Origin of the sequence: Pseudomonas sp. ES4 (assembly GCF_050586665.1) — a bacterium.
GTDB classification, from domain to species: Bacteria; Pseudomonadota; Gammaproteobacteria; order Pseudomonadales; family Pseudomonadaceae; genus Aquipseudomonas; species Aquipseudomonas frederiksbergensis.
The window spans coordinates 220099-277769 of sequence record NZ_JBOBDO010000006.1 but is presented as its reverse complement, the minus strand read 5'-3'; the positions used below and the strand labels follow the sequence as shown (position 1 = coordinate 277769).

Here is a 57671-nt window from a genome sequence, read left to right as displayed (position 1 = left end):
GCCTCTTCGCCCTTTTCCGCGCGGCGCGATTTGCTGGCCAGCAGGCCGAGCATGCGGTCCGAGTCACGAACCGAGGACACTTCCGGGTTGGTCACGATAATCGCTTCGTCTGCGAAGTACATGGCCAGGTGAGCGCCTTTTTCGATACCGGCCGGCGAGTCGCAGACCACGTATTCGAAGTCTTCTTTGAGCGCCATCAACACTTTTTCCACGCCTTCCACGGTCAGCGCGTCTTTATCGCGAGTCTGACTGGCGGCCAGTACGTAGAGGTTTTCCAGGCGTTTGTCTTTGATCAGGGCTTGTTGCAGGTTGGCTTCGCCGTTTACCACGTTGACGAAGTCATACACCACACGGCGCTCGCAACCCATGATCAGGTCGAGATTACGCAAACCGACGTCGAAGTCGACGATAACTGTTTTGTGACCGCGCAGTGCGAGGCCGGTACCGATAGCAGCACTGGTGGTGGTCTTACCCACACCACCCTTGCCGGATGTAACCACGAGAATCTTGGCCAAGGTGTTTCACCCCTAAGGAAAAAGGACATTTAGCCCCTGAAAAACATCTCTAGAAAAACTACTGCAGTCGGACAGCCTTGGCTGGAATTCGGCCCAGAGCGGCGCTTACCTCGGGTAAACACTGCTTATGGCCTTTTTCCTACTTCGTTTGAGCCGTTTTCGCTACGTTTTAGAGATGTTTGGAAAATGCGGCAGTATCCGTTAAAGCCGAATGATGTTCAACACATCGCCCGACAGGCTGACCTGTACGCCCGCGCCCCACAAAGGGTCGCGACGCAGATCCTCCGAAACCTTGTAGTGCCCTGCAATGGAGACCAGTTCAGCGCTCATTTGCTGACAGAAAATCCTGGCTTTCGTGTCGCCTTTGACACCGGCCAACACTCGACCACGCATCGGGCCGTATACATGGATGTTGCCATCGGCGAGAAGTTCCGCCCCCGGGCTGACTGAGGAAATCACCACCAGATCGCAGCCCTGGGCATAAATCTGCTGCCCACCGCGTACGGGGGAGGTGATGATCTTCGTTGGCTTGATTGTCGGCTCCGGCGGTTTTTCCGGTTTTTTCGGAACTTGGCCTTCGAGCGGGTCCAGCGGACGCTCACGGGCACCGGACGGTGGCAGCACCGGCAGGTCGACCGCAATGGCCGCGGCAATGTCTTCGATACGGCTGGCACGGATCGCCAGGGTGCGCAGGCCATGCTGGCGGCAGACGCGCATCAGGCTCGGCAGATCGACCGCGCCTTCGCCGGCCGGGAGTTTGTCCAGGGCCAGCACCAGTGGCGCGTTACTGAAAAAGTTTGGCGCCTGGGCGACCTTGGCGGCCAGTTGACGATCGAGGTTCTCGAGGTCGTTACGAGCCAGTTCCAGCACCGTAATGGCGAGCATGCTGCCCTTCAGCTGGAACACGGGATCTTGGTCTAGCGGTTCGGTTTGGCTCATGGTCGGCATACAACGACTTGTCACTAAAAGTGCCGAGACTTATAACGAGAACGCCCGCGAGCCGCAAGCCGGGTCGAACGATGTAGAATGCGCGGCCATTGTCTTTCCGGAACCTTTAATGGATCGCCCGCGTTTTCGAACAGCATTTCTATCTCCACGTTTCTGGCCGCTGTGGTGTGGCTTGGGGCTGTTGTGGCTGATTGTCCAGCTGCCGTATCCGGTATTGCTGTCGATCGGTCGCGCCCTGGGTGCATTGATGTATCGAGTAGCGGGCGACAGACGGCGCATAGCCAAGCGCAATCTCGAACTGTGTTTCCCTGAAAAAAACGCTGCCGAGCGCAAGCGCCTGCTCAAGGAAAACTTCGCCTCAACGGGCATCGCGTTTTTCGAAATGGCCATGAGCTGGTGGTGGTCACGCGAGCGTTTGGCGAAGCTGGCCCATGTCGAAGGGTTGGAACATCTGAAAAAAGCCCAGCGCGACGGCAAAGGCGTGATCCTGATGGCCGTTCACTTCACCACGCTGGAAATCGGCGCGGCCTTGCTCGGCCAGCAGCACACCATTGATGGCATGTACCGCGAACACAAGAATCCATTGTTCGACTACGTCCAGCGCCTGGGGCGCGAGCGGCACAACGTCGATTCGCTGGCGGTGGAGCGTGACGACGTGCGCGGCATGCTCAAATTGCTGCGCGCAGGCCGGGCAATCTGGTACGCACCGGACCAGGACTACGGCGCCAAGCAAAGTATCTTCGTGCCGCTGTTCGGGATTCAGGCTGCCACCGTCACCGCCACCAGCAAGTTCGCGCGGTTGGGCAAGGCGCTGGTGGTGCCGTTCACTCAGGAACGTCTGGCGGACGGCAGCGGTTATCGACTGGTGATTCATGCACCGCTCGAGGGCTTTCCCGGCGAAACCGAAGAGGCCGATTGCCTGCGGATCAACCAATGGATCGAAGGCGTCTTGCGCGAATGTCCGCAGCAATACCTCTGGGCGCATCGCCGCTTCAAGAGTCGTCCACCGGGCGAACCGAAGCTGTACGCAAAACGCGGTTGAACCACCGTCCTTATAAGCACCATGGAGTGTTGCGATGAGTCCTGCTGAACCGGTAACAGGGTTGATTCTTTCCGGCGGCGGGGCTCGGGCGGCTTATCAGGTCGGTGTGCTGGCGGCGATTGCCGAGCTGTTGCCGGTGGGGGCGAGCAATCCTTTTCCGGTGATCGTCGGCACTTCGGCCGGCGCAATCAACGCGGTCAGCCTCGCCAGTGGGGCGATGGATTTTCGTGGTGCGATTCAACGTTTGACAGCCTTCTGGCAGGGCTTTCGCAGTCATCTGGTGCTGCGCAGCGACTGGCCGGGCGTGATCCACCAGGCCAGCCGTTTTGTCAGCCACAGTTTGCTCGGGATTGGCGCTCAGGTGCCGGTGGCTTTGCTCAACAGTTCGCCGCTGCGTGGGCTGCTCGACGACAAACTGCAGATGAGCGGGATTGCCGAGGCCATTGCACAGAAGCAGTTGCAGGCGGTTGCGGTGACCGCGTTCGGCTACGAGTCCGGTCAGGCCGTGACCTTTTATCAGGGCGGCGGCACCATCGATGCCTGGTTGCGCCATCGGCGGATCGGCGTTCCCACGCAATTGACGGTCGATCACTTGCTGGCCAGTTCGGCCATTCCGCTGTTGTTTGCGCCTGTGAAAATCGGTGAAGAGTATTTCGGCGACGGCGCGGTACGCCAATCGGCACCGATCAGCCCGGCGCTGCACCTGGGTGCCAGCCGAGTGCTGGTGGTGGGCGTCAGCGGCAACCCCCGCGGCGTCGACCCGGAACAACCGCTGCAACGCGCCTACACCGGCCAGCAGCCGAGCCTGGCACAAATCGGTGGGCACATGCTCAACAGCACGTTCATTGACAGCCTGGAAAGTGACATCGAGTTGCTGCAGCGGCTCAATCAGTTCAGTCATCTGCTGCCCGATGGCACGCCTACGCGTGCGCTGGGTGTGGCGCCGATAGATGTGCTGGTGATTTCGCCGAGTCAGCCGATCGATGAGATTGCGGCGCGGCATCGGCAGGAGTTGCCGGCGGCGCTGCGTCTGTTTCTGCGCGGGCCGGGGGCGACCAAGACGAGCGGGGCGGGGGTGCTGAGTTATCTGCTGTTCGAGGCGGGGTATTGCAGCGAATTGATTGATTTGGGGCGGCGGGATGCGTTGGCCAAGCGCGGGGAGTTGTGTCGGTTTCTCGGGTTGGCGGAGCCTGTGGTTTCGACTTGAGATTTTTTGTGTTGCGGCCATTCGCGAGCAGGCTCGTTCCCACAGTTGAAATGCATTCCAATGTGGGAGCGAGCCTGCTCGCGATGGCGTCCTTACAGACGCCGCCGAATCAGAAGTGCACCTTGACCAGGAAACTGGTCACGCTCTGATCGGTCTTGAAACCCTGGCTGTCTTCGATGCCGTACTTGTTTTTCCAGTAGTCATACTCGACACCCACGTACAACTGCTTCTCGCCCAGGTTCAGCGCCTTGCCCAGGTCGTATTTGACCTGTGGATTGAAGTGCAGGTTGGCGTGGTATTCGCCTTTTTTGTTGACGTCGTTGTCGACCACCCAGTCCATGAAACCATCGACCAGGATGTTCGAATCGCCCACCGGGATGGTGTAGGACCAGACCGGTGTGACCTGCCAGATATTGTCCCCCGGGCGGTCGCCTTCGGTATGACGGTTGTAGAAGTTCAGCTGGAAGTAATCAAAGCCGGGGATGGCCAGGTCAAAAGCAGGACCGATCAGGTAGGACTCGGTATCGTCTTCACCAAACTCGTACGTCATGGCCAGCAACACGTCCTTGATCGGGCCGAACTCGAGTTTCTGATCGAAGATCTTGCCGAACGACAGGCGCGGGCTGATTTCACCGTAGTAAGTGTTCTCACCGGCGAAGGAGTCTTCCTTGCCGTTGTAGAAGATCTTGTCGACGAACACGAAGTTGTCGCCGTATTTCCAGCCATCGGCGTGTTCGAAGGTCACGGTCTGCTGAATGCGCGGGTTGACCTGGAAGTCCTTGCCATACAGGTAGGTCAAGCTGTTGTTCTGCCATTGCAGCAAGTCGCCGGCCATGGCCTGCCCCCCGGCCAGCAAAGATCCCGCCAGCATCAGGCTAGTGCACGTACGTTTCATTCGGTTGCTCCCAAAAAGTAGGTGTTCCACGTTATTTTTCTAAGGTCGGCGCTCTGGTGTGGCGCCTTTTTCTGTCGCTGTAAAAAATCATCCAATCGGTCAGCTTCAGTGCTGTTAGCAAGAGCTGAGCCAAGGCTTTTGAAAAGCCAAAAAACTCCCGCTCGGCGGCTCAAGAGCAGTCGATTGAGAGTGTTATTGGAGTGCCTTGGTACCGTCCAGGGCCGGGATAAGTTGGCTTTCTGGTCAGGAATTAAATCCGGGCTTTTTTTTAGACCAGATTCGGGCGGCCGCGGAGAATACTGACTCCTTGGCCAGGTCTCAAGTGCCCCGCAACAGCGCACCGACGACAGGTTTGGAGCACCGTTGCGGATCATTTAGAAGTGCACCTTCACCAGCAGGCTGGTGGTGTTTTCATTGGTGTCGAAGCGGGTGCTGTTTTCGATGCCGTATTTGTCTTTCCAGTAGCTGTATTCGGCGCCGACGTACACCTGTTTCTCTCGCCAGCCCAGGGCTTTCCCCAGGTCATATTTGATCTGTGGGTTCACGTGCAGGTTGGCGTGGTAGGTGCCCTGTGAGTTCTGGTCGTTATCGACGACCCAGTCGATGTAGCCGTCGATCAGCAGGTTCGAGTTGCCCAATGGCAGGGTGTAGGACCAGGCCGGCGTGATTTGCCAGACATCGTCGCCGGGACGCGAGCCTTCGGTCTGGCGATAGTAGAAGTTCAAGGTGAAAAAATTGAAGCCCGGCACCGCGAGGTCGAAACCGGGGCCGATCAGATAGGCCTCGGTGTCGTCTTCGCCATTCTCGTAGGTCATGGCCAGCAACACGTCCTTGATCGGGCCGAACTCGAAACGGCGGTCGAGGATTTTGCCGAAAGACAGGCGTGGACTGAACTCGCCGTAGTAGGCGTGAACGCCTTTGTTGCGGTCTTTCTCGCCGTTGTAGTAAGTGCTGTCGACGAACAGGAAGTTGTCGCCGTACTTCCAGCGGTCGGCGTGCTCAAAGGTTATCGTCTGCTGGATCGACGGGTTGACCGCGAAATCCTTGCCATACAGATAGCTCAGGCTGTTGGTCTGCCACAGCAGCAGATCGCCGGCCATGGCCTGACTGGCGGCCAATAGACCACCGCCTAACAGCATGTTTGTCTGTGTCCGAATCATCTGTTGCTCCCTCTTGTTTTTATTTTTCAAGGCGCAGGAGTTTCCACTGTGGGAGCGAGCCTGCTCGCGATGGCGTCGGTTCAGTCAACATCGATGTTGAATGTGATATCGCTATCGCGAGCAGGCTCGCTCCCACAGGGGGCTTGTGGCGTTGGTGGATCAGTGCGGGTGCGCGTGGCAGTCGTTGATGGCCGCGCGTTCGGCGCCGCCGAGGATGTTGAACAGCAGGTTCAGCGACAGCGCACTGAGCGTGGCCATGGCGATGCCGCTGTGGGTGATCGGGCTCATCCACAGCGGAAGGTGAGCGAAGAATTCCGGACGGACCACCGGAATCAATCCCATACCGATGCTCACCGCCACCAGCAACTGGTTGCGACGGTCGCCGATGTCGGCTTCCTGAAGAATCTTGATGCCAGTGGCGGCGACCATGCCGAACATCGCAATGGCCGCACCGCCCAGTACGGCGGGTGGAATCGAGGCCACCAGAAACGCCGCTTTCGGCAACAGACTCAACATCACCAGCAAACCGCCGGCGACGATGGTCACCGAGCGGCAACGCACGCCAGTCATCTGCACCAGGCCGATGTTCTGCGCGAAAGAGGAATGGGTGAAGGTGTTGAAGAAACCGGCGAAGAACGAAGCGCCGGCATCACACAACAAACCGCGGCGCAGCATCCGTGGGCAAACGTCCTGGCCGGTAATTTTGCCCAGCGCCAGGAACATCCCGGTGGACTCGACGAAGATGATCACCACCACTAGGCACATGGACAGGATCGGTGCGAGTTCGAACTTCGGCATGCCGAAATGCAGCGGGGTCACGAATTGCAGCCACGGCGCCTGGGCCATGCCGCTCAGGTCGACCATGCCAATCAGGCCGCAGAGCACGTAACCCAGGCACATGCCGATCAGCACGGAAATGTTGACCCAGAAACCGCGCATGAAGCGGTGGACCAGCAGAATGGTGGCCAGTACCAGCGCGGCGATGGCCAGGTAAATCGGCGAGCCGAATTGTGCGGCACCGGCACCACCGCCGGCCCAGTTCACGGCCACGGGAAACAGCGACAAACCGATCGAGGTGATGACCGTACCGGTCACCAGCGGCGGGAAGAAGCGTACGACTTTGGACATGAACGGCGCGATGATCATGCCGAAGAATCCGGCGGCGATGGTCGCGCCGAAGATCCCTTGCAGACCGATGCCAGGCATGCCGGCCATGGCGACCATGCTGCCCACTGCGGCGAAACTGGCGCCCATCATCACCGGCATGCGAATGCCCATGGGGCCGATGCCCAGGGACTGCACGATGGTCGCGATCCCGGCTACCAGCAGGTCGGCATTGATCAGGAAGGCGATTTCTTCACGACTCAGGCCAGCGGCCTGTCCGATGATCAGCGGCACCGCGATGGCTCCGCCGTACATCAACAGAACGTGTTGCAGGCCGACCAGGATCAGTTGCAAAAGGGGCAAACGCTGAATGGCGGGTGCGTCGGGGATGCGGGCTTTGGTTAGCTCGGACATGCAACACCTCGGATCTTTTTTATTCTTGTGATGTTTGTATCAGGGGACCTGTGGCGAGGGAGCAAGCTCCCTCGCCACAAAAGCCCGCTTGTTACAGGCTTTTGTGTTGCTTAGTTGGTGGGGGCCCCCTGCACAATCCAGGCACCGATCAGGTCACGTTCCTGCTGGGTCATCTGGGTGATGTTGCCCAGTGGCATGATCTGGCTGGTGACGGCTTGCGCCTGGATGCGCGCCGCGTTCTGGCGGATCTGCTCGGGGGTGTCGAGCATCACGCCGGCCGGTGCAGCACTGAACAGCGGACTGGTCGGTTTGGCAGAATGGCAAACCGTGCAACGTTCCTGAATCACGCTGTGCACCTTGTCGAAACCGGGGCCGGCGTTGGACGCCTGGGCCGGTGCAGCGGCAGGTGCAGCAGGTTTCGCCGCTTCAGGTTTCACGCCACCACCGAGGGCAGTTTCCGGCAACGGCTGGTACTCGATGGTGCCAGGCGCCTTGGCCACTTCAGGTGCGCTGGACATCTGCGCCGGGCCAGTCACGTAAGCCAGGCAAATCATGCCCACTGCCGCGGCGGGCAGGGTCCAGGCAAATTTGTGGCTGTCATGACGGGTGTTGAAGTAGTGACGCACCAACACCGCCAGCACCGCGATCCCGGCCAGGATCAGCCAGTTGTATTGGCTGCCGTAGGTGCTCGGGAAGTGGTTACTGATCATGATGAACAGCACCGGCAAGGTGAAGTAGTTGTTGTGACGCGAACGCAGCAAGCCTTTGGCCGGCAGCGCCGGATCCGGCGTGCGGTTTTCGGCAATCGCGGCAACCAGTGCGCGCTGGGCCGGCATGATGATGCGGAACACGTTGCCGACCATGATGGTGCCGATGATCGCGCCGACGTGCAGGTACGCACCACGACCGCTGAACACTTTGCTGAAGCCGTAAGCGGCGCCAATGATCAGCACGAACAGGATAAAGCCAAGCAGGGCAGGACGTTTGCCCAGGGCCGAGTCGCAGAGGAAGGAGTAGACGAACCAGCCGACGAACAACGAGGCAATGCCCAGAGCGACCCCTTCAGGGCCGGTCAGGCTGCTGCCCGGTGCCAGCAGGTACAGCGTCGGGTTGGAGTAGAACACCACGCACAGCAGCGCGACCCCCGACAGCCAAGTGAAATAGGCTTCCCATTTGAACCAGTGCAGGTTGTCCGGCATGGTCGGTGGAGCCAGTTTGTATTTTTCCAGGTGGTAGATACCGCCGCCATGGATCGCCCACAAATCGCCCGCCAGACCGTTTTTCGGGTTGACCCGATTGAGGTTGTTTTCCAGCCAGACGAAATAGAACGACGCACCGATCCAGGCCACGCCAGTAATCATGTGAACCCAGCGCACGCTCAGGTTCAGCCATTCCAACAGATGTGCTTCCACAGTCTTTACCTCTCGCCTGTCACTCTGTTGTCGAGTGATCAGACCTTCTCTTATTGGTGGGGGGCAAGGATCAAACGCTCATCCTCTTTGAAAAAATGCTCATCGCAGTTATTGCCTGTGCCACTGCGATCAACCACCAGGAAGTCATCCCGCTTTTCGATCGTCAGCACCGGATGGTGCCAAACGCCGCGATGGTAATTAATGCCCTGCCTGCCGTTGGTGACGAAGGCGCGGACCAAGCCTGATACAGGTTCATCGCCAAGTGGCGCGACCACGATCAGAAAGGGGTTGCCGAGCAGCGGAATGAAGGCCTGGCTGCCCAGCGGGTGACGCTCCAGCATGCTGACGGTCAGCGGCATGTCCTGCGCGTCGGCGCGGAAAATGCTGATGATCGCCTTGTCCTCTGGCGTGGCGGTTTCCACCGTCGCCAGTTTGTGAAAGCGCATGGTCGAACCGTTGTTGATCATGAAGTGATCGCTGCCGTCGGTTTCGATCACGTCACCGAAAGGGGCGAAGGCTTCTTTGGTCAGCGGTTCAATCGTCAATGTGCGCATGCTGGTCTTCTTTTCCGAATTCTGTGTTGTGTTGATCGTTCCCACGCTCTGCGTGGGAATGCAGCCCGTGACGCTCCGCGTCACATCCAAAGCGGACGCAGAGCGTCCATTGATGCATTCCCACGCGGAGCGTGGGAACGATCATTACGGCTTATTTAGCGACCTTGCCCAAAACCCGCAGGCGGCTCACACCACCATCCGGGAACACGTTCAGGCGGATGTGGGTGATCGGCCCCAGCGCCTTGATCTGTTCGGCGAAGGTGTGTTCGGCGTGCATTTCCAGTTTCTGCGCCGGCAGCAATTCGCGCCAGAACAGCGATTGGGTTTCGATCTGGCTGTCGGTGCCGCCCTTCACGAACGCGCCCTGGATCGAGCACGTGTCCGGGTAGTTGCCCTTGAAGTGCAGGGTGTCGACGATGACTTTCTCGATCTCGCCGGCATGGCCCAGTGCGACGATCACCCAGTCATTGCCCGGCGTGCGACGACGTGCAGTTTCCCAGCCGTCGCCCATGTTGATGCCGCGGCCCGGGTTGAGGATGTTGCTCATGCGCCCGAAGTGTTCGTCGGAGCAGGCGAGGGCGCGGCCACCGTTCAGGGCTGCTGCCAGGTCAACTTGCTCGTTGTCGCCCACAGCGGACCAGTCGCGGAACGGAATACCGTAAACACGCAGACGGGCCACGCCACCATCCGGGTAGATGTTGAAGCGCAGGTGGCTGAACGCCTTGTCATTGCTGATTTCGTGGTAGTGGTGGCTGTTGCCTTGCAGCTCGACGGCGGACAGCACTTCAGTCCACTGGGTGTTTTCGTCCGGCTCGCCCGAAGCGAGGAAGCAGGCTTCCAGCGAGGCCGACGGCGGGAAGTTGCCGGTGAAGAATGAAGTGTCGATGTCCACGCCCTTGATCGAACCCGGAACGCCCAGGCGGATCACCGCGCTGTCGTAGCCTTCGAAGCGCTTGCGGCGCGACTCCCAGCCGTCCATCCACTTGCCGTTGTCATCGAACACGCCCTCCTTCCACACAGCCGGGGTCGGCTGGAACAGGCGGTTGGCATCAGCGAACCAGTCATCGGTGACCGAGATGATTTTGGTGCCCAGACGGGCGTCGGCCAGGTTGACGAACTTCTCGAAAGGTACGGCGTAAGCTTTCATTCTTCTTGTCTGCCTTTAATTAGTTGGCTTGGGATGCTCGCAGGGCCCTGGGCGTTTTCCGCGTTTTTTAACACTCGGGCCAAGTTCGCTATAGGGTCAGTAATCGGAACAGGGCGATCTTGTTGATCTCCGCCAGCGCGCACTTGAACTCGGTGTCTTCCGGGTTGTGAATGCGCGTTTCGAACGCCGCGAGGATCTGATGCCGGTTGCTGCCTTTTACCGCCATGATGAAGGGAAACTTGAACTTGGCCTTGTAGGCGTCGTTCAGCTCGGTGAAGCGTTGAAACTCTTCGGCCGTGCATTGGTGAATACCGGCGCCAGCCTGTTCATTGGTGCTGGCTTCGGTTAGTTGGCCCTGGACGGCAGCTTTGCCGGCCAGGTCCGGGTGAGCGTTGATCAGGGCCAATTGGCTTTCGTGATCGGCGCTCAACAGGATGTCGCTCATGCGCTGGTGCAGGGTTTCGATCTGGTCGATCGAAGCGTCCTGGCCCAGGTCGAAGGCCTTCTCGGCCACCCATGGCGAATGTTCGTAGATGTCGGCGAAGGCCGCGACAAACGCGTCGCGGCTCAGGGTCGAGGGCTTCAGGGTTTGGAAGTGGCTCATTTCGCGGCCCCTTGATACGGGTGGGTTTCGTGCCAGTGGCGAGCGATGTCGACGCGACGGCTGAACCACACCTGTTCATGACTTTTAGCGTATTCGATAAAGCGTTTGAGCGAGGCCAGACGCGCCGGGCGGCCGATCAGCCGGCAGTGCAGGCCGATCGACAACATCTTCGGTGCTTCGGCACCTTCGGCGTACAGCACGTCGAACGCGTCTTTCAGGTATTCGAAGAAATCGTCGCCCTTGTTGAAACCCTGGACCTGGGTGAAGCGCATGTCGTTGGTGTCCAGCGTGTACGGGATCACCAGGTGCGGCTTGCCGGTCGGGTTGTTCGGTTCCCAGTAGGGCAGGTCGTCGTCGTAGGTGTCGCAGTCGTAGAGGAAACCGCCTTCCTCCATCACCAGTCGACGGGTGTTCGGACCTGTGCGGCCGGTGTACCAGCCCAGTGGGCGTTCGCCGGTGATTTCGGTGAGGATGCGGATCGCTTCGAGCATGTGCTCGCGTTCTTGCGCTTCGTCCATGTACTGGTAGTCGATCCAGCGATAGCCGTGGCTGCAGATTTCGTGGCCGGCATCGACCATCGCGCGGATCACGTCCGGGTGACGCTGGGCGGCCATGGCCACGGCGAAGATGGTCAGCGGAATGTCGAATTCCTTGAACAGTTTCAGAACCCGCCAGACGCCGGCACGGCTGCCATACTCGTAAAGGGATTCCATGCTCATGTTGCGCGCGCCTTGCAGCGGCTGCGCCGAGACCATTTCTGAAAGGAAGGCTTCGGATTCTTTATCGCCGTGCAGGATGTTGCGCTCGCCGCCTTCTTCGTAATTGAGCACGAAGGACAAGGCGATGCGGGCATTGCCCGGCCAGTGTGGGTGAGGAGGGTTACTGCCGTAACCGATCAGGTCGCGTGGGTAGTCAGCGCTCACTGCAGTCTTCCTTCTTATTCGTGGTAACAGTTTGTGTGCGCGGCCTGGCGATGAGTTGCAAGGCTGGCGTCACAGCGATGGGCTGATTGTATACAACTTTATATCCACTTTGTAAGCCTGTTTTTTTGCATTTTTCATTGATTGTCATCTACACATGTTATTGCAAGAAACCTGCCTGACTGGTCAGCTAATAGATGAAAGGTCCTTTGGCCCTATGGCTCAGCGACAGATTCAGCGGCAATTCCTGTATGACGGCGATGGCGGTAAATATGTTGTTTTTATTGTGTACAATTTTTTTGAAAAGTGTCTTAATCAGTCGCTCGCCGCAGCGTTTCGTGCTCCGAATCGGTGCGGTCTCCTTTTCAACTGACTTCGGGAGGCGCGAGGTCTGACTGCTCCACGCAGGCAGGCGCGCAGAATCAATGGGACGTTTGACTACTCACGTTTTAGACGCTGCACATGGTTGCCCGGGCAGCTCGATCAAGGTCGAGTTGTACCGCGTTGAAGGTTCGCAGCTGGAATTGGTCGCCACTGCGATAACCAACAGCGACGGTCGGGTCGATGCACCGCTACTGCAAGGCGATGACTACCGGTCCGGGGTCTATCAGGTTCAGTTTCATGCGGGCGATTACTACCGCGCCCGTGGCGTTCAACTGCCAGAACCGGCGTTCCTGGATGTGGTGGTGCTGCGTTTTGGCATCTCTGCGGAACAGGATCACTACCATGTGCCGTTGCTGATTTCGCCTTATAGCTATTCGACCTACAGAGGAAGCTAGACTCCCCCAAGAATCTGCGCATAAAGCTTCTTTGGTCTTTCGCCCGCTCACACTGCGGGCTTTTTTTTGCCTGGAGAAATGTGCTGTCCGTGCCGACGTAATCGCTAGCAGGCTAGCTCCCACAGGGATGTGTGAACGCCGCAAATCCAATGTGGGAGCTAGCCTGCTAGCGATGCTTTTGACGTTAGCGGCTCAACAAGGATGCCGCGCCCGCACCACTGAACAACCCGGCACTCACCCGGTTAAACCAACTCTGCCCCTTGCCGCTGCGCAAATACCGCGCCGCACCATGGGCACCCAGCCCATAAGCCAATTTGCACAGCAGATCCAGCACGGTCCAGGTCACAATCATCACCAGCAACTGCGGCAGGAATGGCTGCTCGGCACTGAGGAACTGCGGGAGGAAAGCGGCGAAGAACAGGATGTCTTTCGGGTTGCTGGCGCCCAACATGAACGCGCGCCCGAACAGTGCGCGAAAGCGTGGCACTGGGGCAGCCTGGGGCACTTCAGCGCCGTGGGAGGGCAGACGCGATTGCTGCCAGCTCTGCCAGGCCAGGTAGAACAGGTACAGCGCCCCGATGACCTTCAGCGCGCTGAACAACTGTTCCGATGCCAACAGCAAGGCGCCTAAACCCAGCGCCGACGCACTGAGCAAGCAGATCGACGCAATCACGCCCCCCAGAAACGCCGGGTAAGAACGGCGCAAACCGTAATTCAGACTGTTGCTGATCATCAGCAAAGACAGTGGCCCCGGGATCAGGATCACCACCAGCGCAGCGCCGCTGAACAGCAGCCAGGTTTCCAGACTCATCACTTTCCTCCATTTGCACAAAAGCCTCACCCGACGGGGTGAGGCTGTTTTGAAACACTGTTTTCGAAACGTAGACGGCTTACAAGAAAACGAACTTGGCGATGAAGATCGCGCAGAGCACCCACAGACTGACGGAAATCTCCTTGTGTTTACCGGTGAAAGCCTTCAGCACCACGTAAGTGATAAAGCCCAGCGCGATGCCGTCGGCGACCGAGAAGGTCAGGGGCATCATGATCGCGGTAACGATCGCCGGAATGCTGTCGGTCGCCTCGTCCCATTCGATATGCGCCATGCCGCCCATCATCAGCATCGCCACATAAATCAGCGCACCGGCGGTGGCGTAAGCGGGGATCATGCCAGCCAGCGGTGCGAAAAACATTGCGGCAATAAATAGCACACCTACGGTCACAGCGGTAAGACCAGTCCGACCACCCGCGGCGACACCCGCGGCACTTTCCACGTAGCTGGTGACTGGCGGAACACCGACCACCGCACCGAATACACTGGAAGCACTGTCGGCCTTGAGTGCGCGGGAAAGGTTTTCGATCTTGCCGTCAGCGTTTACCAAACCGGCGCGCTGGGCGACGCCCATCAGGGTGCCGGCGGTGTCGAACATGTGCACAAAGAGGAAGGCCAGCACCACGCTGATCATGCTGATATTGAATACACCGGCGACGTCCATGGCCATCCAGGTCGGTGCCAGGCTCGGCGGGGCGGACATGATGCCCTCGTAGTGCACCAGGCCCAGGCCCCAACCCGCCAGGGTGACGGTGATGATGCTGATGAGAATCGCGCCAAACACTTTGTGGTAGCTGAGTACGGCGATCATCAGGAAGCAGATGGCGGCCAGCAGCGGGCCAGGTTCGCGCAGGGAGCCGAGTTTGATCAGGGTAGCCGGGCTATCAACCACGATGCCCGCGGTTTTCAAGCCTATCAGCCCCAGGAACAAGCCCACGCCGGCACCCATGGCAAAGCGCAAACTCACCGGGATGCTATTGAGCAGCCATTCGCGGATCCGCGAAAAAGTCAGAAACATGAACAACACACCGGAAACAAACACCGCGCCAAGGGCGGTTTCCCAGTTGTAACCCATGGTGCCGACCACGGTGTAAGTGAAGAAGGCGTTGAGGCCCATGCCCGGCGCGAGCCCGACCGGCCAGTTGGCGTACAGGCCCATCAACAGGCAACCCAGCGCGGCGGCGATGCAGGTGGCGACGAACGCGGCACCGTGATCGATCCCGGCATCGGCCATGATGTTGGGGTTGACGAAGATGATGTAGGCCATGGTGATGAAGGTTGTCAGACCGGCAATCAGCTCGGTCTTCACCGTGGTGCCATGCAAGCTGAGTTTGAAGATGCGCTCCAGCCAGCCATTGCGTATTGGCGGCGAGAGTTCCAGCGTCGGGGCTTCGGATTTGCGGCTTTCCACAGCGAGTACTCCTCAAGAGTTTTATTGTTATTTCCAGGGCCGGACCCATGAGGGTGGCAGCGACCCTTTGAGGTACTTGCGAATTTGTTGACCGCTTGGTCAGGAACTCGCACGAAGTGGATTATGCTTTTGTATACAAATAAAGCAAATAATGTTTTTGATTTTGTAGACGAAAAGTTTGGCAATAGGGATATATCGCCGCAGAGGTGCGCTGGATGGACGAAGGATTCACGTGGCTGGCAGGCTGCTGAGTCAGGGCCGGCGGGAAAAGCGGCTCGAGGGGGAGGGTAGAAACGAATAAACCGGCGCAAGGGCCGGTTTATTTTTTGTCTGGAGTTTTGTGGTGACTGTGCCGGCCTCTTCGCGAGCAAGTCGGATCGCCGCACCGCCGCTCCCACAGTTGATCGCATTCTAATGTGGGAGTGGGCTGGGCTTGCTCGCGAAGGCGTCACTCAGAACAGCACAAAACCATCAGGCTGCGGCGAACCGCTTGTCCAGATAATCGATGATCACCTTGGATTCGTACATCCAGGTCGTCTGGCCATTCTCTTCGATGCGCAGACATGGAACCTTGATCTTGCCGCCCTGTTCCAGCAGGGTCTGGCGATCCTGTTCGTTGTTCTTCGCGTCGCGCAACGCCACCGGCACGTTCAAGCGGCGCAGGGTGCGGCGGGTTTTCACGCAGAACGGGCAGGCGTGGAACTGATACAGGGTCAGGTCCTTGGCAGCCGTGTTGACCTGAGCCTGAACCTCGGCAGGGCGCTGCTTTTTGCTTGGGCGGGTGATGAAGTCGATGAAGATGATCAGTTGGCCAAGGCCGACACGAAGCGCTTTAACGAACACGGTATAAGCCTCACAGGGGCAAACAGAAGGCGCGCAGCTTACCTGATTTTCGCAGGCGAAAAAAAACCGGCGATGAATGCCGGTTTTCTTCTGCTGCGAATTACTTGATCAGGCTGAGAAACTCGCTACGGGTGGCCGCGTTTTCGCGGAACTCACCCAGCATCACCGACGTGATCATCGTCGAATTCTGTTTCTCCACACCGCGCATCATCATGCACATGTGCTTGGCCTCGATCACCACTGCAACGCCCAGGGCGCCGGTGACTTGCTGGACCGCATCGGCGATCTGGCGGCTGAGATTTTCCTGGATCTGCAGGCGGCGTGCGTACATGTCGACGATCCGCGCGACTTTCGACAGGCCCAATACCTTGCCGCTCGGGATGTAGGCGACGTGAGCCTTGCCGATAAACGGCAGCAGGTGATGTTCGCACAACGAATAGAGCTCGATGTCCTTCACCAGCACCATTTCGCTGTTGTCGGAGCTGAACAAGGCACCGTTGGTGACCTCTTCCAGTGTCTGTGCATAACCGCGGCAGAGGTACTGCATGGCTTTGGCGGCACGTTTTGGCGTGTCGAGCAGGCCCTCGCGGGAGGCGTCCTCGCCCAATTGGCCGAGAATCGCGGTGTAGTTCTGTTCCAGTGTCACAGAGGCTGATTCCATAAGGGTTTCAGAGGGGTACTGTTTCTGTCTGTACCAATTGTGTACCAATCAAGCTCTTTTCAAGCGTCCCGAGTTCACACCAGTCGATGCTGGAGTTGATCCATCGGGCGGAGGTCGATAGCAACATCTGAACGCCATGACCGAGCTGAGTGGCAATAAACGCAGGGTTCATCCCCGACATGAGGCACATGGTAGCGTATGTGTGCCGGCAGTTGTATGCCGACGGGCGCGAAGCGACATTTCGGCCAGTGCGGCGCGGAAGTGTTTGTCGGTTCCACTGGCCAGGCGGATTTTATCCGCATCCCGCTACACCCTGTCGCCAAGGTGCAGCAGTGATGCTTTCCTGAAGCCTGTCATGACTCATCAGGCCGAAGCAGGTCGTTATCAGACGTGAGTGATCGACAGGTCGCTGATGATGCAGATAGAACCGTCTAGCGGGTCGGTGGTGTCGGAGTAATCGATCTGGTTGTACACGCCACCGTGGAAGGCGAGTGTTTTCGTGTCCCAGGTGTTGTCGAGGCGCATAATCGCGGAAGTGGATTTAACGCCGTTACAGCTAGCCGATACAGAGACGGCGCCGCTCGAGTTGGCGTGAATGTTGATTTTGAAAAGTGCACCGAGCGGCACGTTCTCCAAAACCGTCGAGTTGACCGGATCGTCCTGGAGGTAGCTTGACCGGAACCCCATGGTGATTTTTCCTTTGTTCCAGAACACCTTTACCGGAGGTCGTTCTGAACCCTTCACATGAATCTGGCCGATCACGACTTTCTGCAGCGAGTTGACTTTGGTCAGTCGCATTTCCTGGCGGTTCCAGTGGTCCGCTGCGCTGGAGAACAGCCAGTAACCTGGCTCTTTCCACTCGCAGCGGGTTCGTAGCGTGCTTTTGCTCGAGGCTCCAAGTGTCGGCGCCGTCATCTGCACCGAACCATCGTCAAGCATTGAGATGACGTCGGGGCATTCGAGCAGTGCGCGCCAGCCGATGAGCTCAAGCGCAATCGGGTTGGTGTCGGAGATAGGAAGCGGGGTAGCGATGGTGAAGTTGCTGATGTCTACAGTCATGGTTTTTGCCTCAGTCCATTGATGTCGTTTTTGCTCTGGTGAGCCTTGCGTTTGATGCAGGCCTGTATCCTTCTGCCCACTCAGTAAATGGGCAGAAGTGATGCCTGGCAGCTTCCGATCGATTTCCGTTGGCCTGGATATAAATATGGGTTTTCCCATATTTCGTGTCAATGGGTATTCCTATATTTTATTCGGCGCCTATATCCAAGATGCAAAAAAAGCCCGCGCTTGGCGGGCTACTCTTGGAGGGCGTCGAACGTCATGGCACGTTCCCGAGCCACTGCAACTTGGTTCACCGTGAATACATCGCCCACCAGAAGACATGACCCAGAATCGCAATCTGCTGCTCCTGGATCTCGGCGAAGGTGTAGTCCTCGTCCGGATGCTCGTCACGGTTGAAGCTGCGCAGGCGGATCCCGCTGGGCAGTCGGTAGACTTGTTTCACGCGCAACTGACCGTTGTGATTGATCGCGTACATCTCGCCATCGACGATATCGCCGAGCGAGTTCTTTGCGACGTTCAAGCCCACGGTAGCGCCGTCGCGCAGTACCGGGATCATGCTGTTTCCGCTCACCATTACGCACTTGGCATGATTGAACTGCACGTTGTTATGACGCAGGTCTTTCTTGAAGAAACGCAGCCTGGCGCTGTCGTTTTCCGCGATCACGAAACGGCCTGAACCGGCCGCCAGCTCAACTTCACGCAGGAAGGGGACATAAACCTCGTCGTCATCCAGGGGCGTGCTGTCGTCCCAAGGCTGAATGTCTGACATTGCAACGTTTGGAGCAGGGCGATTCAGCGGAACCGCATCGGACAGCCCTTTGAGCATGTCCCCGACACCTTCAGCCAGCCACATCGGTGAAACGCCACACGCTGAAGCGATCTGGGCAGCGAAGGCTGTTGCCTTCGATTTCCCGCGCTCAAGATCGGAGATTGAGGTTTGCGTCAGGCCTGCGCGCGCGGCAAGCTCGGTCTGATTGAGCTTGGCGTATTGGCGGGCTGCTTTGAGTCGTTCTTTGAATTCCATCTGCGGAGTATTACGGGGGCTCCTATATCATTGCAAATCGTTATCTCTACAACGTGCTATGGATGTTCCCGTCCTGGGTGATATGAGTACATTTACAAGGCGACCGCTTTACTCGTCTCGACCTTCCATCATGGTCCGTTTGAGCATCACATAAACTGCTCCGGCGCCGCCGTGTTTAGCTTGGCACGAGGTGAAACCGAGCACTTGTGAATGCTGGCGCAACCAGGTGTTGACGTGGCTTTTGATCATCGGTCGCTTGCCGTCCAGACGCACAGCCTTGCCGTGGGTGACGCGCACGCAGCGGATTTCGAATTTGGTCGCTTCGGCCAGAAACGCCCAGAGGGTTTCCCGGGCCTTTTCCACGCTCATGCCATGGAGGTCGAGGCTGCCTTCGAAAGGGATCTGGCCGATCTTGAGCTTGCGCATCTGGCTTTCCTGAACGCCGTCACGCGCCCACATCAGCTCGTCTTCCGGGCCAACATCGATAACGAACTGATCGGACAGCCCGTCAACGGTGGTGGCGTCGGTGCGCACAGTGGCGGCCTGACGCAACTTGGCGATTTGCGCGCGGTCAGCTTTGGGTTTGCCGGTTTCGGCGCGATCGTGTTTGATCGGCTTGACGCCTTGGATCGCGCTTTTGAACAGGGAAAAATCGTCGTCTTGCATGTCAGCCTCCGCGAAGGGCGGCCAGTTTACCCAACTCGAGACGAATGGGGCGCGAGAAAACGCACAGCACTCGGCTCAGTCGTGCTTTTTCATCAAATGCGGGGAGATGTTCAACGCTTGCGACTGCCGCGCGCGGCGACGGCAGCGGCGCCACAGCCACACGCCGAGGTACAGCACGAACAGGCCAATCGCCAGAATCACTGCCGACCCGACCCGGTTGGTGTTCAACTCGCCGAGGGCGGGGGCATGGCCGAGCAGGCTGGCGGCGCCTGCCATCGCCATCAATACGCCGCTCATCGACAGCACGGCAGCAAATGCCGCGCCGATTCGAAAACGCCAGTTGCGTTGGCCTTTGGGCCGCAAGCGGCGAGCGTCAAAACCATCGGATAACTTCATTCCGACCTTCCTCAATGGGTATCGGCCCTTCGACCGGGAGTTGACCGGGATGTTCCTGAGGCTAAGACAATTACAGCAAATGATAGGCTTTTGCGGATGAGCGGCGACATGCACCGCTCATCGAGCGTCGATCAGATCAGTTCGTGAGTCTGTGCGAGGGTGGCGAAGTTGTCCGCCATGATCGCCATTTCCGTCTGCTGAACGTGGGCTGCGCTCAGGACGCCGCCCTTGTAAGGCAGGTCGCGGGTCGCGCAGGCGTCTTCTACCAGCGTGCAACGAAAGCCCAGGTTCTTCGCGGCGCGCACCGTGGTGCTGACACTGGAGTGGCTCATGAAACCGCATACGATCAGGTCCAGCGAGCCGAGGTTCTGCAGGCGCTCCAGCAGTTCGGTGCCGTGGAACGCACTCGGCAGCAATTTACCGATGACGGTTTCGTCGCCCTGTGGTTCCAGGCCCGGGATGAATTCACCGCGCTCACCTTGTGGATCGAACAGCCCCCCGACGGTGCCGAGGTGATGGACATGCACGATCGGCCGGCCAGCTGCACGGGCAGCGGCCACCAGTTGCTTGATGTTCGCGACGGCAGCATCCATACCGCTCAAGGCCAATGGGCCGCTGAGGTATTCTTTCTGGGCATCGATGATGACAAGGGTCGCATGACTCAGAACGGCTGCCGCGTAACCGCGGCCGCTGAGTTGAAACATCGTTTTTGGAACGGACATTCTGGGGCTCCTTCGAGTGGGGCTTTTGCGACATTGTCCTCTGGCTGAGCGCTTCTGTGAATCGCTACCATCGTAGGCGCCGTCTTTGCTGGCTCGCAGCCTTGTCAATAGGCTCGTTTTGTTCAATAGCCAGCTGAAAAAACAGAATAGTCCTACATTCGCCTCGGTAGTTTTCCCGCGTCGTCGAGACGCGTTTTGGCTGTTAGAATCGCCAGTCGTTTTTTTTGGAGTTTGCCCCGTGATCACTTCCCGACTTCGTACCCTGCGTGACCATATCCGTTGGGCCGTCAGCCGCTTCCATGGGGAGGATCTGTTTTTCGGCCATGGGACCGACAACGCCTGGGACGAAGCGCGTCAGTTGGTGTTGGGTGCCTTGCACTTGCCGTGGGAAATCGCCGACAGCTACCTCGACTGCAATCTTGAAGAAGACGAGCTGGTCAAGCTGCAACGCTTGCTCAAGCGCCGTATCGAAGAACGTATCCCTACCGCCTACCTGTTGGGTGAAGCGTGGTTTTGCGGCATGTCGTTCATTGTCGATGAGCGCGTATTGATCCCGCGTTCGCCGATTGGCGAGCTGATCGAAAAACGTTTCGAGCCATGGCTGGGCGCCGAACCTGCGCGGATTCTCGACCTGTGTACCGGTTCCGGCTGCATCGGTATCGCCTGTGCCTACGAGTTCCAGAACGCCGAAGTGGTGCTGGCCGACCTGTCGTTCGAAGCACTGGAAGTGGCCAACCAGAACATCGAGCGTCATGGCGTCGATGAGCGGGTGTACACGGTTCAGGGTGATGGTTTCGATGGTTTGCCGGGTCAGCGTTTCGACCTGATCGTGTCGAACCCGCCTTACGTCGATGCGGAAGATTTCGCCGACATGCCGGACGAATACCAGCACGAACCGGAGCTCGGCCTGGCCTGCGGTGATGACGGTTTGAACCTGGTGCGTCGCATGCTCGCCGAAGCGGCGGATCACCTGACCGAGAAAGGCTTGTTGATTGTCGAAGTGGGCAACAGCCAGGTTCACGTCTCGGCGCTGTACCCGGAAGTCGATTTCGCCTGGCTTGATTTCGAGCGCGGTGGGCATGGCGTGTTCATGCTGACGGCGGAACAGTGCCGCAACCATCAGGCGCTGTTTGCTTCCCGCGTTTAACCCGTAATGATCGTTCCCACGCTCTGCGTGGGAATGCCTCAATGGACGCTCTGCGTCCGCTTTGGGACGCGGAGCGTCCCGGGCTGCATTCCCACGCGGAGCGTGGGAACGATCAGTCAAAAAGCTGCTACCGGTGCGTGGCAATCCAGATCAACAACCCCGCCTGAAACACCGCAAATGCCACCAGGCAGGTAATGGTAAAGCGCAGTCCGGCGTCTTCGCGCTTGTACTTGCTGACTTTTTCTTCGTGTTTCTTCAGTTTGACTTCCTGCTCGGCCAGATTTTGCTCGGCTTGCTGGAGCATCTGCGCCGCCTCGAGAATTTCCACGACCTGCAGTTTTTCCGTACTCCAGTCACTCAACAGGTCGCCGACCTGCACTTCTTTGACGCTGCCTTTCAAATGCTGGGCGTCGGCGTAGATCACGTCGAAACCATGCATTCGCAAGAAGTGATCGCGGCGCAGGCGAGTGTCTTCGTTCAGCGCATCCTTATTGTTCAGGTCGGTGCCGTCGACGGTGTAGCCGGGCCATCTCTTTTTCGCCCAGGTAATGCCCTGAGCGGCCATGAAGCGACCGATGCCACGGTTCATCGGTTCGATCTGCAAACCGCTGTCAGGCCCAAAATGCACACGCTTGGTGGCGTGATCGACCCACACGTCCAGATGATTCTGTTCCTTGCGCACACGCTGGCCGGGCAGCGCAATGCTCATGCGCATCAGGCTGTGTTCCTTGTTGTTGCGCTCGGCGTAACCGAATTCAACAAAGCGCAGCGGCCGTCCACCGGTGTTGCGGTCGGTTTTCAATGGCGCCAGACGGAGCATCTTGTGGTGCTCGGCGTGGACGTCCGCCCACGGCAGCTCGACCACTGGTGGAGCGTCTTTTTCAGCAGTGGTGTCGGGTGAAGTCTGGGTATCAGTCATAACGGCGAGATCCTGTCCAAGCTCTGCTTGTCGCCAGTCTTAGCGCTGGCGACAAAGGCTTATCGGCCGTTTTTTTCAGGACTGGAGGGCTAGGGGGCGTTCTCAACTAGTTTTCACGCCGCGCCGGGTCTGCTGTTGTGCAGGGCAAGGCGCGAGAAGCGTGGTTTGGTCATTCCAAACAAGCTTCGAGCAACGCAGCCCTGCACAACAGCAGGCCCGGCCCTTCGGGTTGTGCCTTAAAGCGGGCCAGGCTGCGTTGCAGGCCTTGGAAAGGGAACAACCATTACCAGCGGCCTGCGCCTTGCCTGGCCCGCTTTAAGGCGACAACGCGGCGTGAAAACTAGTTGAGAACGCCCCCTGACCCCGCTTAACTGGCGCGAAGTCCGTCAATAAAGCCGAGGATTCGCGTGCCGAGTTCCGCTGCCAGCGGCAATTGCGGATCCTTGTAAGAGGCCAATTGCCGTTTTACATCGTTGGGCACGATGCGCATCACGTGGTTCATGCCTTCGATCAGCGCCAGTTCGGCGTCCGGTTTGGCCGCCTTCAACAGCCTGGCGTCACCGACACCGACCTGGATGTCATTGCTGCCCTGGATGATCAGCGCCGGCATCTTCAACTTGGCGAATGCTGCCGCCGGGTCCTGGCGGAACAATGAAATTAGATACGGTTGCACGCTCGGGCGGAAAATCACCTGCAACTGCGGCGGCACGTTGTCGTCGGTGCGGCCGGCCTTGAGGCTGTCGAGCAGTTCATTGCTGCGCAGCATCAGCGGTGGCGGCAGGCGATTGCTCAATTGCTGGCGCAGTACCTGATCGATCGGCCGGGCGCTGCCGGACATGGAAATGACCGCGGCGGCATCCAGGCTCGGCGCCGCGAGGCTGGCGATCAAGGCGCCTTCGCTGTGGCCCAGCAGGATCAACTGGCCAAATCGCGGGTCGGATTTGAGCTTCCGGCCCCAGGCTTCGGCGTCAGCCACGTAGGCTTCAACCGACAGGTTTCGTTCATCCGGGGTTGCCGCAAGGCTCGCCGCCACGCCGCGTTTGTCATAACGCACGCTGGCGATGTTGTGTTTGGCCAGCACCCAAGCGAGACGCTTGAGGCTGTCGTTGCGTCCGCCGTCGGGGTTGTTTCCGTCACGATCTGTAGGACCGGAGCCAGAAATGATCAGGACAACCGGTACCGGCGTGTCGGACTTGGGCAGCAATAACGAGCCGAAAAGCTCGCCGGTGCCGGTGTCCAACGTGATCGGGCGTTGCAGGACAGTGGCCTGTACAAAGCCGGTAAAGAGGGTAAGGCTCAAGGCTATAACTCGCAGCATCATCACGCCATCATGAACAAGATGCCGGTTGGACTCGCAGGCACCCATAAGGTTCGAGGATGAACTACTTGGGTAGCCTGCGTATACTGGCGCGCATTACGTATTTGGTTCGAATTCACGGAGCGTCCTGCATGTCCGGCAATACCTACGGCAAGCTGTTCACTGTCACCACCGCGGGCGAAAGCCATGGTCCGGCGTTGGTCGCCATTGTCGACGGCTGCCCGCCGGGCCTGGAGATCTCCCTGGAGGATCTGCAGCGTGACCTGGATCGCCGCAAACCCGGCACCAGCCGCCACACCACCCAGCGTCAGGAAGCCGACGAAGTCGAAATCCTCTCCGGCGTGTTCGAAGGTCGCACCACCGGTTGCGCCATCGGCCTGTTGATCCGCAACACCGACCAGAAGTCCAAGGATTACTCGGCGATCAAGGACCTGTTCCGCCCGGCCCACGCCGACTACACCTATCACCACAAATATGGCGAGCGCGATTACCGTGGCGGCGGTCGCAGCTCGGCCCGTGAAACGGCCATGCGTGTGGCGGCCGGTGCGATTGCGAAAAAATACCTGGCCACTCAGGGCATCGTCATTCGTGGCTATATGAGCCAGCTCGGCCCGATCGAAATTCCGTTCAAGACCTGGGATTCGGTGGAAGAGAACGCCTTCTTCAGCCCTGATCCGGACAAGGTCCCGGAGCTGGAGGCCTACATGGACCAGTTGCGTCGCGACCAGGATTCGGTTGGCGCGAAGATCACCGTAGTCGCCGAAGGGGTAATGCCGGGCCTTGGCGAGCCAATCTTCGACCGTCTCGATGCCGAACTCGCTCACGCGCTGATGAGCATCAACGCGGTCAAAGGCGTGGAAATCGGCGCCGGTTTCGCCAGCGTTGCCCAACGCGGCACCGAGCACCGCGATGAAATGACCCCGCAAGGTTTCCTCAGCAACAACGCGGGCGGCATTTTAGGTGGCATTTCGTCGGGTCAGCCGATCGTCGCGCACCTGGCGCTCAAGCCAACCTCGAGCATCACCACGCCGGGTCGTTCCATCGACATCCATGGCAACCCGGTGGACGTCATCACCAAGGGGCGCCACGACCCGTGCGTCGGCATCCGCGCCACACCGATCGCCGAAGCGATGATGGCCATCGTGCTGATGGATCACCTGTTGCGTCACCGTGGGCAGAACCTGGACGTGCGCGTGAGCACGCCGGTGCTGGGTCAACTTTAATGGCTGACCTCACAGCCGCTGCGGTCTAAGGACAGTGGCGGCGCTCCCGTACTGGCGGCTCTCCAGTTTCTATCTGTTCTATTTCGCCTTGCTCGGTTCGACAGCGCCGTTTCTGGCGCTGTACTTCGATCACCTAGGCTTTTCCAGTGCGCGCATCGGCGAGCTGGTGGCGATCCCGATGCTGATGCGCTGCGTGGCGCCGAATATCTGGGGCTGGCTCGGTGATTACACCGGCCGACGCCTGGCCATCGTGCGCTTCGGTGCGGTCTGCACGCTGCTGACGTTCTCGCTGATCTTCATCAGCAAGACCTACGCCTGGCTGGCGATGGTCATGGCCTTGCACGCGTTTTTCTGGCACGCGGTGTTGCCGCAATTCGAAGTCATCACTCTGGCGCACTTGCAGGGCCAGACTAACCGTTACAGTCAGATCCGCCTGTGGGGTTCCATCGGTTTCATCATTGCCGTGGTCGCGCTCGGACGGCTGTTCGAGGGGTTGAGCCTGGATATCTATCCGCTGACGCTGGTGCTGATCATGGCCGGGATCGTGGTGAGCAGCCTGTGGGTGCCCAACGCTCAACCGGTTCAGGGTGAACGACCGGCGGGGGACGGTTTTCTCAGGCAGTTGCGCAGTCCCGGGGTGTTGGCGTTTTACGGTTGCGTAGCGCTGATGCAAATGAGCCACGGTCCTTATTACACCTTCCTGACCTTGCACCTGGAGCGACTCGGGTACAGCCGTGGGCTGATCGGCATGCTCTGGGCGGTCGGTGTGGTCGCCGAAGTCTTGATGTTTCTGGCCATGAGCAAGATCCTCGCGCGCTTTTCCGTGCGACGGGTGCTGCTGGCAAGTTTTCTGCTGGCGGCGTTGCGTTGGTTGTTGCTCGGTTCGTTCGCGGAGTTCCTTTGGGTGCTGTTGTTTGCCCAAGTGCTGCACGCGGCGACCTTCGGCAGCTTTCACGCGGCAGCCATCCAGTTCGTGCAACGTAGCTTCGGCGCGCGCCAACAAGGGCAGGGCCAGGCGTTGTACGCCGCACTGGCCGGCACCGGCGGCGCACTGGGTGCGTTGTATTCCGGCTATAGCTGGAATGCCCTCGGCCCCGCATTGACCTTTAGTATTGCCAGCCTCGCAGCCTTCGCGGCAGCCGTTATCATTGCCACACGCATGCAAGAGGACAGACCGTGAGCCTTGCGCGTGCGCTGCGGCAGATCGAGGCCTTTGAATTTTTGTTCGAGTGCGAGTTGAAGCTGCGCTCACTCTTGAACCATAAAAAGCTGAACCGTTAAGGAGTTGCCAAATGAGCAGCCTGTCCGTTTACCACGTCTCAAGCCCTGACTTGCCCAACAAGGTGCTGACGCATGTCGAAGACATCGCTTCGACCCTGGCCGAGCAGGGCGTGCGTTTCGACCGCTGGCAAGCCGCGGCGAAAATCCAGCCAGGCGCCAGTCAGGAAGAAGTGATCGCCGCGTATCAGGAACAAATCGACAAGCTGATGACCGAACGTGGTTACATCACCGTCGATGTCATCAGCCTGAGCAGCGATCACCCGCAAAAAGCCGAATTGCGCGGCAAATTTCTCGACGAACATTGCCATGGCGAAGACGAAGTACGATTTTTCGTCGCCGGCCGTGGCTTGTTTTCCCTGCACATCGGCGATTACGTCTACGCGGTGCTTTGTGAGAAAAACGACCTGATCTCGGTACCGGCTGGCACCCGGCATTGGTTCGACATGGGCGAGCATCCGCATTTCATCGCGATCCGCCTGTTCAACAACCCTGACGGCTGGGTGGCCGATTTCACCGGCGAAGACATCGCCAGTCGTTTCCCGCGTCTTGAAGACTGAGGCGATGCCCTGTAGGAGCTGAGATCAGGGATCGAAGATCAGAAGCAGGGATTGCGCAACGTCAGAAACAAAACAGGCCGTGGAGCGAAAGCTCTCACGGCCTGTTTGGTTACAGCCCCGGAACGGTTTAAGCCGAGTGATACGTCGGCAGGGCGAACCGCTGCTGGCTTTGCAGCATGGAAATCTGTGGCAGTTCGCTGGCCTGTTCGGCGATGTCACGGCGAATGGCGCTGATCACCCAGGACAGCTGATCACCTGCATGCAGTTGCTGGTAGGAAATCGAGCGCTTGAAGACTTTGCCGTCGGTGCTGCTCAAGGTCAGCAAAATGCCACCATCCGGACGTGGCTGGGTGGTCACTTCGAAGTTGGAGAACAGGGACGAAAATTTTTCTTGGATCAGGTTCATGTCTATCAGCTCCGTTAGCTCTTGAATGGCAAGCATGCAGAGGTAGTTGCAGTGATTGTGCCAGCACCTGATTTTTTAAAAATCCTTATATATCAATAGGTTAGTTTTTAGGTGTTTTTGCGGTTTCGTGCAATCTGCATGAAAGGCCATCGTGCATCCTGCATTTTGCGTGGTCGACATCGATTCGATGGAACCAATTGCCCGGCACAAGCTCGCGATTACGAATGCCGCAGACGTGGATACAAATCATTTCAAAAACCGCGTGTACAGCTCAGGAACCGCTGACGTATTTTCGGCCTCAATCAACGCCGCCCGAACAATAAAAAGATCGACCGGGAGCAACCATGAGCCGCACGCCAAACGACACGATTACCTGGAGCATGATGCTCCGCAAGCTGCCTTCCATTGCCAAAGCCATTCCGCGCGTGGTGAAGGGCATGAAAGCCGCCAACGTCAAGGACCCGACCCAACCGTGTGGCCTGGGCTGGAGCTTCGAGCAAGCGACGTTGCGCAATCCCGATGGCCCGGCATTGCTGCAGGGCGAAGTGGCGCTTACGTATGCTCAGGTCAACCAATGGGCCAATCGCATCGCCCATCATCTGATTGCCCAAGGCATCCGCAAGGGCGATGTGGTGGCGGTCTTTATCGAGAATCGCCCGGAACTGCTGGTGACGATCCTGGCGGTGGCCAAGGTCGGCGCGATCAGTGCCTTGCTCAATACTTCGCAGACCCGCGATACCCTGGCTCACAGCCTGAACCTGGTGGCACCCGCGGCGATCATTGTCGGAGAAGAGCTGGTGCCGGCATTTTCGGCGGTTCGCGAACGGGTGTCGATCGAGGCGGCGCGCACCTGGTTCGTTGCTGATCGAGACACCTTCAGTCATCCGGGCATTGCGCCCGACGGGTTCATCAACCTGATGACCGCCAGTGCCGACAGCTCCAGCGCCAACCCCGCCAGCAGTCAGCAGGTTTTTTTCGACGATCCTTGTTTCTATATCTACACCTCGGGCACAACCGGCTTGCCCAAGGCCGGGGTATTCAAGCACGGCCGCTGGATGCGCAGCTCCGCGAGTTTCGGCCTGATCGCCCTGAATATGCGCCCGGAGGATGTCGTCTATTGCACCTTGCCGCTCTATCACGCCACCGGGCTGTGCGTGTGCTGGGGCTCGGCGATCAGTGGCGCCTCGGGCTTTGCGATCCGCCGCAAGTTCAGCGCCAGTCAATTCTGGAACGATGTGCGCAAGTACCGTGCGACCACCCTCGGTTACGTCGGTGAATTGTGCCGCTACCTGGTGGATCAACCGCCCAGCGCCGACGACAGCCAGCACGGCGTGACGAAGATGATCGGCAATGGCCTGCGCCCCGGCGCATGGGGCGAGTTCAAGACGCGATTCGGGGTCAACCATATCTGTGAACTGTACGCCGCCAGCGACGGCAACATCGGTTTCACCAATATCCTCAACTTTGACAACACCGTCGGTTTTTCCCTGATGTCATGGGAGTTGACGGCCTACGACCACGACAGCGGCGCGCCCATTCGCGATGCCAGCGGCTACATGCGCAAAGTCGCCAAAGGCGAGCAGGGGCTGTTGTTGGCGAAGATCGACGACAAGGCGCCGCTAGACGGTTACACCGATCCGCAGAAGACCGAAAAGGTTGTGTTGCACGACGTGTTCAAGAAGGGCGACCGTTACTTCAATACCGGTGACCTGCTGCGCAACATCGGTTTCGGTCACGCGCAATTTGTTGACCGGCTGGGAGATACCTTCCGCTGGAAGGGCGAAAACGTCTCGACCACCGAAGTCGAGAACCTTCTTTTGCAGCACCCGCATATTTCCGAAGCCGTGGCCTACGGCGTGGAAATCCGCAACACCAACGGGCGTGCCGGGATGGCGGCGATAACGCCAGCCGAGTCCCTGGCGACTCTGGATTTCAGTGAACTGCTGGCGTTCGCCCGTGAGCAAATGCCCGCCTATGCGGTGCCGTTATTCTTGCGGGTGAAGGTGAAAATGGAGACCACCGGCACCTTCAAATACCAGAAGACCCGGCTTAAGGATGAAGCCTTCGACCCCGGCAAGACCGGTGATGATCCGATCTATGCCTGGCTGCCAGGGACCCAGACTTACGTGCAGGTCACTCCGCAGTTGCTGGCGGATATTCACGGCGGCGCTTTTCGTTATTGAATGCAGCGCTATTGAATGTGGCTATGGCCGTCCATGAGAAAAAAGAAGTGACAGCCTCGGGGCTGCTCGGGAAACTGTCGGCTTTGCGAATAACAGAACGTGGAGTGCCCAATGTCCGACCAAAGCCGCCAGATGTCCCCCGAAGAAGCCGCTGAATTTGCCGAACAGGTATTCAACAAGGCGCGTGAGGGCGATGCGGCCATGATGGCTGCGCTGTTGACCAAGGGCCTGCCGCCGAACCTGCGTAACCACAAGGGCGATACGCTGCTGATGCTGGCCGCTTACCACGGCCATGTGGAGACGGTAAAAGTCCTGCTCGAACACAAGGCCGACCCGGAAATCCGTAACGATAACGGCCAGAGCCCGATTGCCGGCGCGGCGTTCAAGGGTGATCTGGCGGTGGTCAAGGCACTGGTTGAAGGCGGCGCGCAAGTGGAAGGTTCGTCCTTCGACGGTCGCACTGCGCTGATGATGGCGGCGATGTTCAATCGCGTGGAAATCGTCGACTACCTGATCAGCAAAGGCGCCGACCCGAAAGCCAAGGACGCCAATGGCGTTTCTGCGCTGGATGCCGCCAAGACCATGGGCGCGGCGGATACCACGGCGCAGCTGCAGAAACTCCTAGGCTAACGGCTCAAGGAATTCTTGAAGCAAACGAAAACCTGTGGCGAGGGGGCTTGCCCCCGTTGGGTGGCGAAGCCGCCCCAAACCGGTTACCCGCGTTTTTCAGGAAGACTGCATTCATCGGTTTTACGACTGCTTCGCAGCCGAACGGGACGGTGCGGCGTTCCGACAAGCCCCCTCGCCACAGGACGCCCACCTACCGCAAAGAGTGTTTCTGAATCAGCCGAGGCATCAATACACCCAAACCTCAACCCGCCGATTCTTGATTCGCCCTTCATCCGCGCTATTGGCCGCCACCGGCATCTCGGCGCCAAAACCGCGAATTTCGCGAAATACCACACCGCTTTTCACCAGTTCCCGCCGCACCGCCATGGCGCGTAGTTTCGACAGCAGATCGGCCCGCGCCGGATCACTTTTGGCGTCGCCAAACCCCACCAGCGTCACCTGCCGATTGGCCTTCTCGTGCTGCTGTATATAGTCGAGCACCCGCGACAGGTCCTGCCGGGCCTTGTTGTCCAGCGTCGCACTGCCTTCTTCGAAACGGAAATTCACGGTCAGGCGCTGGGCGTGACGGCTGAGTGCCTGATAACCCTCGGGCATCAATGCATTCGGCGTGACCGTCATGGCCTGGACGGTCTGGGCGATAAAACCATTGGCCGCGACAATCGCCTGACCTTTGCTGCTTTGAGCGAACGCCACCAATGCGTCGGCCCAAGGACTTTTCCCGTTGGGCGGTAGGTAAAAGAACAGCCGGCGCGACAATGGATAGTCTTCCGTGGCGATCAAGCTGTTGAGCGGCAACATGGCTTGGGATTGGCCATCGGCAATCGCCACCGCTTTGGCCTGACGCACGTAAGGCAGGCCGATGAAGCCGATCCCTTGCGGGTCCAGGCTGACCGCGTCGGACAATTGCTCGCTGGATTCGAACCGTTTTGCAGCGCCGCTCAGCGTTTTCCCACGACGGCTGAGGACCAATTCCTTGAACGTGTCGTAGGTGCCCGATTGGTCATCCCGCGCATAGAGATGAATCGTCCCACCGGTGCCGCCGAGTTCTTCCCAGGTTTTTGCTTCGCCGCTGAAGATTCGCGCCAGTTGTTCGGTGTTCAGTTCACTCAACGGATTTTGCGGATGAAGGATGATCGCCAGGCCATCGATGGCGATGACCTGCTCGGCGCCGGCGCTTTTAAAATCACCCAAGCGTGCAAGGTCTGCCCGTTCGCTGTCCTTGATCGGGCGCGAGGAGGCGGCGAGGTCGGCGGTGGCGGTTTTCAGGGCGGTGAAACCGGTGCTGGAACCGTGGGCCGCGATGTCCACCGCGACCCGGCGGCCCTGATCGGTTTCACCGATCACGCGCAGTTCGTTGGCTTTGTCCGGGGCCTCGCTGTGAACCTTGAGCAGGCCTTGTTCGCGCATCAGCCCCTCAACCAGCGCCGGGCCCAATGCCGCGCCAATGGTGTTGGAACCCTGGATGCGCAGCACCGGGCCAGTCTCGGGCGTCGGCAATGCGCCAGCCGAAGCCGTCAGCGGCAGCCAGGCGCACAGTATCGACAGGAACAACACGCGCAGCGTCATGCCGGCACCTTATAAGCCAAAGGAAGTGCCGGGAGAATAAGTCAGTAAGGTTTCTGAAAGATGACAGGGTGTGACGGATCGTTCCCACGCAGAGCGTGGGAACGATCAGCGAAACCGGATCAGCTCAATTCAAGCCAGATCGGCGCATGATCCGACGGTTTTTCCATCCCGCGCAATTCGTAATCCACACCTGCGTCCTTCACCCGTGGCAACAACCCGTGGGACGCCATGATCAAGTCAATCCGCAGGCCACGCTTGGGCTCATCCTCAAAACCGCGGCTGCGGTAGTCGAACCAGCTGAAACGATCGGACACCTCCGGGTTCAAGTGACGGAAGCTGTCCACCAGGCCCCAGTTCTTCAGCCGGGCCATCCACTCGCGTTCTTCCGGCAGGAAGCTGCATTTGCCGGTTTTCAGCCAGCGTTTCATGTTGTCCGGGCCGATACCGATGTCGCAGTCTTCAGGGGAAATGTTCACGTCGCCCATCACCACCACTGGCTGGTCGTTGCTGAACTGGCTTTCCAGCAACTGCTGCAGATCGCTGTAAAAACGTTCCTTGGCGGGGAACTTGGTCGGGTGATCGCGGCTTTCGCCCTGTGGGAAATAGCCGTTCATGATGGTCACCGGCACGCCATTGGTGTCGGCGAACGTGCCCCAGATGAAGCGGCGCTGAGCGTCTTCTTCATCGGTGACGAAACCTTTGTGCAGCGCGATAGGTTCCTGGCGCGAGAGCAGGGCCACGCCGTAATGACCTTTTTGACCATGGAAATACACGTGATAGCCCAGCGCCTGAACCTCGGCCAGCGGGAATTGGTCGTCGTGGACCTTGGTTTCCTGCAGTCCGATCACATCTGGCTGATGCTTTTCGATCAGCGCCGCCAGCTGATGAGGGCGAGCGCGCAGCCCGTTGATGTTGAAGGAGACGATCTTCATGGTCGGCAGTCCTGGCAAAAGGGCGATGCTAGCTGACATGTAGGAATGGGGCCAGTGTTGGGGTGAGGGGTTTCGTGTTTGTCCGACAGCTTTGTATTGGTAGCAATGGCCTCATCGCGAGCAGGCTCGCTCCCATAGGGGACGAGTCTGGTCTATACCTTGTGGGAGCGAGCCCGCTTGCGATGGCGGCATCACAACCAACACTGATTCGGATCAGCAAGGAACTGTGCCAGCGCTATAGGCTCGTAACCAGAAGAGCGCAGTCATCTGACCTGTGCCAGGGGAGATCAACCGTTATGCCCGAAACTTCCACTGTCATCGCCGATATTCACATGCTCGACAGCGGCTATTCCCGCGAAGCACGTTCGTTGCTGTACCAGGCTTACCGGCATGAGCCGACGTTCGGCTACCTGTTCGAAGCCGAGCGTCCCGGTTATGAGCAGCGGGTCCGGGCTACCGTGCGCGAACTGGTCAAGCAACACTTTCTTCAGGACTTGCCGGCCATCGGCCTGCTGGTCAACGACCGGTTGATCGGCATCGCACTGATCGCGCCGCCGCAACGCCGCCTGGGCATCACAGAGAGTTGGGCCTGGCGTCTGCGCATGGTGCTGAGCACCGGTTTTCGCTGTACCCGACGTTATCTCGAGTATCACGATGCCGTGATGGCTTGTGTGCCGTCCGACTCGGTACACCTGCTGCCATTGCTGGGGGTTCATCCGCAATTCCAGGGCAAACACTTTGGCGAACAATTGCTGCAAGCGGTGCACAACTGGTGCGCGGTGGATGAACACTCCGAGGGCGTGATCCTCGATACCGGGAATCCTCGTTATCTGGAGTTCTATAAGCGTCAGGGCTACGAGGAAATCGGTGAGGTCGCCGTAGGACCGATTCGCGAGCACGTGTTTTTCCACGCCAATCCGCAGGTGTTACAAACAGCAACGGCATAAAGGTAGAACTTTCACCGCACGCCAGGCTCTATCACGCTCCCAAGCTCGTGATAGCATCCGCGCCTATGAAGTTTCCAGGAAGAATTACCAGTGGCGTGCTGATGCTGATTACCAGCTGCGCGGCACTGGCGCAAAGTGAATTGGATGTGCGGATCAAACCGTCCAACGATGAACTGAAAGCCAATATAGAGGGCTATATCGGCAGCCTCGGCGATCGAGACGAAGAAGCCTTGCTGCGCTTCAGTCGTGGCGCCGAAGAACAGGCGCGCAAGGCCGCCCAGGCCTTGGGTTATTACCAGCCGCAGATCGACTCTGATGTGAAGGGCGGCAAGACGCCGCGCCTGGTGCTGAATATTGAGCCCGGCGAGCCGGTGCATTTGCGCAACGTCACCATTCGCGTCGACGGCCCTGCTGCCTCCCTCAAATCATTCCGTGTGCCCAAAAGCAATACGCTGAAAACCGGCGCAGTGCTTAACCATGGCCATTACGAAGACGCCAAGCGCCTGATTCAGAATCAGGCCTCGCGTTTTGGCTTTTTCAGTGGTTATTTCAGCAGCCAGAAATTGTTGGTCGACCCGCGAGCCGGCGTCGCCGATATCGAACTGGTCTACAACAGCGGCCCGCGTTATTCATTGGGCAAAGTCAGTTTTGAAGGGGACACACCGTTCGACGAGGACCTGCTACAGCGCATGGTGCCATTCAAGGAGGGGGCGCCCTACGACTCCGAACTGATCGCTGAGCTCAGCCAGGCCATGCAATCGAGTGGCTATTTCGAAAGCGTACGGGTGGATGCGGCGCCGACGGCGTCCAGGAACGACGTGATCCCGGTGGACGTCAAACTCGAAACCCGCAAACCACGGACCATGGGTCTGGGGCTCGGCTATTCCACTGACGTCGGCCCACGGGTCAAGGCCAACTGGACGCGGCACTGGGTCAACCCTCAGGGGCACAGCTATGGCTGGGAAACCGAAGTCTCGGCGCCTCGGCAGAACGTCGGCGTGTTCTACGACATTCCCCTGGACCCGCCGCTGACCGACAAGCTGCGGTTCGCCGGTGGCTATCAGAACGAAGAAATCGCCGACAAGGACTCCCTGAGCAAACTGCTGACCATCGGTCCCGAGTGGCACAGCAAGCTGCCCAGCGGTTGGCAGCGAGTGGTGTCGCTCAAATGGCAGCGCGAGGAATACAGGCTCGGTGATGATTCGGGGCTCAGCACCTTGCTGATGCCTGGCGTCAGCTATTCCTACCTTAAAAGTGATAACCGCATCGACCCGCACAACGGTTATCGCCTGGAATTCGAGACCAAAGTGGCCAAGGAAGGTTTGGGCTCCGACACCAACCTGCTTTACGGCACCGCGTTGGTGAAGGGCTTGACCACGGTCTTCGACAAACACCGCTTCCTCGGTCGGGTGCAGGTCGGCGGCAGCGCCACCAACGGCTACAAATCGGTACCACCATCGCTGCGCTTTTTTGCCGGTGGCGATCAGAGCGTGCGCGGCTACGACTATCAGAGCCTGTCCCCGGAAAACTCCGAGGGCGACCGCATCGGGGGCCGTTACATGGTTGCCGGCAGCGTCGAGTATCAGTACTCCGTAGCCGAAAAATGGCGGGTCGCGACGTTCATTGATCAGGGCAACTCCTTCAATACCCTCGAACTGCCGAACCTCAAGACCGGCGTCGGTATCGGCGTGCGCTGGGTTTCTCCGGTAGGGCCGATTCGCCTCGACCTGGCCCATGCGATGGACGACGACGGCGGCATTCGACTGCACTTTTCCATGGGGCCAGAGCTGTGAAGCGTGGTTTGAAAATAACGCTGTTGGCGATTCTGGCGCTGCTGATGCTGGTCGTTTTGACCGTGACCACCGTGCTGGGTACGGCGACGGGCAGCCGCTGGGCGTTGGGGTTGGTGCCGGGTCTGACCGTGGAAAATTATCAGGGCCGATTGGGCGGACAGTGGAGCGCCGACCGTGTGTTGTGGCAGCAAGACACCAGCCGGGTTGAGCTGAGCAAGGTGATTTTCGCCTGGTCGCCGCTGTGCCTGACGCGCATGGCACTGTGCATCGAGCAACTGAAGGCCGATCAAGTCAGCCTGCAATTTCCACCGGGCACGGATGAAGACAGCAGCGGTTCGATCGAACTTCCGGACCTGGATTTGCCGCTGGCCATCGAACTGGGCGACGTCCAGGTCGGCAGCCTGCTGTTCAACGGCAGCGAAGAACTCAAGGGCCTGCAACTGGCGGCGCACTGGACGGCCAACGGTTTGCAGATCGATTCCGTTCATTTGCAAAGGGATGACCTGAGCCTGAATCTTTCAGGCCTGCTGCAACCCAGCGGCAACTGGCCGCTCAAGGCGCAAGGCCAACTGACCCTGCCAGCCCCCGGCACCGCGCCTTGGACGCTGGCCCTGAAGGTCGACGGCGATCTGCTGAAAACCCTGAACCTGAAAGCCGACAGCAGCGGTTACCTGAACGGGCAATTGACCGGAGAGCTGCAGCCACTGGTGGAGAACCTGCCGGCCAAGGCACGGATCACCGCTGACGGCTTCAAGCCCGGTGCCGATCTGCCGGACACCTTGCAACTCAACCAACTGGAACTCACCGGCGACGGCGACCTGAAAAACGGTTACCAGTTGCTCGGCAAAGCCACGTTACCGGGCGAAAAAGGCCCCGTCGCGTTATTGCTGCAAGGCAAGGTCGATGCCAATGGCGCGCAGATCGCCGGGTTGGACCTTACGGCCAACGACAAGCAACGCCTGAAACTCACCGGCAACCTCGACTGGAGCAAAGGCCTGAGCGCCGATGCCAAAATCGACTGGCTGGATTTCCCGTGGCACAGCCTCTATCCACTGATCGACGAGCCCGAAGTGGCGTTGCGCAGTTTCAACGGTGAAGTCTCCTACACCGACGGTAAATACCTCGGCAGCTTCAAAGCCGCACTTGACGGCCCGGCCGGGGCGTTCAGCCTGATCAGCCCGTTCAGCGGCGACCTGACGAAGATCTACCTGCAACAAATTCAACTCGAAGCCGGGCAGGGCAAGGCCGAAGGGCACCTGAACCTGCAATTCGCCGATGGCATTGCCTGGGACACGGCGCTGGACCTGTCGGCGATCAACCCGGCGTACTGGGTCGCGGAGTTGCCGGGCATCCTGGCCGGACCGTTGCGCAGCAAGGGCGAGATGAAGAATGAAACACTCAGCTTGACGGCTGATCTCGACTTGAAAGGCAAACTGCGCGGTCAACCGGCAGTGATCCAGGCCAACGCCGATGGCGGTGGCGAGCAATGGAACCTCAGCGCGCTGCAAGTTCGCCTCGGCGACAACAGCATCAACGGCAAGGGCAGCCTGCAACAGAAGCTCACCGGTCAGATCGATATCAAGCTGCCGCGCCTGGCTCAGTTGTGGCCGCAACTGCGCGGTCAGCTCAATGGTCGCGTCGATGTCGCCGGAACACTCAAGGCCCCGCAAGGCAAGCTCGGGCTGCAAGGCACGCAACTGGCCTTCGAAGACAATCGCCTGCAAAGCCTGAACCTGGACGCCACCCTCGACAGCGCGCAACGGGCGAAAATCGACCTCAAGGGCAGCGGCATTCGGGCCGGTGAAACGTCGCTGGGGACGCTGACCGCCAGCGGCCAGGGCGACATCAAAAACCAGAAACTCGCCCTCGACCTGCAAGGGCCGAAGCTGAAACTCGCGCTCGGCCTCGACGGCAATCTGGACCAAGGCAATTGGCGTGGGCGCCTGGCCAGCGGCGATATCCAGGCCGGCGGTCAGGACTGGAAGCTGCAAGGCCCGGCGAAGCTCGAGCGGCTGGCGGACGGCAAGATCAACTTCGGCGCCCATTGCTGGACATCCGGCCCGGCCAGCCTGTGCGGTGAGGATCAGCGCCTGATGCCTGAGCCGAAGCTGCGTTATCACCTCAAACAGTTTCCGATCGACAGCCTGGCGCAGTGGTTGCCCAAGGATTTCGCCTGGAAGGGCCGGCTCAACGCGGACCTGCAACTGGACCTGCCGGCCAGCGGCCCGAACGGCCTGATCAGCGTCGATGCCAGCGGCGGCACGTTGCGCATCAAGGAAAAGGACCAGTGGCTGGACTTCCCGTACCAGACCCTGAAACTCAACAGCAAACTCACGCCCAAGCGCATCGACACTGACCTCAATTTCGTCGGCGGCAAGCTCGGTGAGCTGATGCTCCAGGCGCAGATCAATCCGTTGCCGAAGGACAAGCCACTGACCGGCTCGTTCCGCCTGAGTGGTCTGGACCTGTCGGTGGCGCGGCCATTCGTGCCAATGGTCGAGAAACTGACCGGACGCTTGAATGGCAGCGGCACGCTCGCCGGTACGCTGCTGGCGCCGCAGGTCAACGGCAATCTGCTGCTCAGCGACGGCGAGATTTCCGGGCCTGAACTGCCGATGGACCTCGAAGCGCTGCAACTTCAAGCCGTGATTGCGGGTGAAACCGTGCAATTGAACGGCGGCTGGAAAAGCGGCAAGACCGGGCAGGGCACCTTGAGCGGCAACATCGCCTGGGGTCAGGCATTGGTGGTGGATCTGGCGCTCAAAGGTACGCAATTGCCGGTCACCGTCGAGCCCTACGCCAAGCTGGAAATGGCGCCGGACCTGAAGATTTCGGTGAAGGACGACAAACTGGCGATTGTCGGCAAGGTGCTGGTGCCCAAAGGCGAGATCACCGTGCGCGAGTTGCCGCCATCGACGGTCAAGGTGTCCGATGACACGGTGATCGTCGGCCAGCAGACCGAAGAGGGCAAACCCCCGATGGCCATGGCGATGGATATCGATGTGGTGGTCGGCCAGGACAAACTCAGCTTCGCCGGGTTTGGCCTGACCGCCAACCTGCAAGGTCATGTGCACATCGGCGACAACATGGACACCCGCGGCGAGCTCTGGCTCAACGATGGGCGTTATCGCGCCTACGGTCAGCGGTTGACCGTACGCCGGGCGCGTTTGCTGTTTGCCGGCCCGATCGATCAGCCGTACCTGGACATCGAAGCGATTCGCCAGACCGACGACGTGATCGCCGGCATTCGCCTGAGCGGTAGCGCCGAGCAGCCGACCACACAGATCTTCTCCGAGCCGGCGATGAGCCAGGAACAGGCGTTGTCCTATCTGGTGCTGGGGCGCCCGCTGAGCACCAACGGTGAGGACAACAACATGCTGGCTCAAGCGGCGCTCGGCCTGGGCTTGATGGGCAGTTCGGGGGTGACCAGCGGCTTGGCGAAAAACCTCGGGATTCAGGATTTCCAGCTCGATACCGAGGGTAGCGGCAACGCGACCAGCGTGGTCGCCAGCGGCAATATCTCCGAGAAGCTCAGCCTGCGTTATGGCGTTGGCGTGTTCGAACCGGCCAACACCATCGCCTTGCGTTACAAGCTGAGCAAGAAGGTCTACCTCGAAGCAGCGGGCGGCGTGGCCAGTTCGCTGGACATCTTCTACAAGCGGGATTTCTAGACCCCCGCGCGGTCCCTGTGGCGAGGGGGTTTGTTGGAACGCCGCATCGCCCCGTTGGGCCGCGTAGCGGCCCCAAAACATGCAACTTCATTCCTTGATCGTTCCCACGCTCCGCGTGGGAATGCAGCCCGGGACGCTCCGCGTCCCTTCCCAAGCCGAACGCAGAGCGTCCGTTGAGGCATTCCCACGCAGAGCGTGGGAACGATCACTCACCAGCCATTGATCAACAAAATAGCAAGCAACCTAACTATTACGTTGACATTCGCTGCCTAGGCAGTAACATCTCGACATACATTCTCTGCCTAGGCAGCTAATTGGTGGTCAGATGAAGCATTTCACCCCAGACGAATTCCACACGTGCCATCTCGGTCTCCTGCTCGGGCGCGCTGCGCTGCTCAAGGACCGGATCATCGACACGCACATGGAACCCCACGGCATCACTGCCGCGCAGTTCAAAGTGCTGATCATCATGGCCCAGTTCGGCGTCGATACCCCCGCCGAGCTGTGTCGTCACCTGTCGCTGGACAGCGGATCGATGACCCGCATGCTCGACCGCCTGGAACAGAAAGGCTTCCTCGCCCGCCAACGCTCCGAAGCGGATCGCCGTCAGGTTCAGTTGGTGTTGACCGAACAAGGCCAGCAGTTGACTGACCGCCTGCCGGAGATCGGCGCCGACGCCATGAATGAACTGGCTGGCGCGATCACCCCAGAGGAATTGAAAACCCTGGAACAGATCCTGAAGAAAATTCTGGTGGCAGCCGGTGACTCGATCACCCTGCTGCGGGTAGGTGACAAATGAGCAGTAAAACCCTGCGTGCCGGCCTGAGCCTGGTGCTGGCGGCCATGACCCTGGCCGGTTGCGCCAGCTACAGCGGACTGACCACCGAAGGCAAAAGCCTCGATGCGAAAACCCTCAAGGCCGGACAATCCCTCAGCGGTGTAACCCTGTCGCCCGCGGCCTGGCCGAAAAGCGACTGGTGGAAGAGCCTCGGCGACCCACAGCTCGACGGCTTGATCCGCGAAGCCCTGCACGACAGCCCCGACATGCAAATCGCCGACGCCCGCGCCCACCAGGCCAGCGCCGCCGCTTATGCAGCGGATGCCGCGCGCATGCCGACCCTCGATGCCAGTGCCGGCGTCAGCCGTTCGCGTTTGGCCCGGGATCAGGACCCGAGGGGCGAGGGCGATGCGTACTCCACCGTGCGCAACATCAGCGCCAGTTTCAATTACAACTTTGACCTTTGGGGCGGCCAGCGTGATGCATGGGAAGCTGCACTGGGTCAGGCCCGTGCTGCCGAAGTCGATCAACAAGCCGCGCAACTGACGTTGTCCGCCGACGTCGCTCGCGCCTACAGCGATCTGGGTCAGGCGCATATCGTCTACGACCTGGCCAATGAAGACCTCAAGCGCACCAAACAAATGCTCGACCTGAGCCAGCGTCGCCTGAGCTCGGGGATCGACAGCCAATACCAGTTCCAGCAAACCGAAAGCCTGGAAGCCACCTCCGAAGCCAGCCTGATCGATGCCGAAAAACGCCTGCAAAGCGCGAAAATCGCCTTGGCCGTCTTGCTCGGCAAAGGCCCGGATCGCGGCAACGAAATCCCCCGGCCGAAAATCCTCCAGGCCAGCGCTGTCGCGTTGCCATCGGTGCTGCCGGCCGAGTTGCTCGGTCGGCGTCCAGACCTGGTGGCCGCGCGTTGGCGGGTCGAGGCGGCGAGCAAGAACATCGACGCCGGCAAAACCCGCTTCTACCCCAACCTCAACCTGAGCGCCGCGGCCGGTGCCGAGTCGTTGCTGGGCGATGCGATGTTCGGTTCGGCCAGTCGCTTCTTCAACATTGCACCAACGATTTCGGTGCCGATTTTCGACGGTGGCCGCCTGCGCGCCGACCTCGATTCTCGCGACGCCGATTACGACCTCGCGGTGGCGCAGTACAACAAAAGCCTGGTGAAAGCCCTGGGCGACGTCAGCGACACCATCAACCAGCTGCGCGATATCGGCCGGCAGATCGGCGCTCAGCAGCGCGCCACCGACATTGCTCAGGATTCTTACAACACGGTGGTTGAGCGGTACGGTTCCGGCATCGGGAATTACCTGGACGTGCTCAGCATCGAGCAGCAACTGCTCCAGGCCCAGCGGCAGCTGGCCAACCTGAATGCCGAGCAGATCGACCTGTCGATCCAACTGATGCAGGCGCTGGGCGGCGGCTTCCAGGGCGAAACCCTGGCCGCCGCCAATGCAACCCCAGCCACGCTGAACAACTGATTCGAGGTATTTGTCATGGCCACTGCCGAAACAACACCCACCCCTGACAACGCACAAGTCACCCGCAATTCGCGTAAACGCAAAGTCATGCTGGCAGCGCTCGCGATCGTGGTGATCCTCGCCGGCATCGGCGTCTGGGGTTATCACGAACTCTATGGGCGCTGGAACGAAAGCACCGACGACGCCTATGTAAACGGCAACGTGGTTGAAATCACTCCGCTGGTCACCGGCACTGTGGTCAGCATCGGTGCCGACGATGGCGACCTGGTTCACGAAGGCCAGGTGCTGATCAACTTCGACCCGAACGACGCCGAAGTCGGCCTGCAAAGTGCCCAGGCCAATCTGGCCCGCACCGTGCGTCAGGTTCGCGGCTTGTACAGCAACGTCGACGGCATGAAAGCCCAGGTCAATGCGCAGCAGGCCGAAGTGCAAAAGGCTCAGGACAACTTCAATCGCCGGAAAAACCTCGCCGCTGGCGGGGCGATTTCCCAGGAAGAACTGTCCCATGCTCGCGACGACCTGACCTCGGCGCAAAACGCCCTGGCCAACGCCAGACAGCAACTCAAAACCACCAGTGCGCTGGTTGATGACACCGTGGTGTCGTCGCACCCGGACGTGATGTCCGCTGCCGCGCAATTGCGTCAGGCGTATTTGAACAACTCCCGCAGCACCTTGATCGCGCCGGTCACCGGTTACGTGGCCAAGCGCTCGGTACAACTGGGCCAACGCGTTCAGCCGGGCACCGCATTGATGGCGGTGATTCCGCTGGATCAGCTGTGGATCGACGCCAACTTCAAGGAAACCCAGCTGCGTGATATGCGCATTGGCCAGCCCGTAGACATCGAGGCCGACCTGTACGGCAGCGACGTGAAGTTCAGCGGCACCATCGACAGCCTTGGTGCCGGTACCGGCAGCGCGTTTGCCTTGCTGGCGGCGCAGAACGCCACCGGCAACTGGATCAAAATCGTCCAGCGGGTGCCGGTGCGGATTCACATCAACGCCGAAGAACTGGCCAGGCACCCGTTGCGGGTCGGCCTGTCGACTCAGGTCGATGTGAACCTGCGTGACCAGAGCGGCCCGGTGCTGGCGCAACAGTCGCCGCAAAAGGCTTCGTTCAGCACCAATGTCTACGACCGTCAATTGGCCGAGGCCGACGCGATGATCACTCAGTTGATCCATGACAACAGCGCGGCGGTCAGCAAAACCGTTCAACGCTGATCAGTCATCACACCGACCCTGTGGGAGTGAGCCTTTGTGGTGAGGGGGCTCGCCCCCGTTGGACTGCGCAGCAGTCCCATCTTCCAGGGCCGCTTCGCGACCCAGCGGGGCGATGCGGCGTTCCGACAAGCCCCCTCGCCACAGGAGCCCCCGCTCCAAAAAATTCAGCTCCAAAGGATTTGCGATGAGCAATAACGCGTCTTTCACGCCGCCCAGTCTGCTGCTCAGCACCATTGGCCTGTCGCTGGCGACCTTCATGCAAGTGCTCGACACCACGATCGCCAACGTGGCGTTGCCGACGATTTCCGGCAACCTCGGCGTGAGTTCGGAGCAGGGCACGTGGGTGATTACCTCGTTCGCGGTAAGCAACGCTATCGCGCTGCCGCTGACCGGCTGGCTCAGCCGGCGTTTCGGCGAGGTGAAGCTGTTTCTCTGGGCAACGATTCTGTTCGTGCTGGCTTCGTTCCTGTGCGGTATTTCGACCTCGATGCCGGAGCTGATTGGCTTTCGGGTGCTTCAAGGCCTGGTGGCAGGTCCGTTGTACCCGATGACTCAAACGCTGCTGATTGCCGTCTATCCGCCCGCCAGGCGCGGCATGGCCCTTGCGTTGCTGGCGATGGTCACGGTGGTGGCGCCGATTGCCGGCCCCATCCTCGGTGGTTGGATTACCGACAGCTACAGCTGGCCGTGGATCTTCTTTATCAACGTGCCGATCGGTGTTTTCGCGGTGATGGTGGTGCGCCAGCAACTCAAGGCGCGGCCAGTGCAAACCAGCTACCAACCGATGGATTACGTCGGCTTGATCACCCTGATCATTGGCGTCGGCGCATTGCAGGTGATCCTCGACAAGGGCAACGATCTGGATTGGTTCGAGTCGAACTTCATCCTCATCGGCGCGGCGATTTCGGTGATTGCGCTGGCGGTGTTCGTGATCTGGGAAATGACCGACAAGCACCCGGTGGTCAATCTGCGGCTATTCGCTCACCGCAACTTCCGCATCGGCACGATTGTGCTGGTGTTGGGTTACGCCGGGTTCTTCGGGATCAACCTGATTCTGCCGCAATGGCTGCAAACCCAGATGGGTTACACGGCGACTTGGGCGGGGCTCGCGGTGGCGCCGATCGGGATTCTGCCGGTGCTGATGTCGCCGTTTGTCGGCAAGTACGCACATAAATTCGACCTGCGACTGCTGGCTGGGCTGGCGTTCCTGGCGATTGGCCTGAGCTGCTTCATGCGTGCCGGGTTTACCAACGAAGTGGACTTCCAGCACATCGCCCTGGTGCAGTTGTTCATGGGAATTGGCGTGGCGCTGTTCTTCATGCCGACCTTGAGCATTCTGATGTCGGACCTGCCACCGAGCCAGATCGCCGACGGCGCGGGCCTGGCGACATTTCTGCGGACCTTGGGCGGTAGTTTTGCGGCGTCGCTGACGACCTGGATCTGGATTCGCCGGGCCGATCAGCACCATGCCTATATGAGCGAAAGCATCAGCACCTACGAGCCGGCTACCCGCGAGGCGCTGAACAGCCTCGGCGGGGCGAGCAATCCGGCGTATGCGCAGCTCGATCATGTGCTGACCAGCCAGGCGTACATGCTCTCCACCGTGGATTACTTCACGTTGCTGGGGTGGGCGTTCATGGGCTTGATTGTGCTGGTGTGGCTGGCGAAACCGCCGTTTGCGGCGAAGGCGGGGCCGGCTGCGTCAGGTCACTAAGGCCTGAAACTGATCGTTCCCACGCTCCGCGTGGGAATGCAGCCCGGGACGCTCCGCGTCCCTTCCAATGTCGAACGCGGAGCGTCCGTTGAGACATTCCCACGCAGAGCGTGGGAACGATCAAGATCAGGCAGAAGGTGCTGCCAGTTGTGGCGGCGGGGCGAAGTCGAACGGCGCCAACGCAAACCCACTTTCATCCACCTGCAACGCCCACCCCTGACGATCCCAATCCCCCAACACAATCCGTTTAGCCGCCTGCTCGCCAATCTGCAACTTGTGAATGGCCGGGCGATGGGTGTGACCATGGATCAGGGTTTTCACACCATAGGCCTGCATGATCCGCGGCACTTCTTCGGGCGTGACATCAACAATGTCATTGGCCTTCATCCGCGTCTGCGCACGGCTTTCATTGCGCAGCTTGCGCGCCAGCTTATGGCGCGTGCGCAAAGGCAAGTGGCGCAGGATGAACAGGGTAACCGGATTACGCAGATAGCGACGCAGCTTCATATAAGCCTCGTCGCGGGTGCAGAGGCTGTCGCCGTGCATCAATAGCACCGGCTCGCCGTAAAATTGCACGACACTCGGATCTTTCAGCAACGTACAACCGGCCTGTTTGCAAAAGGCCTGGCCGAGCATGAAGTCGCGATTGCCGTGCATCAGAAAAATGGCCGTGCCGCTGTCACTGAGGTCGCGCAGGGCCTGGCAGATGGAACGCTGGAACGGCGTCATGGCATCGTCGCCAATCCACGCCTCGAAAAAGTCGCCCAGGATGTACAACGCACTCGCCGAGCGGGCGCGTCCGGCGAGCAAATCCAGAAACGCCCGGGTAATGTCCGGGCGCTCCTCTTCCAGATGCAAGTCTGAAATCAGCAGTATCACTCAATGATCTCGGCTTTCTCGATGATCACGTCTTCTGCAGGTACGTCCTGGTGGCCGGCTTTGGAAGTGGTAGCCACGCCTTTGATCTTGTCGACCACGTCGGTGCCTTCAACTACTTTAGCGAATACGGCGTAGCCCCAACCCTGAGCGGTTTTGCCGCTGTGGTTCAAAAAGCTGTTGTCAGCCACGTTGATGAAGAACTGGGCGGAAGCCGAATGCGGCTCCATGGTGCGGGCCATGGCAACGCTGTACTTCTCGTTCGGCAGGCCGTTGTCGGCTTCGTTCTGGATGCTTGGGCGCTTGTCTTTCTTTTCTTTCATGCCTGGCTCGAAACCGCCGCCCTGGATCATGAAGTTACCGATGACGCGGTGGAAAACAGTGTTTTCGTAGTGACCGGCTTTGACGTACTCGATGAAGTTGGCCACGGTGATCGGGGCTTTCTCAGCGTTCAGTTCCAGGACGATGTCGCCATGGTTTGTTGTCAGTTTGACTTGGGTCATGATCGGGGACTCTTTATAAAAGAAGCGGTTTCTAATAATTCGTGGGTTTTGGGGCATTGAAGCCCTCAACCGGTCCGGCCAGATTCGGCCAAGGTGCGCAGTTTAGCGTGCCGGGCGCGAATTTCGAGGCTGTTTTTCACTTGCCCCCGATTAAATGCAGCCGTTTTCGGGCCTGCTCTGTCAGCGACTTGACGGCATCGGCTATGATAAGCCCCTTTGTTTTAACCGCCGCTTTGATTTGGCCAACTGGCCGCGCACTTGTACGTTCAAGGATCCTATGAGCAAGCCCACTGTCGACCCTACCTCGAATTCCAAGACCGGCCCTGCCGTGCCGGTCAATTTCCTGCGCCCGATCATCCAGGCGGACCTGGACTCGGGTAAGCACACGCAGATCGTCACCCGTTTCCCGCCTGAGCCCAACGGCTACCTGCACATCGGTCACGCCAAGTCGATTTGCGTGAACTTCGGCCTGGCCCAGGAATTTGGCGGCGTCACGCACCTGCGTTTCGACGACACCAACCCGGCCAAGGAAGACCAGGAATACATCGACGCGATCGAAAGCGACGTCAAATGGCTGGGCTTCGAATGGTCCGGTGAAGTGCGCTACGCCTCGCAGTATTTCGACCAGTTGCACGATTGGGCCGTTGAGCTGATCAAGGCCGGCAAGGCCTACGTCGATGACCTGAGCCCTGAACAGGCCAAGGAATACCGCGGCACGCTGACCGAGCCGGGCAAAAACAGCCCGTTCCGTGATCGCAGCGTCGAAGAAAACCTCGACTGGTTCGCCCGCATGAAGGCCGGTGAATTCAAGGACGGCGCTCGCGTGCTGCGGGCCAAGATCGACATGGCTTCGCCGAACATGAACCTGCGCGACCCGATCATGTATCGCATCCGTCACGCGCATCACCACCAGACCGGTGACAAGTGGTGCATCTACCCGAACTACGACTTCACCCACGGTCAGTCGGACGCCATCGAAGGCATCACCCACTCGATTTGCACCCTGGAGTTCGAAAGCCATCGTCCGCTGTACGAGTGGTTCCTCGAGAACCTGCCCGTGCCGGCGCAGCCGCGTCAGTACGAGTTCAGCCGCCTGAACTTGAACTACACGATCACCAGCAAGCGCAAGCTCAAGCAACTGGTCGATGAAAAGCACGTTCATGGCTGGGACGATCCGCGCATGTCCACGCTGTCCGGCTTCCGCCGCCGTGGTTACACGCCCAAATCGATCCGCAACTTCTGCGAAATGATCGGCACCAACCGTTCCGACGGCGTGGTCGATTTCGGCATGCTGGAATTCAGCATCCGTGACGACCTCGACCACAGCGCCCCGCGTGCCATGTGCGTGCTGCGTCCGCTGAAAGTCGTGATCACCAACTACCCGGAAGGCCAGGTCGAGAACCTCGAACTGGCGTGCCACCCGAAAGAAGACATGGGCGTGCGCGTCCTGCCGTTCGCCCGTGAGCTCTACATCGACCGTGAAGACTTCATGGAAGAGCCGCCAAAAGGCTACAAGCGCCTGGAACCTGCTGGCGAAGTGCGTCTGCGCGGCAGCTACGTGATCCGCGCCGACGAAGCGATCAAGGACGCCGATGGCAACATCGTCGAACTGCGTTGCTCCTACGACCCGGAAACCCTGGGCAAGAACCCTGAAGGCCGCAAGGTCAAAGGCGTGGTGCACTGGGTGCCGGCTGCGGCCAGCGTCGAATGCGAAGTGCGCCTGTACGATCGCCTGTTCCGTTCGGCCAACCCTGAGAAGGCCGAAGACAGCGCCAGTTTCCTGGACAACATCAACCCTGACTCGCTGCAAGTCCTCACCGGTTGTCGTGCCGAGCCTTCGCTGGGCAATGCACAGCCGGAAGACCGTTTCCAGTTCGAGCGCGAAGGTTACTTCGTCGCGGATATCAAGGACTCGAAACCGGGCGCTCCGGTATTCAACCGTACCGTGACCTTGCGTGATTCGTGGGGCCAGTGATTACAGGCCTGACCGGCCTTGATAAATAGGCAACCTAAAGTGCTTACGATCTACAACACGCTCACCAAGAGCAAAGAAGTCTTCAAGCCGCTGGATGGCAACAATGTGCGCATGTACGTCTGCGGGATGACCGTGTACGACTACTGCCATATTGGCCACGGCCGCAGCATGGTCGCGTTCGACCTGGTGACCCGCTGGTTGCGGTTCAGCGGTTATAACCTGACCTATGTGCGCAACATCACCGACATTGAAGACAAGATCATCAATCGGGCCAAGGAGAACGGCGAGCCGTTCGACGCGCTGACCGAACGCATGATCACCGCGATGCACGAGGACGAGGCCCGCCTCAATATCCTCAAGCCAGACATGGAACCGCGGGCCACCGATCACATTCCGGGCATGCTGAGCATGATCCAGACGCTGATCGACAAGGGTTACGCCTACGCCCCGGGCAATGGCGACGTGTATTACCGCGTCGCCAAGTTCATGGGCTACGGCAAGCTGTCGCGCAAGAAGATCGAAGACCTGCGCATCGGCGCGCGGATCGAAGTCGACGAGTCGAAACAGGACCCGCTGGACTTCGTGCTGTGGAAAGCCACCAAACCGGGTGAGCCGAGCTGGCCTTCGCCGTGGGGCGCCGGGCGTCCGGGCTGGCACATCGAGTGCTCGGTGATGTCCACCTGCTGCCTGGGTGAGACCTTCGACATTCATGGCGGCGGCAGCGACCTCGAGTTCCCGCACCACGAAAACGAAATCGCCCAGAGCGAAGCGGCCACCGGCAAGACCTACGCCAACGCGTGGATGCATTGCGGCATGATTCGCATCAATGGCGAGAAGATGTCCAAGTCCTTGAACAACTTCTTCACCATTCGCGACGTGCTGGAAAAGTACCACCCGGAAGTCGTGCGTTACCTGCTGGTGTCGAGCCACTACCGCAGCGCGATCAACTACTCGGAAGACAACCTCAAGGACGCCAAGGGCGCGCTCGAGCGTTTCTACCACGCGTTGAAAGGCCTGCCGAACGTCGCGCCGGCTGGCGGCGAAGCCTTCGTCGAGCGTTTCACCCAGGTGATGAACGACGACTTCGGCACGCCGGAAGCCTGTGCGGTGCTGTTCGAGATGGTTCGCGAGATCAACCGTCTGCGCGAGAGCGATCTCAATGCCGCGGCCGGTCTGGCGGCTCGTTTGAAGGAGTTGGCGAGCGTGCTGGGGGTGTTGCAGCTTGAGGCTGACGACTTCTTGCAGGCCGGCGCCGAAGGGCGGGTCGATGCGGCTGAGGTTGATGCGCTGATTGCTGCGCGTCTGGCGGCACGCGCTGGTAAAGACTGGGCCGAATCCGACCGTATCCGCGACCAGCTCACCGCGATGGGTGTGGTGCTGGAAGACGGCAAGGGCGGGACGACCTGGCGTCTGGCTGACTGATTGCTGCGTTTGCTCCAAACAAAACCCGCCTTGTGCGGGTTTTTGTTTGGGCGCGAAAAGAGACCCTAACCCTCTCCCAAAGCGAGAGGTGACCGATTGGGGGATGTTCAAGAGATACGCCGATCTGAACGATTTTTAGCGAATCCATAATCAACTCGATGTTTCTGGTCGATGTACAACGCCAGACACCTCGGTCGGCCCCCTCTACCTCCGGGAGGGCTGGGGTGAGGGCAACGCTTTGCGTCGGCTGCACGGTAAACGCAGTCATCAAAACCAAAGCCTGTGGTTGCTTTTGCCGTGCGCGTAGGTCTTGATGTCTGACGCGGCCAAACTTGGCGGCGGCGCATGCAGCGGGATGCTGATCGGCGACGATTATGGAATGGAGGCATCATGGCTAATCACTATAGCGAGCTTCTAACGACCCCCGGTGCCACGGGGTTAGTGCTCGCGAGTTCTATTGCGCGGTTGCCGCAGGCAATGATCGGCATTGGCATTATCACCATGCTGGTGCAGCAAACCGGTGTTTACTGGCTGGCCGGCGCAGTCGCCGGTACGTTTACCTTGGCCAATGCGCTGATCGGCCCGCATATCTCGAAACTGGTTGATCAGCGTGGCCAGAGTCGCGTGCTGCCCGTCGTCACCGCTTTCAGCATTGGCATGTTGCTGGCGCTGATCATCGCTGTGTACCTGCGGGCGCCGGTCGCGCTGCTGTTTGTTCTGGCGGCACTCGCGGGGACGATGCCGAGCATGCCCTCGATGATCAGAGCACGCTGGTCGCAGCTGTTCCGTGGCAAACCGCAATTGCACACGGCGTTCTCTCTGGACACCGTACTGACTGAACTCGCCTACATCATCGGCCCACCCCTGGCGATTGGTTTGAGCGTGAGTTTTTTCGCCGAAGCCGGGCCGCTGGTTGCCGTTGTGATGCTGGCGGTCGGGGTGACGGCTTTTCTTATGCAGCGCCAGACAGAACCGAAAGTGGTCGTGGGCAACATCAGCCGCACCAGCTCCACGTTGCTTATTCCCGGCGTACGCACCATCGTCCTCGCGCTGCTGGCGATGGGGATGATTGGCGGATCGATCGACGTGGCAGTCGTGGCCTTCGCCAACGCACAAGGCTGGCCAGAGTCCGCCACATTCATCCTCGCAGCCTATGCGCTCGGCTCGATGATTGCGGGTCTGACGTTTGGTGCGTTGAGGATTTCTCTGTCGATAGAAAAACAGTTTTTTATCGGGATATTGGTCACGGCACTCACAAGTGTTTTACCGATTTTTTCAGCGGACGTTTATATCCTTTCAGGGATGCTGTTTATCGCTGGCATGTCATTTGCTCCAACCATGGTGATGGTGATGCATCTGGGTACGATCATCGTTCCGCCATCTAGGATTACCGAAGGCCTGACGTGGATGACCACCGGCATCAGCATCGGCGTAGCGCTCGGTGGCATGCTTTCGGGTCTGGTTATCGATTCTTATGGCGCGCGGGCGGGATTCGGGGTGGCCATTGGCGCCGGGGTCGTGATGGTAGTAGTCGTGCTGGTTGGGTTGCGCACATTGAGTGCGGTCTCAGCTGCGAATGTTGAGCCAGCCTTTCAATAATTGGCACTGTCCGGAATTTCGCCCTAACCCAAGCCCTCTCCCCCAGGAGCGGGGACTGATTGGGGGATGCTCAAGATGCTCGGCAACTCGGAATTCATGCTTTGAATCCATAATCAACTCGGTCGCTCAGGTCGATGTATAGCGCCAGACACCCCGGTCGGCTCCCTCTCCTGGGGGAGAGGGCTGGGGAGAACGCCTCACTCAATCTCCAATCTGCCGCAACCGCTTGTAAAGCGTATTCCGGCTAACCCCCAACCTGCGGGCCAAATGGGAGATATTTCCCCCAGCCGCCTGCAACTGCCGATTCAATTCCTCGGCATCATTCAAGTCAACCGCTACCGGCTCCGGCAAATCCACCGGCTCCATCTCCAAATCAACAAAAAAATCATCCGGCAAATGCTCCGGCCGCACCGGTTGTTCCTCGGCCATGGCCAGCGCTACCTGCATCACGCTGCTGACCTGGCGTAAATTCCCCGGCCACGGGTGGCGCCCGAACAACTCCAATACCTCTCGGCTCAGCCCGGCCCACTGCGATGGCTCGCGGTGTTGTTCCCACAGGCGTTTGAACAAGGCCTCTTTATCACTGCGTTCTCTTAATGGCGGCAGTTCCAGGGTCAAACCGCCAATCCGGTAATACAAATCCTCACGGAAACGCCCCAATTGAACCTGTTCGCGCAATGAGCGGTTAGTTGCCGAAATAATCCGTATATCCACCGGGAACAACTCGCTGCTGCCCACCGGTTGCACACAACGCTCCTGCAACACTCGCAGCAGTCGAGCCTGAGTCGGCAACGGCATATCGCCGATTTCATCAAGGAACAGCGTGCCTTTGTCGGCCTTGCGGATCAGCCCGATGCTGCCTTTCTGGTTGGCACCGGTGAACGCACCTTTCTCGTAGCCAAACAGCTCAGATTCCACCAGTTCGGCGGGGATGGCGGCACAGTTGACGGCAATGAACGGTTTTTTACTCCGAGAGCTAGCCTGATGCAGGGCTTTGACGAAGACTTCCTTGCCCACTCCGGTTTCGCCGTGGATCAGCAATGGAATGTCTTTTTCCAGCAAACGCTCGGCCTGGCGCACGGCTTTTTCCACGCGGCTGTCACCGAAATGCAGGGTGTTGAGGCTAATCGCAGCTGGCGTCTCCACCGTAGGTTGCGCAAACAGCCGCGCCTGAATCACTGTCTGTTTCGGCCGCTTCAAAAGACATTGAAAGCGGTTGCGTCCTGAGGCTTGCAGGGCGAAGGGCAGGCCGTCCGGCTGGTTCAACAACTCCAGCAGCGAGACCTTGAACAGGCTTTCGACGCTGACCCGCGACAGACTGATGCCCAGCAGGTTGTCGGCCCGACGGTTGGCCGACAGCACCTGGCCGGTTTCGTCAAAGATCAGCAACCCGGCCCATTGGCTGTCGAGGTTATTCAGCCCGGTGTTGAAGGTCAGCTGGAAATGCTGGCCGTGGAACAGGTTGAGGATCAGCCGGTTTTCCACGGTCTGACTCATCATCTTGACCATGCCGAGGGTGTGGGACGGCGGCAGGTAGCTGTCGCTGGACACATCCAGCACCGCGATAACCTTGCGTTCGGCATCGAAAATCGGTGCGGCGGAGCCGGTCATGAAACGGTTGGCCTTGAGGAAGTGCTCATCGTGCTCGATGTGCACCGCCTGCTCGCAGGCCAGCGCGGTGCCGATCGCATTGGTGCCGCTGCAGCGTTCCATCCAACTGGCGCCGGCGCTGAAACCGCGGGTCAGGCTCGGCTCGATAAAACGCTGGGTGCCCCAGGACGTCAGCACCTGGCCCTGATTGTCAGCGAGCATGATCAGGCAGTTGGAGTTGCTGAGGATGTTCTCGTAATACGGCAGGACTTCCTGGTGAGTGGTTTGCACCAGTGAGTGCTGGCTCTCCAGCAATTGCGCAATGCCCTCGGCCGGCAACTGATCGAACGCCGGTGCGCTCTGATGATTGAGGCCGAACGCGCGGCATCGGGACCAGGAGTCCTGGATGATGGCGTCGTGGGAGAGCGGCAGGGCGGGTGCGGCCATGGCAGTCGATCTCTGAGCATTATTATTTTTGTTATGAGTAACGCGATCCCTGCTACAAGGGCGTGTGCGATTCAGAATTTCCCGCAGTAAAAGCATCCGTAGAGTGTTGTTCAGTATTGTTCATTGTCAACCGCCGGATTGTTCAATTGTTCAGTCGCGGTTGTTCATTTCTGTTCAGCAACGAACCCGGTTTTTCTTCCATTTTCAGGATTCCCAAGCCGGATCAACGGCTTGCAGTTTCTGGCACGAATGTCGCTCTGTTGCTCAGGTCGCTTGACTCCAATAATAAAAAGGCCGAGCCATGTCATTAACCCTGGAGCACGTCAGCCGCACCGTCGAGGGCCAGACCTGGATCGACGATGCGTGCCTTAGTTTCGAAGCCGGATCCTTCAACGTTTTGCTCGGGCGCACGCTGTCCGGCAAAACCAGTCTCATGCGCCTGATGGCCGGTCTGGACAAGCCCGACAGCGGGCGCATCCTGATGAACGGCGTCGACGTTACCCAGCGCCCGGTGCGATTGCGCAACGTGTCGATGGTTTATCAGCAGTTCATCAACTACCCAACCATGACGGTGTTCGAGAACATCGCCTCGCCCTTGCGCCAGGGCGGCATTTCCAATGAGCTGATCCAGAGCAAGGTGCTGGAAACCGCGAAGATGTTGCGCATCGAGAAATTCCTCCAGCGCCATCCGCTTGAACTCTCCGGCGGTCAGCAACAGCGCACGGCAATGGCCCGGGCGCTGGTCAAGGATGCCGAGCTGATCCTGTTCGATGAGCCGCTGGTGAACCTCGACTACAAACTGCGCGAAGAATTGCGTCAGGAAATGCGCGAGCTGTTCAAGGCTCACCACACCATCGCCATCTACGCCACCACCGAACCCAACGAAGCCCTGGCGCTGGGCGGCACCACCACCATTCTTCACGAAGGCCGGGTGATTCAGAGCGGCAAGTCTTCCGAGGTGTATCACCAGCCGCAAACCGTGCTGGCGGCGGAGCTGTTCTCCGAGCCGCCGATCAACCTGATGCCGGGGCGTATCGCCGGCAACGAAGTCAGCTTCGCCAATTTCGTGCACTTCCCGCTCAACGTCGATCTGCGGCCAGTGGGCGAGGGCGAGTTCCGCTTTGGCGTACGGCCGAGCCATATTTCGCTGGTGCCAAGCAACGATGATGACCTGGAACTGGCGGTGACCGTCGAGGTGGCTGAGATCAGCGGATCGGAAACTTTCCTGCACGTGCGCAACGAACATTTCCTGCTGGTGCTGCACTTGCCCGGCGTTCACGAATACGACGTCGATGCGCCGATTCGTATCTATATCCCGACCCATAAACTGTTTGTCTTCGATACGCAGGGGCGGCTGGTCCAGGCGCCCGGTCGACGTATCGCGAGGGTTGCCTGATGGCCGAAATCCGTTTGCAGCACCTTGCCCACAGTTACACCCGCACGCCGACCGGGCCCGAGGATTATGCGATTCGCGAGATGGACCACGTCTGGGAGCAGGGGGGTGCTTACGCACTGCTCGGGCCTTCGGGCTGCGGTAAATCGACCTTGCTCAACATCATTTCCGGATTGCTCAGTCCGTCCCAGGGCCAGGTGCTGTTCGACAGCAAAGTGGTCAACGACCTGACCCCGGAGAAGCGCAACATCGCTCAGGTTTTCCAGTTTCCGGTGGTCTACGACACCATGACCGTGTTCGATAACCTGGCCTTCCCGCTGCGTAATCAGGGCATGGCCGAGGCGAAAATTCACAGCAAGGTGCAGGAAATCGCTGAAGTCCTGGACCTCCAGGCGTTGCTGGGCAAGAAGGCGCGCAACCTCACCGCCGATGAAAAGCAGAAAGTCTCCATGGGCCGAGGGCTGGTGCGCGATGACGTGTCGGCGATTCTGTTCGATGAACCGCTGACCGTGATCGACCCGCACCTGAAGTGGAAGCTGCGGCGCAAGCTCAAGCAGATCCACGAGCAGTTCAACATCACCATGGTCTACGTCACCCACGATCAGCTCGAAGCCTCGACCTTCGCTGACAAGATCGCGGTGATGTACGGCGGGCAGATTGTGCAATTCGGTACGCCGCGAGAACTGTTCGAGCGGCCGAGCCACACCTTTGTCGGCTATTTCATCGGCAGTCCGGGGATGAACCTGATCGAGGTTCAGCCGCAGCCTGGAGGTGTCGGTTTCGCCTCGACGCATTTGCCGCTTTCCGATGCTCAGCAGAAACGCGTCGCCGAGTCCGAGTGGAAAACCCTGAAGGTCGGTATCCGTCCGGAGTTCGTGCACGTGTGGGATGAGCCGTTTGATGAGGCGATGCAGGCACAGGTCGTACACGTCGAAGACCTTGGCACCTACAAGATCATGACCCTGAACCTCGACGGCGCCCCTTTGAAAGTGCGCCTGGCCGAAGACAAGCCAGTGCCTGAGGGAATCGCCTACATCAGCTTCCCGGCTCAATGGTTGATGGTGTATGCCGACGAATACCTCCTGGAGACGTAGCCATGAACAAGGTGCAGAACAACAAGGCCTGGTGGCTGGTGTTGCCGGTGTTTTTGCTGGTGGCGTTCAGTGCGGTGATCCCGATGATGACCGTGGTCAACTACTCGGTGCAGGACATTTTCGATCAGTCCAGCCGCTACTTCGTCGGCGCCGACTGGTACAGGCAAGTGCTGCTCGATCCGCGCTTGCACGACTCATTACTGCGTCAGTTCATCTATTCCGGCTGTGTGCTGCTGATCGAAATCCCGCTGGGCATCGCCATCGCCCTGACCATGCCGACCAAGGGCCGCTGGTCGTCATTGGTGCTGATCATCCTGGCGATTCCGTTGCTGATTCCGTGGAACGTGGTGGGGACGATCTGGCAGATCTTCGGTCGGGCGGACATCGGTTTGCTCGGCGCCAGCCTCAAGGCCATGGGCATCAACTACAACTATGCGGCCAACACCATGGACGCCTGGGTCACGGTGCTGGTGATGGACGTCTGGCACTGGACGTCGTTGGTGGCGCTGTTGTGTTTCTCCGGTTTGCGGGCGATTCCGGACGTGTATTACCAGGCGGCACGGATTGATCGGGCATCGGCCTGGGCGGTGTTCCGACACATTCAGTTGCCCAAGCTCAAGAGCGTATTGCTGATCGCGGTGATGCTGCGGTTCATGGACAGTTTCATGATCTACACCGAGCCGTTTGTGCTGACCGGTGGCGGTCCGGGGAATGCCACGACCTTCCTGAGCCAGACCCTGACGCAAATGGCGATCGGGCAGTTCGACCTCGGCCCGGCGGCGGCTTTCTCGCTGGTGTACTTCCTGATCATCCTGTTGGTGTCCTGGCTGTTCTACACGGCCATGACTCACTCTGACGCCAACCGCTGAGGTCTGCCATGAGTAAAAGAAAGCTCATTCCGTTGCTGATTTACATCCTGTTCCTGCTGGTACCGATCTACTGGTTGCTGAACATGTCCTTCAAGAGCAACACCGAAATCCTCAGCGGCCTGACGTTGTTTCCGCAGGATTTCACCTTCGCCAACTACAAGGTGATTTTCACCGATCCGGCCTGGTACACCGGTTATCTCAACTCGCTGTACTACGTGAGCCTGAACACGGTGATTTCCCTGAGCGTGGCCTTGCCGGCCGCGTATGCGTTCTCGCGCTATCGGTTCCTCGGTGACAAGCACCTGTTTTTCTGGCTCCTGACCAATCGCATGGCGCCGCCAGCGGTGTTTTTGCTGCCGTTCTTCCAGCTGTATTCCTCGATTGGTTTGTTCGACACCCACATCGCGGTTGCGTTGGCTCATTGCCTGTTCAACGTGCCATTGGCGGTGTGGATCCTTGAGGGCTTCATGTCCGGCGTGCCGAAGGAAATCGACGAAACCGCCTACATTGATGGCTACAGTTTTCCCAAGTTCTTCGTGAAGATCTTCGTTCCGCTGATCGGCTCCGGGATCGGTGTGACGGCGTTTTTCTGCTTCATGTTTTCCTGGGTCGAGCTGCTGCTGGCGCGGACGCTGACCTCGGTCAACGCCAAACCGATTGCGGCGGTGATGACGCGCACGGTCTCGGCGTCCGGCATCGACTGGGGCGTGCTGGCGGCGGCGGGGGTGTTGACTATCCTGCCAGGCATGCTGGTGATCTGGTTTGTTCGCAACCACGTGGCCAAGGGCTTTGCCCTGGGCCGGGTCTGAGGAGCTGATGATGGAATGGATGAGTTGGACCGGCCCTACGGCGGCATTCTTCAGCGTCATTGCCTTGATCCTGGTGGGCATGACGACCTGGGAACTGCGTTCGCCGAGCATTCTTCGCCGTGGTTTGTTGCCGATTGCCACCACCCGTGGCGATCGGTTGTTTATCGGTCTTCTCGGCAGCGCCTACCTGCATTTGCTGGTAATCGGCGTCACCGACTGGAGCATCTGGGTGGCGTTCGCGTTGTCCCTGGTGTGGCTGTTGGCTGTGATGCGTTGGGGCTAGTCGAATCGCTCGGCAAAGTTGCTCCGAAACCCTATAAGGAGGTCTCTATGTTCGACAAAAACAATAAGCTGCGACATAGCGTTTCATTGGCAGCCATGCTGGCACTCAGCGGGTTGAGCGCTGCAGCCTGGGCCGATGCCTATGAAGACGCCGCCAAGAAATGGATTGGCAGCGAATTCAAACCGTCCACCCTCACCCCGGAACAGCAGCTCGAAGAGTTGAAGTGGTTCATCAAGGCGTCCGAGCCGTTTCGCGGGATGAGCATCAAGGTGGTTTCGGAAACCATCGCGACCCACGAATATGAATCCAAAACCCTGGCCAAAGCCTTTACCGAAATCACCGGGATCAAGCTGACCCACGACTTGCTGCAAGAAGGCGACGTGGTGGAAAAGCTGCAGACCCAGATGCAATCGGACAAGAACATCTATGACGGCTGGGTCAACGACTCGGACCTGATCGGCACGCACTTTCGCTACGGCAAAACCGAATCGATCACCGACCTGATGGCCAACGAAGGCAAGGCTTACACCTCGCCGACCCTGGACATCAAAGACTTCATCGGCATCTCGTTCACCACCGCGCCGGACGGCAAGATCTATCAGCTACCCGACCAGCAGTTCGCCAACCTTTACTGGTTTCGCGCCGACTGGTTCGAGCGGGCGGACCTGAAAGCAAAATTCAAGGAAAAATACGGTTATGAACTGGGCGTGCCGGTGAACTGGTCGG

The 57671-nt window shown here is 59.3% G+C and carries 52 protein-coding genes (2 of these 52 only partly in view); 25 read left to right on the top strand and 27 right to left on the bottom strand.

Translation table 11 applies throughout. The features are described from left to right. Together minD and minC are read right to left on the bottom strand one after the other, a co-directional pair. Positions 1 to 515, bottom strand: partial view of a septum site-determining protein MinD gene (gene minD, locus ACQ4OB_RS10260; protein ID WP_008146172.1) — the 5' portion only. Its footprint begins 298 nt before the window's first position; the window shows 515 of its 813 coding nt (coding positions 1-515); the start codon lies at positions 513 to 515; its stop codon lies off the left edge, out of view. 201 nt (positions 516 to 716) lie between these two features. Then, complete coding sequence (gene minC, locus ACQ4OB_RS10255; protein WP_074880809.1) at positions 717 to 1454, bottom strand: septum site-determining protein MinC; 738 nt, start codon at positions 1452 to 1454, stop codon at positions 717 to 719. 118 nt (positions 1455 to 1572) lie between these two features. Between minC and ACQ4OB_RS10250 the strand changes: the two genes are divergently transcribed. After that, positions 1573 to 2505 carry a lipid A biosynthesis lauroyl acyltransferase gene (locus tag ACQ4OB_RS10250; protein ID WP_430955632.1) on the top strand — a complete coding sequence of 311 codons (933 nt, stop codon included), beginning with the start codon at positions 1573 to 1575 and terminating at the stop codon, positions 2503 to 2505. Between the two features lie 34 nt (positions 2506 to 2539). Then, positions 2540 to 3712, top strand: a complete 1173-nt coding sequence (locus ACQ4OB_RS10245; protein WP_430955631.1) for a patatin-like phospholipase family protein — start codon at positions 2540 to 2542, stop codon at positions 3710 to 3712. A gap of 109 nt (positions 3713 to 3821) precedes the next feature. On the opposite strand, the gene ACQ4OB_RS10240 is transcribed toward ACQ4OB_RS10245, so the two are convergent. The 8 genes from ACQ4OB_RS10240 to puuE all read right to left on the bottom strand — a co-directional run bounded on the left by ACQ4OB_RS10240 (position 3822) and on the right by puuE (position 11925). Beyond that, complete coding sequence (locus tag ACQ4OB_RS10240; RefSeq protein ID WP_074878312.1) at positions 3822 to 4607, bottom strand: outer membrane protein OmpK; 786 nt, start codon at positions 4605 to 4607, stop codon at positions 3822 to 3824. Between the two features lie 374 nt (positions 4608 to 4981). Next, positions 4982 to 5767, bottom strand: coding sequence for an outer membrane protein OmpK (locus ACQ4OB_RS10235; RefSeq protein ID WP_074878310.1), 786 nt, complete (start codon positions 5765 to 5767; stop codon positions 4982 to 4984). 159 nt (positions 5768 to 5926) lie between these two features. Continuing rightward, positions 5927 to 7285: a nucleobase:cation symporter-2 family protein gene (locus ACQ4OB_RS10230; RefSeq protein WP_074878309.1), complete on the bottom strand. Its 1359-nt coding sequence runs from the start codon at positions 7283 to 7285 to the stop codon at positions 5927 to 5929. 110 nt (positions 7286 to 7395) lie between these two features. Further along, entirely contained in the window at positions 7396 to 8697 is a 1302-nt protein-coding gene (locus ACQ4OB_RS10225) for a urate hydroxylase PuuD (RefSeq protein WP_074878307.1), read from the bottom strand. 50 nt (positions 8698 to 8747) lie between these two features. Next, on the bottom strand, positions 8748 to 9251 hold the full coding sequence (locus ACQ4OB_RS10220) for an ureidoglycolate lyase (RefSeq protein ID WP_007988150.1): 504 nt from the start codon (positions 9249 to 9251) through the stop codon (positions 8748 to 8750). Between the two features lie 151 nt (positions 9252 to 9402). Further along, entirely contained in the window at positions 9403 to 10398 is a 996-nt protein-coding gene (gene alc, locus ACQ4OB_RS10215; protein WP_074878305.1) for an allantoicase, read from the bottom strand. 88 nt (positions 10399 to 10486) lie between these two features. Continuing rightward, positions 10487 to 11002 (bottom strand): 2-oxo-4-hydroxy-4-carboxy-5-ureidoimidazoline decarboxylase, encoded by a 516-nt coding sequence (uraD, locus tag ACQ4OB_RS10210; protein ID WP_074878303.1) that lies wholly within the window; start codon positions 11000 to 11002, stop codon positions 10487 to 10489. Beyond that, positions 10999 to 11925 (bottom strand): allantoinase PuuE, encoded by a 927-nt coding sequence (puuE, locus tag ACQ4OB_RS10205; RefSeq protein ID WP_076027961.1) that lies wholly within the window; start codon positions 11923 to 11925, stop codon positions 10999 to 11001. Before puuE ends, uraD begins: the two co-directional genes overlap by 4 nt. A 422-nt stretch (positions 11926 to 12347) precedes the next feature. Here puuE and uraH point away from each other — a divergent pair, with 422 nt between their 5' ends. Then, positions 12348 to 12701, top strand: a complete 354-nt coding sequence (uraH, locus tag ACQ4OB_RS10200; protein ID WP_008146146.1) for a hydroxyisourate hydrolase — start codon at positions 12348 to 12350, stop codon at positions 12699 to 12701. 184 nt (positions 12702 to 12885) lie between these two features. On the opposite strand, the gene ACQ4OB_RS10195 is transcribed toward uraH, so the two are convergent. From ACQ4OB_RS10195 to ACQ4OB_RS10155, 9 genes are all read right to left on the bottom strand, one after another. After that, the gene (locus ACQ4OB_RS10195; RefSeq protein ID WP_430955630.1) at positions 12886 to 13512 is read right to left on the bottom strand and encodes a LysE family translocator; all 627 of its coding nucleotides are present in this window, start codon (positions 13510 to 13512) and stop codon (positions 12886 to 12888) included. 79 nt (positions 13513 to 13591) lie between these two features. Beyond that, a complete protein-coding gene (locus ACQ4OB_RS10190) occupies positions 13592 to 14941 on the bottom strand; it encodes an NCS2 family permease (protein ID WP_074878297.1) in 1350 nt (449 codons plus the stop codon). Between the two features lie 471 nt (positions 14942 to 15412). Then, positions 15413 to 15784 (bottom strand): glutathione S-transferase N-terminal domain-containing protein, encoded by a 372-nt coding sequence (locus tag ACQ4OB_RS10185; RefSeq protein ID WP_074878295.1) that lies wholly within the window; start codon positions 15782 to 15784, stop codon positions 15413 to 15415. A gap of 100 nt (positions 15785 to 15884) precedes the next feature. Then, on the bottom strand, positions 15885 to 16430 hold the full coding sequence (gene folE, locus ACQ4OB_RS10180) for a GTP cyclohydrolase I FolE (RefSeq protein WP_207250594.1): 546 nt from the start codon (positions 16428 to 16430) through the stop codon (positions 15885 to 15887). A 399-nt stretch (positions 16431 to 16829) separates the two neighbouring features. Then, complete coding sequence (locus ACQ4OB_RS10175; protein WP_430955629.1) at positions 16830 to 17504, bottom strand: polysaccharide lyase family 7 protein; 675 nt, start codon at positions 17502 to 17504, stop codon at positions 16830 to 16832. 292 nt (positions 17505 to 17796) lie between these two features. Beyond that, a complete protein-coding gene (locus tag ACQ4OB_RS10170) occupies positions 17797 to 18531 on the bottom strand; it encodes an XRE family transcriptional regulator (RefSeq protein ID WP_074878289.1) in 735 nt (244 codons plus the stop codon). 108 nt (positions 18532 to 18639) lie between these two features. Beyond that, on the bottom strand, positions 18640 to 19197 hold the full coding sequence (locus ACQ4OB_RS10165) for a Smr/MutS family protein (RefSeq protein WP_008146127.1): 558 nt from the start codon (positions 19195 to 19197) through the stop codon (positions 18640 to 18642). Between the two features lie 75 nt (positions 19198 to 19272). Next, positions 19273 to 19593, bottom strand: a complete 321-nt coding sequence (locus ACQ4OB_RS10160; protein ID WP_074878287.1) for a hypothetical protein — start codon at positions 19591 to 19593, stop codon at positions 19273 to 19275. A gap of 131 nt (positions 19594 to 19724) precedes the next feature. Beyond that, positions 19725 to 20315 (bottom strand): cysteine hydrolase family protein, encoded by a 591-nt coding sequence (locus ACQ4OB_RS10155; protein ID WP_074878285.1) that lies wholly within the window; start codon positions 20313 to 20315, stop codon positions 19725 to 19727. Between the two features lie 238 nt (positions 20316 to 20553). Between ACQ4OB_RS10155 and prmB the strand changes: the two genes are divergently transcribed. Beyond that, on the top strand, positions 20554 to 21462 hold the full coding sequence (gene prmB, locus ACQ4OB_RS10150) for a 50S ribosomal protein L3 N(5)-glutamine methyltransferase (protein WP_008146120.1): 909 nt from the start codon (positions 20554 to 20556) through the stop codon (positions 21460 to 21462). 127 nt (positions 21463 to 21589) lie between these two features. Here prmB and ACQ4OB_RS10145 read toward each other — a convergent pair whose 3' ends face one another. Both ACQ4OB_RS10145 and ACQ4OB_RS10140 read right to left on the bottom strand, forming a co-directional pair. After that, complete coding sequence (locus ACQ4OB_RS10145) at positions 21590 to 22381, bottom strand: hypothetical protein (protein ID WP_008146118.1); 792 nt, start codon at positions 22379 to 22381, stop codon at positions 21590 to 21592. Positions 22382 to 22748: 367 nt separating this feature from the next. After that, positions 22749 to 23747, bottom strand: a complete 999-nt coding sequence (locus tag ACQ4OB_RS10140; RefSeq protein ID WP_074878279.1) for an alpha/beta hydrolase — start codon at positions 23745 to 23747, stop codon at positions 22749 to 22751. A gap of 83 nt (positions 23748 to 23830) precedes the next feature. Here ACQ4OB_RS10140 and aroC point away from each other — a divergent pair, with 83 nt between their 5' ends. The 3 genes from aroC (at position 23831) to ACQ4OB_RS10125 (ending at position 26760) form a co-directional block, all read left to right on the top strand. Continuing rightward, the gene (gene aroC / locus ACQ4OB_RS10135; protein WP_074878277.1) at positions 23831 to 24922 is read left to right on the top strand and encodes a chorismate synthase; all 1092 of its coding nucleotides are present in this window, start codon (positions 23831 to 23833) and stop codon (positions 24920 to 24922) included. A gap of 34 nt (positions 24923 to 24956) precedes the next feature. Further along, positions 24957 to 26102: an MFS transporter gene (locus ACQ4OB_RS10130; protein ID WP_102615551.1), complete on the top strand. Its 1146-nt coding sequence runs from the start codon at positions 24957 to 24959 to the stop codon at positions 26100 to 26102. Positions 26103 to 26214: 112 nt separating this feature from the next. Next, entirely contained in the window at positions 26215 to 26760 is a 546-nt protein-coding gene (locus ACQ4OB_RS10125; RefSeq protein WP_074878274.1) for a 1,2-dihydroxy-3-keto-5-methylthiopentene dioxygenase, read from the top strand. Positions 26761 to 26887: 127 nt separating this feature from the next. Here the strand turns inward: ACQ4OB_RS10125 and ACQ4OB_RS10120 are convergent, their stop codons facing one another. Next, entirely contained in the window at positions 26888 to 27166 is a 279-nt protein-coding gene (locus ACQ4OB_RS10120) for a DUF3509 domain-containing protein (protein WP_102615552.1), read from the bottom strand. Between the two features lie 344 nt (positions 27167 to 27510). Between ACQ4OB_RS10120 and ACQ4OB_RS10115 the strand changes: the two genes are divergently transcribed. Beyond that, complete coding sequence (locus ACQ4OB_RS10115; protein WP_430955628.1) at positions 27511 to 29349, top strand: long-chain-acyl-CoA synthetase; 1839 nt, start codon at positions 27511 to 27513, stop codon at positions 29347 to 29349. A gap of 111 nt (positions 29350 to 29460) precedes the next feature. After that, complete coding sequence (locus ACQ4OB_RS10110) at positions 29461 to 29979, top strand: ankyrin repeat domain-containing protein (protein ID WP_430955627.1); 519 nt, start codon at positions 29461 to 29463, stop codon at positions 29977 to 29979. Between the two features lie 225 nt (positions 29980 to 30204). On the opposite strand, the gene ACQ4OB_RS10105 is transcribed toward ACQ4OB_RS10110, so the two are convergent. Both ACQ4OB_RS10105 and xthA read right to left on the bottom strand, forming a co-directional pair. Continuing rightward, positions 30205 to 31545: a substrate-binding domain-containing protein gene (locus ACQ4OB_RS10105; RefSeq protein WP_430955626.1), complete on the bottom strand. Its 1341-nt coding sequence runs from the start codon at positions 31543 to 31545 to the stop codon at positions 30205 to 30207. 119 nt (positions 31546 to 31664) lie between these two features. Beyond that, positions 31665 to 32477, bottom strand: coding sequence for an exodeoxyribonuclease III (gene xthA, locus ACQ4OB_RS10100; protein WP_074878268.1), 813 nt, complete (start codon positions 32475 to 32477; stop codon positions 31665 to 31667). Between the two features lie 296 nt (positions 32478 to 32773). On the opposite strand from xthA, the gene ACQ4OB_RS10095 reads away from it, so the two are divergent. The 7 genes from ACQ4OB_RS10095 (at position 32774) to ACQ4OB_RS10065 (ending at position 44085) form a co-directional block, all read left to right on the top strand. Beyond that, positions 32774 to 33424 (top strand): GNAT family N-acetyltransferase, encoded by a 651-nt coding sequence (locus tag ACQ4OB_RS10095; protein ID WP_046047485.1) that lies wholly within the window; start codon positions 32774 to 32776, stop codon positions 33422 to 33424. 65 nt (positions 33425 to 33489) lie between these two features. Further along, positions 33490 to 35217, top strand: a complete 1728-nt coding sequence (locus ACQ4OB_RS10090; protein WP_430955625.1) for an autotransporter assembly complex protein TamA — start codon at positions 33490 to 33492, stop codon at positions 35215 to 35217. Beyond that, entirely contained in the window at positions 35214 to 38888 is a 3675-nt protein-coding gene (locus tag ACQ4OB_RS10085; RefSeq protein WP_430955624.1) for a translocation/assembly module TamB domain-containing protein, read from the top strand. The genes ACQ4OB_RS10090 and ACQ4OB_RS10085 overlap by 4 nt, the downstream gene beginning before the upstream one ends. A 325-nt stretch (positions 38889 to 39213) precedes the next feature. After that, positions 39214 to 39687, top strand: coding sequence for a MarR family winged helix-turn-helix transcriptional regulator (locus ACQ4OB_RS10080; RefSeq protein ID WP_033057114.1), 474 nt, complete (start codon positions 39214 to 39216; stop codon positions 39685 to 39687). Further along, positions 39684 to 41153: an efflux transporter outer membrane subunit gene (locus tag ACQ4OB_RS10075; RefSeq protein WP_074878262.1), complete on the top strand. Its 1470-nt coding sequence runs from the start codon at positions 39684 to 39686 to the stop codon at positions 41151 to 41153. The genes ACQ4OB_RS10080 and ACQ4OB_RS10075 overlap by 4 nt, the downstream gene beginning before the upstream one ends. A gap of 15 nt (positions 41154 to 41168) precedes the next feature. After that, positions 41169 to 42371: an efflux RND transporter periplasmic adaptor subunit gene (locus ACQ4OB_RS10070; RefSeq protein ID WP_430955623.1), complete on the top strand. Its 1203-nt coding sequence runs from the start codon at positions 41169 to 41171 to the stop codon at positions 42369 to 42371. Positions 42372 to 42555: 184 nt separating this feature from the next. Beyond that, positions 42556 to 44085: a DHA2 family efflux MFS transporter permease subunit gene (locus ACQ4OB_RS10065; RefSeq protein ID WP_076027940.1), complete on the top strand. Its 1530-nt coding sequence runs from the start codon at positions 42556 to 42558 to the stop codon at positions 44083 to 44085. A 126-nt stretch (positions 44086 to 44211) separates the two neighbouring features. Here ACQ4OB_RS10065 and lpxH read toward each other — a convergent pair whose 3' ends face one another. Next, positions 44212 to 44964 (bottom strand): UDP-2,3-diacylglucosamine diphosphatase, encoded by a 753-nt coding sequence (gene lpxH, locus ACQ4OB_RS10060; RefSeq protein WP_430955622.1) that lies wholly within the window; start codon positions 44962 to 44964, stop codon positions 44212 to 44214. After that, positions 44961 to 45464, bottom strand: a complete 504-nt coding sequence (locus ACQ4OB_RS10055; protein WP_074878254.1) for a peptidylprolyl isomerase — start codon at positions 45462 to 45464, stop codon at positions 44961 to 44963. The genes lpxH and ACQ4OB_RS10055 overlap by 4 nt, the downstream gene beginning before the upstream one ends. Before the next feature lie 277 nt (positions 45465 to 45741). Between ACQ4OB_RS10055 and ACQ4OB_RS10050 the strand changes: the two genes are divergently transcribed. From ACQ4OB_RS10050 to ACQ4OB_RS10040, 3 genes are all read left to right on the top strand, one after another. Beyond that, on the top strand, positions 45742 to 47439 hold the full coding sequence (locus ACQ4OB_RS10050; RefSeq protein WP_076027938.1) for a glutamine--tRNA ligase/YqeY domain fusion protein: 1698 nt from the start codon (positions 45742 to 45744) through the stop codon (positions 47437 to 47439). A 39-nt stretch (positions 47440 to 47478) separates the two neighbouring features. Continuing rightward, entirely contained in the window at positions 47479 to 48861 is a 1383-nt protein-coding gene (gene cysS, locus ACQ4OB_RS10045; RefSeq protein WP_076027937.1) for a cysteine--tRNA ligase, read from the top strand. Between the two features lie 390 nt (positions 48862 to 49251). Then, a complete protein-coding gene (locus ACQ4OB_RS10040; RefSeq protein ID WP_074878251.1) occupies positions 49252 to 50460 on the top strand; it encodes an MFS transporter in 1209 nt (402 codons plus the stop codon). Positions 50461 to 50661: 201 nt separating this feature from the next. Here ACQ4OB_RS10040 and ACQ4OB_RS10035 read toward each other — a convergent pair whose 3' ends face one another. Then, positions 50662 to 52497, bottom strand: a complete 1836-nt coding sequence (locus tag ACQ4OB_RS10035) for a sigma-54-dependent Fis family transcriptional regulator (RefSeq protein WP_076027935.1) — start codon at positions 52495 to 52497, stop codon at positions 50662 to 50664. 301 nt (positions 52498 to 52798) lie between these two features. On the opposite strand from ACQ4OB_RS10035, the gene ACQ4OB_RS10030 reads away from it, so the two are divergent. The 6 genes in view from ACQ4OB_RS10030 to ACQ4OB_RS10005 are tightly spaced (at most 47 nt apart) and all read left to right on the top strand, a layout consistent with a single transcriptional unit that may run on beyond the window. After that, positions 52799 to 53893 (top strand): ABC transporter ATP-binding protein, encoded by a 1095-nt coding sequence (locus tag ACQ4OB_RS10030; protein WP_076027934.1) that lies wholly within the window; start codon positions 52799 to 52801, stop codon positions 53891 to 53893. Further along, positions 53893 to 54984 carry an ABC transporter ATP-binding protein gene (locus tag ACQ4OB_RS10025; RefSeq protein WP_430955621.1) on the top strand — a complete coding sequence of 364 codons (1092 nt, stop codon included), beginning with the start codon at positions 53893 to 53895 and terminating at the stop codon, positions 54982 to 54984. Before ACQ4OB_RS10030 ends, ACQ4OB_RS10025 begins: the two co-directional genes overlap by 1 nt. 2 nt (positions 54985 to 54986) lie before the next feature. Further along, positions 54987 to 55853 (top strand): carbohydrate ABC transporter permease, encoded by an 867-nt coding sequence (locus ACQ4OB_RS10020; RefSeq protein ID WP_074878246.1) that lies wholly within the window; start codon positions 54987 to 54989, stop codon positions 55851 to 55853. An 8-nt stretch (positions 55854 to 55861) separates the two neighbouring features. Beyond that, positions 55862 to 56662, top strand: a complete 801-nt coding sequence (locus ACQ4OB_RS10015; protein WP_017339615.1) for a carbohydrate ABC transporter permease — start codon at positions 55862 to 55864, stop codon at positions 56660 to 56662. Positions 56663 to 56672: 10 nt separating this feature from the next. Beyond that, complete coding sequence (locus tag ACQ4OB_RS10010) at positions 56673 to 56945, top strand: DUF2160 domain-containing protein (protein WP_008146061.1); 273 nt, start codon at positions 56673 to 56675, stop codon at positions 56943 to 56945. Between the two features lie 47 nt (positions 56946 to 56992). Continuing rightward, positions 56993 to 57671, top strand: the start of a protein-coding gene (locus ACQ4OB_RS10005) for an extracellular solute-binding protein (protein ID WP_076027932.1). It continues 1064 nt past the right edge of the window; only the first 679 of its 1743 coding nucleotides appear in the window; it begins with the start codon at positions 56993 to 56995; its stop codon lies off the right edge, out of view.

Excerpts from the sequence above, each read along its gene's own strand:
- minC (WP_074880809.1), bottom strand. The coding sequence starts at position 1,454 with ATGAGCCAAACCGAACCGCTAGACCAAGATCCCGTGTTCCAGCTGAAG.
- ACQ4OB_RS10250 (WP_430955632.1), top strand. The coding sequence starts at position 1,573 with ATGGATCGCCCGCGTTTTCGAACAGCATTTCTATCTCCACGTTTCTGG.
- ACQ4OB_RS10245 (WP_430955631.1), top strand. The coding sequence starts at position 2,540 with ATGAGTCCTGCTGAACCGGTAACAGGGTTGATTCTTTCCGGCGGCGGG.
- ACQ4OB_RS10240 (WP_074878312.1), bottom strand. The coding sequence starts at position 4,607 with ATGAAACGTACGTGCACTAGCCTGATGCTGGCGGGATCTTTGCTGGCC.
- ACQ4OB_RS10235 (WP_074878310.1), bottom strand. The coding sequence starts at position 5,767 with ATGATTCGGACACAGACAAACATGCTGTTAGGCGGTGGTCTATTGGCC.
- ACQ4OB_RS10230 (WP_074878309.1), bottom strand. The coding sequence starts at position 7,285 with ATGTCCGAGCTAACCAAAGCCCGCATCCCCGACGCACCCGCCATTCAG.
- ACQ4OB_RS10220 (WP_007988150.1), bottom strand. The coding sequence starts at position 9,251 with ATGCGCACATTGACGATTGAACCGCTGACCAAAGAAGCCTTCGCCCCT.
- alc (WP_074878305.1), bottom strand. The coding sequence starts at position 10,398 with ATGAAAGCTTACGCCGTACCTTTCGAGAAGTTCGTCAACCTGGCCGAC.
- uraD (WP_074878303.1), bottom strand. The coding sequence starts at position 11,002 with ATGAGCCACTTCCAAACCCTGAAGCCCTCGACCCTGAGCCGCGACGCG.
- uraH (WP_008146146.1), top strand. The coding sequence starts at position 12,348 with ATGGGACGTTTGACTACTCACGTTTTAGACGCTGCACATGGTTGCCCG.
- ACQ4OB_RS10195 (WP_430955630.1), bottom strand. The coding sequence starts at position 13,512 with ATGAGTCTGGAAACCTGGCTGCTGTTCAGCGGCGCTGCGCTGGTGGTG.
- ACQ4OB_RS10175 (WP_430955629.1), bottom strand. The coding sequence starts at position 17,504 with ATGACTGTAGACATCAGCAACTTCACCATCGCTACCCCGCTTCCTATC.
- ACQ4OB_RS10170 (WP_074878289.1), bottom strand. The coding sequence starts at position 18,531 with ATGGAATTCAAAGAACGACTCAAAGCAGCCCGCCAATACGCCAAGCTC.
- ACQ4OB_RS10165 (WP_008146127.1), bottom strand. The coding sequence starts at position 19,197 with ATGCAAGACGACGATTTTTCCCTGTTCAAAAGCGCGATCCAAGGCGTC.
- ACQ4OB_RS10160 (WP_074878287.1), bottom strand. The coding sequence starts at position 19,593 with ATGAAGTTATCCGATGGTTTTGACGCTCGCCGCTTGCGGCCCAAAGGC.
- ACQ4OB_RS10155 (WP_074878285.1), bottom strand. The coding sequence starts at position 20,315 with ATGTCCGTTCCAAAAACGATGTTTCAACTCAGCGGCCGCGGTTACGCG.
- ACQ4OB_RS10145 (WP_008146118.1), bottom strand. The coding sequence starts at position 22,381 with ATGACTGATACCCAGACTTCACCCGACACCACTGCTGAAAAAGACGCT.
- ACQ4OB_RS10140 (WP_074878279.1), bottom strand. The coding sequence starts at position 23,747 with ATGGGTGCCTGCGAGTCCAACCGGCATCTTGTTCATGATGGCGTGATG.
- aroC (WP_074878277.1), top strand. The coding sequence starts at position 23,831 with ATGTCCGGCAATACCTACGGCAAGCTGTTCACTGTCACCACCGCGGGC.
- ACQ4OB_RS10125 (WP_074878274.1), top strand. The coding sequence starts at position 26,215 with ATGAGCAGCCTGTCCGTTTACCACGTCTCAAGCCCTGACTTGCCCAAC.
- ACQ4OB_RS10120 (WP_102615552.1), bottom strand. The coding sequence starts at position 27,166 with ATGAACCTGATCCAAGAAAAATTTTCGTCCCTGTTCTCCAACTTCGAA.
- ACQ4OB_RS10115 (WP_430955628.1), top strand. The coding sequence starts at position 27,511 with ATGAGCCGCACGCCAAACGACACGATTACCTGGAGCATGATGCTCCGC.
- ACQ4OB_RS10110 (WP_430955627.1), top strand. The coding sequence starts at position 29,461 with ATGTCCGACCAAAGCCGCCAGATGTCCCCCGAAGAAGCCGCTGAATTT.
- ACQ4OB_RS10105 (WP_430955626.1), bottom strand. The coding sequence starts at position 31,545 with ATGACGCTGCGCGTGTTGTTCCTGTCGATACTGTGCGCCTGGCTGCCG.
- xthA (WP_074878268.1), bottom strand. The coding sequence starts at position 32,477 with ATGAAGATCGTCTCCTTCAACATCAACGGGCTGCGCGCTCGCCCTCAT.
- ACQ4OB_RS10095 (WP_046047485.1), top strand. The coding sequence starts at position 32,774 with ATGCCCGAAACTTCCACTGTCATCGCCGATATTCACATGCTCGACAGC.
- ACQ4OB_RS10090 (WP_430955625.1), top strand. The coding sequence starts at position 33,490 with ATGAAGTTTCCAGGAAGAATTACCAGTGGCGTGCTGATGCTGATTACC.
- ACQ4OB_RS10080 (WP_033057114.1), top strand. The coding sequence starts at position 39,214 with ATGAAGCATTTCACCCCAGACGAATTCCACACGTGCCATCTCGGTCTC.
- ACQ4OB_RS10075 (WP_074878262.1), top strand. The coding sequence starts at position 39,684 with ATGAGCAGTAAAACCCTGCGTGCCGGCCTGAGCCTGGTGCTGGCGGCC.
- ACQ4OB_RS10070 (WP_430955623.1), top strand. The coding sequence starts at position 41,169 with ATGGCCACTGCCGAAACAACACCCACCCCTGACAACGCACAAGTCACC.
- ACQ4OB_RS10065 (WP_076027940.1), top strand. The coding sequence starts at position 42,556 with ATGAGCAATAACGCGTCTTTCACGCCGCCCAGTCTGCTGCTCAGCACC.
- ACQ4OB_RS10055 (WP_074878254.1), bottom strand. The coding sequence starts at position 45,464 with ATGACCCAAGTCAAACTGACAACAAACCATGGCGACATCGTCCTGGAA.
- ACQ4OB_RS10050 (WP_076027938.1), top strand. The coding sequence starts at position 45,742 with ATGAGCAAGCCCACTGTCGACCCTACCTCGAATTCCAAGACCGGCCCT.
- ACQ4OB_RS10040 (WP_074878251.1), top strand. The coding sequence starts at position 49,252 with ATGGCTAATCACTATAGCGAGCTTCTAACGACCCCCGGTGCCACGGGG.
- ACQ4OB_RS10035 (WP_076027935.1), bottom strand. The coding sequence starts at position 52,497 with ATGGCCGCACCCGCCCTGCCGCTCTCCCACGACGCCATCATCCAGGAC.
- ACQ4OB_RS10030 (WP_076027934.1), top strand. The coding sequence starts at position 52,799 with ATGTCATTAACCCTGGAGCACGTCAGCCGCACCGTCGAGGGCCAGACC.
- ACQ4OB_RS10025 (WP_430955621.1), top strand. The coding sequence starts at position 53,893 with ATGGCCGAAATCCGTTTGCAGCACCTTGCCCACAGTTACACCCGCACG.
- ACQ4OB_RS10020 (WP_074878246.1), top strand. The coding sequence starts at position 54,987 with ATGAACAAGGTGCAGAACAACAAGGCCTGGTGGCTGGTGTTGCCGGTG.
- ACQ4OB_RS10015 (WP_017339615.1), top strand. The coding sequence starts at position 55,862 with ATGAGTAAAAGAAAGCTCATTCCGTTGCTGATTTACATCCTGTTCCTG.
- ACQ4OB_RS10010 (WP_008146061.1), top strand. The coding sequence starts at position 56,673 with ATGGAATGGATGAGTTGGACCGGCCCTACGGCGGCATTCTTCAGCGTC.